This is a genomic window from Achromobacter sp. ACM02 (genome assembly GCF_014851605.1).
Lineage (GTDB): Bacteria > Pseudomonadota > Gammaproteobacteria > Burkholderiales > Burkholderiaceae_B > Achromobacter > Achromobacter aegrifaciens.
The window spans coordinates 963,077-1,019,145 of record NZ_JACUZY010000001.1 but is presented as its reverse complement, the minus strand read 5'-3'; the positions used below and the strand labels follow the sequence as shown (position 1 = coordinate 1,019,145).

Below are 56,069 nucleotides of genomic sequence, written 5' to 3'. Positions count from 1 at the left end.
GAACGAAGCGTCCGGCTCCATGGGCCGCGAAATCGAGCGTGCAGGCGACGCGGCGATACAGCGCGCCTACCGCAGCATGCTTGCGCACACCTCGCCGCTGGACAAGGACGGCTTTATCCAGGCGCTGGCGCTGCGCACCACGATACTGCGGGAGTGGGGCGCATTCTTCGACCGCTATCCCGTCCTGCTCATGCCGGTGTCGTTCGAGCGTCCACTCCCGATCGACCAGGACCAGCAAGGCGACGCGGCCATGGGCGACATACTGCGCGCGCAGAGCCCGCTGGTCTCGACCGCGATACTGGGCTTGCCTGGCCTGTCGGTCCCTGTCGGCCTGGCGGACGGTGTGCCGATGGGTGTCCATCTGGTGGCGGGGCGGTTCCGCGAAGACCTGTGCCTGGCCGCGGGCGAAGCCATCGAGGCGCGGGCGGGGTGGTCGGTGCTGGATACGCTCGTGGCCTGAGCGGCGCGGAAGGAAGGGGAAGGGCGGCTATGGAGGCATCCGTGGCGGATGGCCGGGCGCGGATGCCGGGGCCATAAAGCCCTGTCCGCCGCAGGGGCATGACTATATATCGAATACTTCCGATATAAGATTCGATAAATTGCGATACTTCAATATGACGGTCTCCACTTCCAGCTCCGACCCAGCCGCCTCGTTACCGGCCATTGACGCCGACGCCATCCTCAAGGCGTTGGCCAATCCGGTGCGGCGCGACATCCTTGCCTGGCTGAAGACGCCGCACGCGTACTTCGAGGAACGCCCGGGCCATACTTTCGAGCATGGCGTATGCGCGGGCCACATCGACGAACGCTGCGGACTGTCCCAGTCCACCGTGTCCTCGCACCTGGCCGTTCTGCAGCGCGCGGGCCTGATCTCGGCGACCAAGGTGGGGCAGTGGATTTTCTACCGTCGCAACGAAGCCGCCATTGCCGCGTTCCTGCGGCAATTGAACCAGGATATGTAGCCCCGCTACGCCGCCAGCGGCCCCTGATCCGGGGCCAAGGATTTACGCATGAGCCAACTTTTCGAACCCCTGCGCGCAGGCGATCTGACGCTGCGCAACCGTATCGTCATGGCGCCTTTGACGCGCATGCACGCCAGTCCGGGCCGCGTGCCCAACGACCTGATGGTCGAGTACTACACCCAGCGCGCCGGCGCCGGCATGATCCTGACCGAAGCCACGGCCGTCACCCCGCAAGGCGTGGGCTATGCCGATACGCCGGGCCTGTGGACCCCCGAACAGGTACAGGGCTGGCGCAAGGTCACGTCCGCGGTGCACCGGGCCGGCGGCCTGATCGTGGCGCAGCTCTGGCACGTGGGCCGGATCTCCGACCCCATGTTCCTGGATGGCGAACTGCCGGTGGCGCCCAGCGCCATTGCCGCCCGCGGCCACGTCAGCCACGTGCGTCCGGAGCGCGCCTACGTCACGCCGCGCGCGCTGGAAACGGCCGAGATTCCGGGCGTGGTCGAGGCCTACCGCCACGGCGCGAAGATGGCCATGGAGGCCGGTTTCGACGGCGTGGAAGTGCATGCCGCCAACGGCTATCTGCTGGACCAGTTCCTGCAGGACAGCACCAACCATCGCACTGACGCCTATGGCGGCTCGCTGGAAAACCGCGCGCGGCTGCTGCTGGAAGCGGTGGATGCTTGTATATCGGTGTGGGGCGCGGGCCGCGTGGGCGTGCATCTGTCGCCGCGCGGGGAAATCCACACCATGGGCGATTCCAACCCGGCCGCCACCTTCGGCTATGTGGCGCGTGAACTGGGCAAGCGCGGCATCGCCTTCCTGTGCGTGCGCGAATACGAAGCCGCCGACAGCCTGGGCCCGATGCTCAAGGCCGAATTCGGCGGCACGTACATCGCCAACGAAGGATTCGGCCGCGAGTCCGCCGAGGCCGCCATTGCCGCGGGCCGCGCCGATGCCGTGGCTTTTGGCGTGCAGTACATCGCCAATCCGGACCTGGCGCGCCGCTTCGAACTCAAGGCGCCGCTGAACCGGCCCAACCCGGCCACGTTCTATGCGCCGGGCCCGGGCGGCTACACCGACTATCCGGCCCTGGCCTGACCGGCGGGTCCGGCATTCAGAACACGGCGCGCATCGGATAGGTGAACAAGCCGAAGTGCGCCGCGTTCAGGCCCAGGTGCGCCAGCACCGCAGCGGCCAGGCCGCCGTATTTGTAGGCCAGGCCGTAGGCCGCGCCCGCCAGGCTGGCCAGCAGCATCCATTGCCAGCCGCCTGCGTAATGCGCCAGGCCGAACAGCACGGCCGCGATGATCAACGCCGCCCACGACCCCCAGGCGCGGCCGCGCCACAAGTCCGTCAGCCGCTGTTGCAGATAACCGCGGAACAGCGCCTCCTCGGCCAAGGTCACCAGCAAGGCGTTGTTGATTAGCCAGATCCAGCCCGATTGCGGCCACTTGGGCGCCCAGCCGACCACGCCCAGCGCCAGCGCGCAGCCCAGGCAGATGGCGACGGCGCCCGCGCAAGCCAGGAACGCGGACGACAGCGTGGCGCGCGGAGTCAGTCCCGCCATCGGCGGCGGCAGCGCCAGCACCACCCAGAACGCCACCAGCGGCTTGTCCAGGTTCAGGTACATGCCGAAAGGCACGGCGTCCGGACTCAGTGGCGCTGGCGCGATGACCTGCGGGTTGTGAAAGCCCGGCAGCAGGTGCAGGAACAGCAGCGCGGCCAGCGCGATGAAGAGCGCATGGCCGGCGGTGCGCGCCAGCGCGCCCGATGCGGGCCGGACCAGCACGGCGGCCAGGATCAGCAAGGCAGGCCAGGCCAGCGCCACGGCGTCTATCGTGCCATCGCTCCAGGCCCAGGCGTAGGCGGCGGCGAGCGGCGCCAGCGCCCAGCGGCGGGTGGCGGGTGGCCACAACATGGCGGCGGCGATGAACAGTGCGGACCAGGGGCTTAGCGCGGACACGGGCGTGGACGGGCGTTGAAAGGGCTGAGTGTAAACGCGCGGCTCTTTGCGGGCCGCACGGCATGCGCGCCGGACCGCTGAGCGCGTGTGCTGACGCCGCGCCGCGAACCCAGGTATCCTGGCGCCTGCCGGATACCTGGGAGCCAGACTATGAAGATGATCGCGTGGTTGATGTTGGCGGCGGCAGTGCTGCCTTTCGTGTCGGCCATCGTGGCCAAGGCGGGCGGAAAGAAGTTCGACAACAATGATCCGCGCGCCTGGCTGGCACGCCAGGAAGGTTGGCGCGCGCGTGCCAATGCGGCGCAGACCAATACCTTTGAATCGCTGCCGTTCTTCTACGCGGCGGTGCTGTTCGCGCTGTATACCCAGGCGCCGCCCGCGCACGTGGCCACGCTGATGGCCTGCTGGCTGGGCGTGCGGCTGGGCTATCTGGCCATGTACCTGGCGGGCTGGGGCGCGCTGCGTTCGCTGGTGTGGGCCATCAGCGTGGGCTTCATCATCGCGATCCTGTTCGCGGGTGTCTGACGGACGGCGCCATGCGCAAGCGGCGTGTCGCGGCACTGGCGGCCATCGCGCTGCTAGGCTTCATCTACATCAACAACGCTGACTGGGCGGAGCCCGATCCCGGTGCGCGGGTGACGCTGCTCGCGCATCGCGGCATCGCGCAACGCTACGACGCGGCGGGCCTGGAGCGGGACACCTGCACCGCGACCCGCATCGTCGAACCCACCCACGGCTATCTGGAAAACACCATCGCGTCCATGCGCGCGAGCTTCGAGGCCGGAGCGGACATCGTCGAGATCGACGTCCATCCCACCACCGATGGCCAGTTCGCCGTGTTCCACGACTGGACGGTCGATTGCCGCACCGAGGGCCGCGGCGCGACGCGCGAGCACACGATGGCCGAACTCAAGGCGCTGGACATCGGCTACGGCTATACCGCCGATGGCGGCAAGACCTTTCCGTTCCGCGGGCGCGGCGTGGGCCTGATGCCGACGCTGTCCGAAGTGCTGGAGGCGTTTCCGCGCCAGCGCTTTCTCATCAACGTCAAGAGCCGCGATGCGGAGGAGGGCGCGGCGTTGGCGGCGGTGCTCAACGGCATGCCGCCGGCCAGGCGGGCAGACTTCATGGTGTATGGGGGCGAGGAGCCGGTAGGCCGGTTGCGCCAGTTGGCGCCGGGCGTGCGCACGCTGACGCGCTCGGACCTGAAGTCCTGCCTGTTGCGCTATGCGGCCGCGGGCTGGACCGGCCACGTTCCGCAGGTCTGCCGCGGCATGGCGCTGACGGTGCCGGTGAACGTCGCGCCCTGGTTGTGGGGCTGGCCCGGCCGCTTCCTGGACCGCATGGAGACGGCGGGCAGCAGCGTGTTCCTGCTCGGTCCTTACGCCGGCGAGGGCCATTCCACGGGCATCGACACCCCCGAGGACATACGCCGCGTGCCGGCGGAATACGCGGGCGGGATCTGGACCAACGAAATCGAAGCCGTGGCGCGCGCTTTCAAGCGCGGGCCATGAAAGCCGCTACTTCCATTCGAACACGGCGCGCGCGGTGCCAGAGTTCTGCACCGAGACTTCGCGCTGTTGGGCCTGGCCGTTGTAGGTCGCTGAAATCCTGTAGTTGCCGGCCGGCAGCTTGACCAGCATGTACGGGCCTTCGGCAGTGGTTTGCAGCACGGACTTGCCCTGCGCATCGCTGATGGTGACGGCGACATTGGCGACGTAGTCTGCCTGGCCGCCGCGTTGCGCCGCGAACGTCAGCGCCAGCGGATAGTCCTTGGCTGCGGCCTTCATGGCTTCGGATTCGTCCAGGCCGATGCCGCCGCTGACGTATTGCACCGAACCCTGCTGCTGCACTGCCGGCATGCCTGCCTGGGCGGTGGACAGGACGCCGGCAAAGGCCATGCTGCCCAGCGCCATCGCGGCGGCCATGGTGCAGCGTTCTAAACGCTTGTTCATGAGACTCTCCTGGATAGGACGATCTGCGCGGTGTCGTGCGCGCATGAACATTTCGACCCGCATGCCGGCGCGGAGTTCGCACCCGCGGGTCTCCGATATCAACCGATTGTTTCCGCAGCCTAGGTAAGCGTACCGCGTGCCGCGCTCCAGGAAAATGTCAGCCGGCTTTCGCCGCTGACCGAGCCGTCCGGGGCGAAGCGCCTTTCATCCAGCTGTCCGGCGCCATCATCGCGCAGCGTCAGTACGCTGGAACTGCGCGTGCCATAGTTCGGACTGACGATGAACGGGCTGCTCAATAGCCTTTCGCGATCCAGCGGCAGGCCGGTGGCGGGCAGGTCGGCGTCGTCGGCGGGCTGGCGGTCGGCCAGGGCGGCCATCAGCGCGGGCAGGTCGGGCTGCGGCCCGCTGCGCAGCACGGCCTCGAAAGCCGCCTTGGTGCGCGCCAGCTTGGGCCAGGGCGTGTCCAGCAGATGGTTGGACAGGGCATAGACGCCCGGAGCCAGGCGCCGCGGGCCGCCGTCGCGATTGCTGAGATACCAGGCTTCGCGCGCATCGCCCACGATCAGGTTGAAGCCGTTGTAGGCCTGGCCGGCGGCATGCACTTGCGCCAGGTAGTCGGCCGGGGAGACCGTGCCGCGCAGATAGTCTTCGACCAGCGCGCCGCGCGAAGGCGCGTTCTCGATCATCCTGCCCGGCTCGCGAAAGTTGGTCACTAGCGCATGGAGTCCGCCGGTCGTCGCGCCCATCCAGCTGCCGCCGGCCAGGCCGTCGCGGCCGGCGTAGACCTCGGGGGCGTCAGGCCATTGCGCGGCGGGCAAGGTGGGGCGTTGATGGAATTCGTCGCGGTTGGCGGCGATCAGGACGGGGATGCCCGGCAGGGCATGCAGGGCCAGTACGGCAAGACACATGGTTCAGACCTGGTTGGCGGGTTTGTCGGGGATGGCTTTGCCTGGCGCGGCCGCGAAATCCGGGCCGGCCAGCGCGGCGCGCAAGGCTTCGATCTGGGCGGCCACGTCGCGCAGCGCGGGGGCGGTCGAGGCGATGGCGGCGGCCGGCATGGCCGCGCCTTGCGCAACGGCGGCGCTCATTTGGTGCAGGCTGGCCGCCAGTTGCGCCAGCTCCGCGGCGCTAGGCGCAGCCTGGTCGGCGGGCAGCGACCAGGCCGTGTCGGAAATGGCGTTGGCCACGCGTTCCAGCGCGACCTCCACCGGCCACCAGGCCAGTGCGCGGCGGCTGACCAGGCGCGGCTCGGACAGCCCGCGCTGCAAGGCGATGCGCAGATCGGACAGGCGTGCGTAGGCGCTGGCGCGCAGGTCGTGGCGGCTGGTGGGATCGGCCTGGAACACCGTGTTCAGGTAGGCGGCCAGCGTGTCCATGGCGGCGGCGACCGCGTTGTCCAGGTTGCCGCGTTCTATTCGTATCCATGGCAGGTAGCCCACCAGCAGCACGATGCCGGCGGCCACGGCCACATCGATCAGGCGCGCCAGCGCGATGGGCCAGCTGCCTGGTTGCAGCGCGCCGATCAGCAGCATCAGGATGGGCAGCAGGATGGCGGAAAACAAGCCGTAGTTGCGCCGCACCGACCAAGGCAGCAGGGACGCCAGCCCCGCCACCGTGAGCAGGCTGACGATACCGTTGCGGTCCAGCGCCAGCACGGTCGCGCTGATCGCCACGCCCACCACGCTGCCCGCGCAGCTTTGCAGCGCCCGCGCGAACACCGAGCCGAAGTTGGGCTTGAACACCACCACCACGATCAGCGGCACCCAGTAGGAACGCGGCAGCGAGGCCGCCAGCGCCACGGCCTCGGCGGCGATCAGGCACAGGCCCAGCCGCACCAGGTAGCGCAAGGTGGTCGGCCCCGGCCGGTAAGTGCGCGCCAGCACGCGCCAGGGCGTGCGCGGCCGCGCCGGCGGCAGGCCGGCAAAGGCGTCGGCTTCGGACAGCGCGCCGCCGTCCAGCAGGGGCTGCACTTGGTCCAGCGCGTCGGCCAAGGGGGCCATGTCCACGTGGCGCAAGGCCGCGATGTCCTCGCGCGGGTCCGGCGTTGCGTCGTTTTCCACGCGGTCTGCGAGCCGGTTCATGACCCGCGCGCAGTCGCGCGGCAGCACGCGTCCGGCGCGGGCCAGCTCCAGGGCGGTGTTGGTGAGAGGCGTACAGGCTTGCAGCTGGGCCGCCAGCCGGGCCAGTCGCGGGGAGGGGCCGGCCGCGCTGCGGCGCGCGGCCAGCACGGTGTCGTAGGCGGTCGTCATGGCCGCTTCCATGTCGCGCCGCGCGCTCATGGTGTGCGAGGTGCCGATGGCGGCGAACATGGCCGCCAGCTTGCGGTAGGCCATGGCGACGGCGGCGCGCTCGGGCGCCGTCGGGTGGACCACCCAGCCCGTCAGGGTCAGCGCCAGGCCGAACAGGCCGCCGGCTCCCACCAGCACCGAAGGCAGCCAGGGCGGCAGGGTGGACGTCAGGCTGGCGCCGACGATGACATAGGCGGCGAATTGCAGCGTGGAGACGGCGGCGATGTTGTTGAAGGTGCCGACCAGGCTGGCTGCCAGCACCAGCAGCGTCATGGCGGCGGACGTCCACAGTCCGTGCCCTGCAATCAGGGTGCCGAGGAAATATCCCAGCGCGCCGCCGAACACGGTGGCGCCAATGGACAGGGCGCGGTTGCGGTATGGGCCGCCGTTGTCGCCGGTGATGGCGGGCAGCGCGCCTAGCGCAACCAGGGCCGCCGCCGCGCTTTGGTCCAGCGCGAGTCCGACCGCCGAAGGCAGGCCGATGGCCAGCGCGGCGCGCAGCGCCACCCAGCGGCTGACGGGCGAAGGCTCCATGTGCGCCAGGCTCATCAGCCAACGCATGTTGGCGTTGCGCGCGGCATGTTTCAGCGAGGAACGGAACACGGCGGCCTCGTGGCGCGGCCTGGGGATCAGGCCTTGATCAGCGGCGCCTCGTCGGGCGCGGCCAGCCGGAAGTAGTCTTCCGTATTCAGGAGGATGGAGGCGTCCAGGCGGCCGGCGTTGAATACGATTTCACCGTGGCGCTCGCGCAGGCTTGGGTCCACCAGCAGGTGCAGGTCCGGATTGAAAGTGAAGGGCGGAATGGCCCCGATCTCGCAGCCGGTGAGTTCTCGCGCCAGGTCCTGCGACGCCAGCGAGGCCTTCTTGCCGCCGGCCGCGCGGGCGATGGCGTCCAGGTCGGCCTGCTTGTCGGCCGGGAACACCGCCAGCACGTTGCGGCGCTGGTTGGAGGATATCTTGACGCGGCAGACCAGCGCCTTGGCGCCCTGGCTGACCTCGGTGCCGCGGATCGCGGCGACTTCGACGGAGCGGCCAGCCGCGGCGTGTTCAATCAGGCGGTAGCGGGCCTGGTTCTGGGCAAGCAAGGCTTGCAGGCGTTCGTAGACTTCCATGTCGGGGCGCGTAGATCGGGATGTGGCGGGGCGCAGGCCGGGAGTCGGCCTCGTACGCCGCATGATACGCCCGCCGCGCGGCGCCGCGGCGGCGCGTACGCTGATCCGGGCCAGCCTCCTCAGATTTCTCCGGTAAAGGCGTAACCCCAGCCCCAGACGGTGCGGATCGGCAATTCCAGGTTCAGGTCCTGGGCCTTGCGGCGCAGGCGGCTGACCAGCACGTCGGTGCGGCGCATCGATTCGTGGCCGCCATGCGAATCGGTGATGGCTGCGTCGGCGCGCGGCAGGCGCTTGTCGGCGGAAGCCGTCAGCTTGAGCAGAAACTCGCGCTCGGCCAGCGTCAGGGCCAGGCGCTTGCCTTGCGGGCTGACCAGCGTCCAGGCCGCATCATGGAATTGCCATTTGCCTGCCGCGTCGCCTGGCGCCGGCTGCGCCGGACGCGGCTCGGCGTCGACGGCGCGCCGGCCAGGCGCGGGGATGCGCCGCACCAGCGCCTGCAACGCGGCCGCGATTTCCGTTGCGCCCGCGTCAGAGGGCAGGCAGACGTCTGCGCCGCAGTGCAGGCCGAGTATGCGATTTTCGGGCGAGTCGAAGGTGGAGATGGCGACGATGCCCGCAGTGGTGTCCAGGGCGCGCAGGCCAGCCACGGCCATGCAGAGATCGGACAGCTCGGCTTCCATCACCAGCAATGGGGTGCGGCGGGCCTGAAACAGGCGGAACAAGTTATTGGAGTCTTCGCACAACCGGGGCGAGAAGCCCATTTCCGCCAGCGCCGCGCCGCGGTGCGCGCGCACTCCGGGATCGGGAGAGAAGACGATCAGGTCTAGTAGGTCATTCATGAATCGTTGTGATCTGTGCAGCATGAGCGCATGCATGATGCATCGGATACAGCGATTTCCTAAACCCCGCACAACGCCACTTTATTACCCGAATTCTCGGGCAAGGTTACGCAAGGCGCGTCGCGGCACCGTTATGGTGCGTCGGCGGACGTTTCATTCCACCAACCGCCGCCCAACGCCTGCAGCAGGGCGGCGGTGTCGGCGTGGCGCGCCGCGTCCGCGGCGGTGCGCGCAATGCGTGTCTGAAGCAGTTGGCGCTGGCTGTCCAGCAGGCTCAGGTGGCTGATGCCGCCGGCCTGGTAGCGCCCTTGCGCGATGCGCTCGGCCTGGTCGGCGCGGCGCCAGGCCTCGTCGCTGGCCAGGTAGGCGTCGCCGTCGGTCTGCACCGCGCGCAAGGCGTCGGCGACCTGCCGGAAGCCCTCTAACACTGTTTGACGGTAACCGGCCGCGGCCGCGTCGTAGGCGGCCTCGGCCGAGCGCGTGCGCGCGCGCAGCTCGCCACCATGGAACAGCGGCTGGACCAGGCCCAGGCCCAGGCTCCAGACGTTCAGGCCATCGGACAGGTCGCCCGCGCGGGTGCGTTGCGAGCCGAAGCTGGCGGTCAGGGTGAATTGCGGATACTGGTTGGCGACGGCCACGCCGACATTGGCCGAGGCCTGATGCCAGAGCGCTTCGGCGGCCAGGATGTCGGGCCGCTGGCGCGTCAGGGCCGAGGGCACGCCGGTGGGCACGTCGGCGGGCAGCGTCAGGTCGGCCAGCCGCAAGGGCGCGGACCGCAGCTCGGCCGGCGCCAGCCCCAGGTAGGCGGCCAGCTGGTGCGTGGCCTGCGCCAGCTGGTATTCCAGCGGCGGCAGCGTGGCCCGGGTCTGCGCGACCAGCAGCTCCTGGTTGCGCAGATCGGCCTCGGACACGCCGCCCGCCTGCTGGCGCTGGCGCATGATGTCCTGCTGCCGCTCCTGCGCCGCAAGCAATGCCCGCGTGTCGGCCAGGCGTTCGTTCAGGTCGGCCTGGCGGATGGCGGCAGTGACCACGTTGGCGGCCAGCGACATGCGCGCAGCCTGCAGCTCATGCGCCTGGTAGTTCACCTGCGCGCCCAGGCCTTCCAGCGCGCGGCGATTGCCGCCGAACACGTCCAGCGTGTAGGACACGTCGATGGACGCGTTGTAGAGCGTGAAGGGCGGGGGCTGCTCGGCCACCGGCACGCCGAAGGCTGCAGGGTCCACCTTCTGCCGCGTCACCGACAGGTTGCCGTCGACCTGGGGCAGCATGCGGCCGCCGGTTTCGGCGTTCAGGTCTTCATTGGCCTGGCGCAAGCGGGCGCGCGCCTGCTCCAGCGTGGGGCTGGCCTGCAAGGCCTGCCGGACCAGCTGGTCGAGCGCTTCGGAGCGGAACAGCTGCCACCATTGCGCGGGGATGTCGACGCCCTCCTGCAGGCGTTGCGCGTCGCTGGCGGCTGAGGCATCGCGAGGCGCGGTGTAGGCGTCGACCCGCGGCGGCGCCGGGCGCTCGAAGTCCGGCCCCACGGCGCAGCCCGCGAGCAGCGCGCACAGGACCGGCGCAGCCAGGCGCAAAGGCGCGGCGGCGGACGGGAAGGGCAAGGGCGTGGAGCGGGACATGGCGGTTCAATCCAGGGTGCGGCGGTAGAACTTCACGGCGGCGGTCATGACGACCACGGTAAACACCAGCAGCGGCCAGATGCTGGGCCACAAGTCCCACCAGCCGTTGCCTTTGAGCAGGATGCCGCGGATCAGGCGGTTGAAGTGGGTCAGCGGCAGCAGGTTGCCCAGGTATTGCGCCCACATCGGCATGCCCTGGAACGGGAACATGAAACCGGACAGCAGCATGTTGGGCAGGAAATAGAACATGGTCAGCTGCATGGCCTGCAACTGGTTCTGCGCCAGCGACGACAGGGTGATGCCCACGGTCAGGTTGGCGGCCACGAACACCAGCGCAGACAGGTACACGGCCAACAGCGAACCCTGGAACGGCACGTGGAAGACGAAGTGCGCGGCCAGCAGGATGATGCTGGACTGGATCAGGCCTATCGCGATGTACGGCACTATCTTGCCCGTCATCACTTCGATGGGCAGCACCGGCATCGCCAGCAGGTTTTCCATCGTGCCGCGTTCGCGCTCGCGCGTCATGGCCAGGCCGGTCATCATCACCAGCGTCATGGTCAGGATCACGCCCATCAGGCCCGGCACGGTGTTGTATTGCGAGATCTGCTCTTCGTTGTAGAGCTGGTGCACCAGCACGTCGAAGGGCGGCTGGCCGCCGGCCAGGCTGGCCAGCGGTCCGGTCAGGTCCTTGGTCGCCACGGCCTGCGACAACTGCGTGGCCGCGCCAATGGCCAGTCCGGTCGCCATGGGGTCGGTGGCGTCGGCCTCGATCAGCAGCGCGGGGCGCTCGCCGCGCAGCAGCTTGCGGCTGAAGTCCGGCGGAATGGTCAGGACGAACAGGACGCGCCCTTGCGCCAAGGCCGCGCGGCCCGCTTCTTCATTGTCCAGCTCTTCGATGATGTGGAAGTAGTCGGACGATTTCATCGCCGCGACGAAGCTGCGCGTGAACGGGCTGTGGTCGGCGGCGATGACCGCCGTCGGCATCTGCTTGGGATCCGTGTTGATGGCGTAGCCGAACAGCGCCAGCTGCATGATGGGCAGGCCCACGATCATGCCGAAGGTGATACGGTCGCGGCGTAGCTGCAGGAACTCCTTGAGCACCATGCTCCACCAGCGCGACCAGGAAAAGCCTTGCAGATGGCGCATCATGGCGGGCTCGCGAAGTTGTCGGTGGAGCGTTTCATCAGGTAGATGAAGACATCCTCCAGGCTGGTGGCTATGGGTTCCAGGGTCAGGTCCTGGCCGGCGATGGCGTCCCTGAGCGTGCGTTCCAGCAGGGCGGCGTCGCGGCCGCTGATGTGCAGCGCCGAACCGAAGGCCACGGTCTGGTCCACGCCCGGCGCGTTGCGCAGGCGCTGCGCCAGAGGCACCAGGTTGTGGCCGTGGATGGCCCAGGTGGTCAGGCCTTGCTCGGCGATGACGTCCTCGGCCGTGCCTTGCGTCAGCAGCCGGCCATAGGAGATATAGGCCAGCTTGTGACAGCGTTCGGCCTCGTCCATGTAGTGCGTGCTGACCAGCACCGAGATGCCGCGCGCCGCCAGTTCATGCAGCTGCTCCCAGAAGTCGCGCCGCGCGGTCGGGTCCACGCCCGCGGTGGGTTCGTCCAGCAGCAGCAGCTTCGGCTGATGCAGCAGGCAGGCCGCCAGCGCCAGGCGCTGCTTCCAGCCGCCGGACAAGGAACCCGTCAACTGGCCGGCGCGGCTTTGCAGGCCCAGGTCTTCCAGCGCGCGGTCCACCGCCGCGCGCCGTTCGGGCATGCCGTACATGCGCGCCACGAAATCCAGGTTCTCGCGGATGGTCAGGTCGTCCCAGTAGGAGAACTTCTGCGTCATGTAGCCGACGTGCCGCTTGATCTGCGCGCTGTCGCGCAGAATGTCGTAGCCCAGGCAGGTCCCGCTGCCCGAATCCGGCGTCAACAAACCGCACATCAGCCGGATGCTGGTCGTCTTGCCGCTGCCGTTGGGGCCCAGGAAGCCGAAGATCTCGCCTTCCCGCACTTGGAGCGACACGTCGTTGACGACGTGCTTGCTGCCGAAGCGCTTGTTCAGGCCGTGCACGTCGATGACGTATTGCCCGGCGGACGCTTCCTGCGTGGCGGCGGGTGCGCTCATTGCAGCACCGCTTCCACCGGCTGGCCCGGATGCAGCCGCGTGGCGGCTTCGGGCGCTGGCCGCGCCTGCACCATGTAGACCAGCTTGCTGCGGCTTTCGCGGCTGTAGATCACGGGCGGCGTGTACTCGGCCTGGGTCGATATGTAGTCGATGCGCACGGGGATGGGATCGCCGCAGCCATCGCAGCGCACCGTCGCCTGTTGCCCCACCTTCAGCGCGCCCAACGCCGTTTCCGGAACGAAGAAGCGCACCTTGATGTTGCCCGGCGGCAGCAGGCTGACGACCGGACTCCCGGCAGGCACCCATTCGCCCACGCGGTAGAGCGTGTCGAACACCAGCCCCGCGGCCGGCGCCGCCAGGCGCTTTTGCGCCAGCGTCCACTCCGCCTGGGCCAGCGCGGCGCGGGCCGCATCGACTTGGGCGGCCTGGGCGCGGCGCTGGTCGTCGCGGCCGGGCAGGCGGGCCACTTCCAGCTGGGCCTGCAACTCGCGCACGCGCGCCGCGTCCGATTGCGCCTGTTCGCGGCTGTCGTCCAGCTGCGCGCGCGCGATGCCGCCGATGCGGAACTGGTCGGTATCGCGCCGCAGTTGCGCCGCCGAGCGGCGGCTGGCCGCCTCGGCCTGCGCCAGCTGGGCGCGGCTGACGTCCACTTCGGGCGGACGCTTGCCGGTGGCGATGTCTTCTTCCTGGGCCACGGCGGCGGCCAATTGCGCGCTGGCCTGGTCGCGCGCCGCGGTTTCGCGCGTGGCTTCCAGCGCGAAGAGCGGCGCGTCGGCTTGCACCTGCTGGCCGCGCCGCACCGGCAGCTCGGCCAGCCGGCCGGCCTCGGACGACGCCACGTAGACATATTCGCCTTCGGCGTAGCCCTGGAAAAAGGCGCCGTTGTCCTTGCCGCAACCGCCCAGGGCAAGCAAGGCCAGCGCAGAGGCGGGCAGGGGGCGGCGCAAGACGGAAGGGATGCGCATGGTCAGCGTCCTGGAGTGGCGGGAGTCGGGGCGGACGGCGAGAACAGGCCGCCGGTGAGCATGGCGATGGCGTGGGCCGCGATCGCGCGGGTGTCTATGGACTGCGGCTGCGCGGCGTCCTGCAGGACGCGCCGCCACAGGCCGGAGGTGGCCAGCGGGAGCAGGGTCAGGCCCAGGACGGACAGAAAGACCAGCCGCGGTTCCACGTCCGGGGTGATGGCGCCCGCGCGCTGGCATTCGGCGATGAGGCCGATGAAAGCCTGCAGGCGCTCGACGGGCAGATGGCGCAGCACGCGTTCGCGCAGCTGGCCGCCTTCATTCACGACCTCGTGCAGCCACAGGGCCGGCAGCCAGGGCCGTTCGACCGCGCTTTGCACCAGCCGGCCCACGACCTCGGCGATGAAGGCGCGCGCGGCAGCGGCGGGGTCCGCTGCGGGAATCTGAGGTTGTGGCAACGGCGACCAGACGTAGCCGATGACCGGCACGATCCGCTCCTGCACGACCGCGTCGATCAACTGGTCGCGGCTCTTGAAGTAGTAATGCACCATCGCCGTGGTGACGCCGGCGCGTTGCGCAATGTGCGTGAGCGTGGTGGCCGCCACGCCCTGGGCCGCGAACAGGCCGGTGGCGGTGTCCAGCAGGTTGGCGCGGGCGGCGGCATTGTCGGGTCGCGGCGGGCGGCCGGGCCGGCGGGACGGGGTAGAGGGAGCGGAACGCATGCCGCGTATGTTAATTAAATTATTAATTAATTAAAAGAGGGGCGCGCTTCAGGGTTACACGCCGGATGCGCCGGCTTAGATGGTGTAATGGGCCGGTACCCCATCCCGCCATCCGGGTTGTGTGCGCCAGGCCCGGGCGGCTTTCTTGCAGGAGGCTGGACCGTCATGCCCCAATCGTCTTCCATCAACCGCCGCATCGTGCTTGCCGCGCGCCCGCAAGGCGAGCCGGCAGACCGCGATTTCCGCCTGGAAACCGGCGAGGTGCCGCAGCCCGGCCCCGGCCAGGTGCTGTTGCGCACCGTGTACCTGTCGCTCGATCCCTATATGCGCGGCCGCATGAGCGACGCGCCGTCCTATGCCGAACCGGTGCAGGTCGGCGGCGTCATGGTAGGCGGCACGGTGACGCGGGTCGAAGCCTCCAACCATCCCGACTACCGCCCAGGTGAGTGGGTGCTGGCGCAATCCGGCTGGCAAGATTACGCCCTGTCCGATGGCGCCGGCCTGCTGCGGCTGGGTCCCAATCCCGAACACCCGTCCTATTCGCTGGGCGTGCTGGGCATGCCCGGCTTCACCGGCTACATGGGCTTGCTGGACATCGGCCAGCCCAAGGCGGGCGAGACCGTGGTGGTGGCCGCGGCCAGCGGCGCGGTGGGGGCGGTGGTCGGCCAGATCGCCAAGATCCATGGCTGCAAGGTGGTTGGCATCGCGGGCGGCGCGGATAAGTGCCGCTACGCAGTCCAGGAGCTGGGCTTTGACGACTGCCTGGACCACAAGGCGCCCGACCTGCCGGGCCGCCTGGCGCGCGCCGTGCCGCAGGGCATCGACGTGTATTTCGAGAACGTCGGCGGCGCGGTCTTCGACGCGGTGCTGCCGCTCTTGAACCCGCGCGCGCGGATACCGGTCTGCGGCCTGATTTCGGCCTACAACGCCACCAGCCAGCCGCAAGGGCCGGACCGCCTGGGCCTGCTGATGCGCACCATCCTCACCAAGCGCCTCAAGATGCAGGGCTTCATCATCTTCAACGAATACGCGCACCGCTACGGCGAATTCCGCGAGGCGATGGAAGGCTTGATCAAGCAAGGCCGCATCAAGTATCGCGAGGACGTGGTCGATGGACTGGAGAACGCGCCGCGCGGCCTGATCGGGCTGCTCAGGGGTGAAAACGCCGGCAAGCGCATTGTGCGCGTCGGCCCGGACGAAAGGAGCGCCACATGAACATCCTGATCGTGCTGACTTCCCACGACACGCTGGGCAACACCGGCCGCAAGACCGGATTCTGGCTGGAAGAATTCGCTGCGCCGTACTACGCCTTCGTCGACGCGGGCGCCAAGGTCACGCTGGCTTCGCCCGCAGGCGGCCAGCCGCCGCTGGACCCCAAGAGCGACGACCCCGACGCCCAGACCGACGACACGCGGCGCTTTCGCCAGGACAAGGACGCGCAGCGGCAACTGGCCGCCACCTTGCGGCTGGCGCAGGTGCAGGCGGCCGACTACGACGCCGTGTTCTACCCGGGCGGCCACGGCCCCTTGTGGGATCTGGCGGAAGATCCCAATTCGGTCTCGCTGATCGAGACCATGCTGGCGGCGGGCAAGCCCGTTGCGGCCGTATGCCATGCGCCCGGCGTGCTGCGCCACGCCAAGACGGCCGACGGCAAGCCGCTGGTGCAGGGCAGGCAGGTCACCGGCTTTTCCAATGCCGAAGAGGCGGCCGTGCAGTTGAGCGACGTGGTGCCTTTCCTGGTCGAGGACGAGCTGAAGCAGTTGGGCGGGCAGTACAGCAGCGGCCCGGACTGGCAGCCGCACGTGGTCGGCGATGGCTTGCTGGTCACGGGCCAGAATCCTGCATCTTCCGTCGGCGTGGCGCAGGCGCTGCTGGACAGGTTGAAGGATTGAGCGCTGGCGGGCCGGACCCGGTTCCCGCGGGATGCGGGGGCGGGTCCGGCTCTGCTTTGCCCTGGCGCGCGGCATCTGATCGGCAAGGATTGCTGCGCAATGTGTCAGAATCGCGACCTTTTGCTACAGCGCAAAGCGGCAAGAGCCCATTGCGCGCGATGACCGATGCCTCCAGACGTACCCGAATATCCCGCTGGCTCCTGCGTGGCGGCCTTGTTTGCCGCCATGCGGGCGCGCGACCCGGCCACCGGCCGCCATTCCGAAAGAGTTGTTGCGCTGAGCGTGGCGCTGGCCCGGGCCTGCGGCCTGCCGGAATCCGAACAGGAGGCGGTCGCGGTCGCTGCCCGCCTGCATGACATCGGCAAGATCGGCACGCCGGATCGTGTGCTGTATTCGCCGAAGCGGCTGGACAAGGACGATTGGGAAATCATGAAGGCGCACGCCGCAGTGGGCGCCGACATCATCATGCACAGCGACATTCCGCAACGCGAGCTGATCGCGCGGGCGGTGCGCCATCATCACGAACACTTCGACGGTTCGGGCTATCCCGCAGGACTGGCGGGCGAGGACATTCCGCTGCATTCGCGCATCATTTCGCTGGCAGATTCCTACGACGCCCTGGGCGATGCGCGTCCCTACCATCCTGCGCGCACGCATGCGGAGATCATGCGCATCCTGAACCAGGAAGCCGGCGCCAAATGCGACCCGGCCCTGTTGCGCACGTTCGAAGCGATGATCGCGAAGAGCCCCCTAAGGGTTCCGTAGCGCAGATCCCGTCAGCATCGCCGACGGGTCGGGCACTCCGGATGGGCGGTCACTTCAAGCGGTAATTCGCTGCCACCACCGCCAATTCCTGCAGCGTGCGCTGCTGCCACGCGGCATCATGCCCCAGCTCTTCGGCCAGGATGCGAGCCACTTCGGGCGCCGCCAGCATCGCGGCCTCGCTGTCCAGGAACAAGGCGCGGTTGCGCCGCGCCAGCACGTCCTCGGCGCTGCGCGCGAGTTCGTACCGTGCGGCGAAACGCACGTGCGCCTCCGACAAGCCGCTGCTCCTGACCAGCATGCGGTCCGCGCCGGGCAGCGCCTTCAGGGCCGGCAGGTCGCTGCCGTAGTAGCTGTCCGGCGTGCCGGCATGCTCCTGCGACGGCGCCAGGCCCGCCGCGCCATGCAGCGGCAGCGATTCCGTGCGGCAGGTGGCCTGCGTCAGCAGCTGGTGCTGGATGGCCGTGTCGACCACGTCCTGCGCCATGCGGCGGTAGGTGGTCCACTTGCCGCCGGTGACGGTCACCAGCCCGGCCTTGGACACCAGGATGGTGTGCTCGCGCGACAAGGACTTGGTGGAGGCTTCGCCCGTGGCCTTGACCAGCGGACGCAGCCCGGCCCAGACGCTGGTGACGTCGTCGCGCGTGGGCTTGCGGCTGAGATAGCGCGCCGCGGTGCTGAGGATGAAATCCACATCCTGCGCGCCCGCCTGCGGATCCAGCGGCAGATCGTCGCGCGGCGTATCGGTGGTGCCGACGATGGTGTGGCCGTTCCATGGCACCACGAACAGCACGCGGCCGTCGTCGGTCTTGGGGATCAGGATGGCGCGCTTGCCCGGCAGGAAATCCTGCGGCAAGGTCAGGTGCACACCCTGGCTGGGTGCCACCATGGTCTGCGCGTTCTTGTCTTCCATGCGCCGTACCGCGTCCACCCACACGCCGGTGGCATTGACCACGCAGCGCGCGCGCAACGTGAAGCTGGCGCCGCCGATCGCGTCCTGCACCGTTACGCCGTCGACCTTGCCGCCCGTCATGGTCAGGCCGGTGGCGCGCATGTAGTTCACCGCGGTGCCGCCCAGGTCGAACAGCGTGCGCATCAGGCTTACGGCCAGGCGGGCGTCGTCGAACTGGCCGTCGTAGTACAGCACGCCGCCCTTGAGATTCTTGCCCTGCACGTTCTCGGCCAGCGTCGGCGCATTGGCCAGCGTGTCGCGGCGCGACAGCCAGCGGCTGGGCGACAGGTTCAGCTTGCCGGCCAGCATGTCGTACATCTTCAGGCCGATGCCGTAGAAGGGCTGGTCGAACAGGTTGTAGGCTGGCACCACGAAGCCCAGCGGCCACACCAGGTGCGGCGCGTTGCGGTTGAGCAGGCCGCGTTCATGCAGCGCTTCGCGCACCAGGCTGACGTTGCCCTGCGCCAGATAGCGCACGCCGCCGTGCACCAGCTTGGTGGCCTTGCTGGACGTGCCCTTGGCGAAGTCCGCGCCTTCGATCAGCAGGGTGCGATAGCCGCGCGAAGCGGCATCGACCGCCGTGCCCAGGCCGGTGGCGCCGCCGCCGATGACGATCACGTCCCAGGAGTGCGTGTTGTCCAGCGTGTTCAGGATGCGGTTGCGGTCGGGCGGGGCGACGGAGGCTAGGGGTTGGTTCATGGGATTCAAGGTGTTTGCTTCAAGGTATTCGGGGCGGCCGCCACGTCGCAGCGCACACCGGCGTCCAGCAGGACTTGCGCCAGCGGCTCTTGCGGATGCGCGTCGGTGAAGAAGCGGTCGATTTGCGAGATGTGCGCCAGTTCCACCATGGCCTGGCGCTTGAATTTGCTGCTGTCGGCGGCGAGCCAGACTTCGCGCGACTGTTCGATGATGGTCCGCGCCACGCGCACTTCGCGGAAGTCGTAATCGCGCAGCGTGCCGTCGGCCTCGATGCCGGAGATGCCGATCAGGCCGATGTCGACCTTGAACTGGCGGATGAAGTCCATGGTGGCTTCGCCGACGATGCCGCGGTCGCGCGAACGCACCACGCCGCCGGCCACGATGACTTCGCAGTCCGGGTTGTCCGAGAGAATGTCGGCCACGTGCAGGTTGTTGGTGATGACGCGCAGGCCGCGATGGCGCAGCAGGGCGCGCGCAATGGCTTCGGTGGTGGTGCCGATGTTCAGGATCAGCGAACAGCCGTCGGGCACGGCGCGGGCCACGGCCTCGGCGATGCGCTGCTTGCCGGCGGCGTGCAGGCCCTGGCGCTTGCGGTAGGCGATGTTCTCGATGGTGGACGCTTCGATGCGCACGCCGCCATGGAAGCGCGACAGCAGGCCCGCTTCGGAAAGAATATTGACGTCGCGCCGCACGGTCTGCAGCGTGACGTCAAAGCGTTTGGCGAGTTCCTCGATCGAGGCCGAGCCTTGGGCCCGCACCATTTCGATCAGGGCGCTCTGTCTGGGATTCAGTGTCATGTTCGTATAGTAAAACAACAAAAGCGAAAAATAATGACGCGCCGCAAGATTGTTTTTTGTTCGCTTCTTGAGTAAAACGCACAATAAACGAAAGCTATCTGAAAGAGTATGCTCATCCTGTTGTTCGCTTGAATGCAGGCCGAGACCGCTGTACCGAATACCGAAGTCCGCCGTAAAAACAGGGACGTATAAGTAGGTAGAGGAGACCAGATGCAGCTGAACTTGGACAGGGTAGGTTTGCGGGCCGGCTCGCAGACGCACCTGTATCCCATGAGCCTGGCCCCCGTCGAGGGCGCCATGACGGTATTGCTGGGGGCCACCCTGGCGGGCAAGACCTCGCTGATGCGCATCATGGCCGGGCTGGACCGGCCCACCGAGGGCCGCGTGCTGGTCGACGGCGCCGACGTGACCGGCGTGCCGGTGCGCCAGCGCAACGTCGCCATGGTCTACCAGCAGTTCATCAATTACCCGTCCATGTCGGTCTACGACAACATCGCTTCGCCGCTCAAGCTGCGCGGGGCGGCGGACATCAGCGAAAAAGTCCGCGCCATGGCGGCGCGGCTGCACATCGACCATCTGCTGGAGCGCTATCCCTCGGAGCTGTCCGGCGGGCAGCAGCAGCGGGTGGCGCTGGCCCGGGCCTTGGCCAAGGACGCGCCGCTCATCCTGCTGGACGAGCCCTTGGTCAACCTGGACTACAAGCTGCGCGAGGAACTGCGCGACGAACTTTCCGAATTGTTCGCCGAAGGGCGCTCCACGGTGGTCTATGCCACGACCGAGCCGGGCGAGGCCCTGTTGCTGGGTGGCCACACCGCGGTGCTGGATGCGGGCGAATTGCTGCAATACGGCCCCACGGCCGAGGTCTTCCATCGCCCCAATTCCATCCGCGTGGCCCGCGCCTTCAGCGACCCGCCCATGAATCTGTTCTCCGCGCGCCGTACGGGGTCGGGCTTCGTGCTGCAGGGAGACCTGGCGGTGGAGCGGGCGCTGCCGCAAGGCGCCGATGCGGAGATCACCGCCGGCCTGCGCGCCGGCGCTCTCGATGTCGAGCCGCGACCCGGCCACATCGCGCTGCCCGGGGTGGTGAAGCTGGCCGAGATCTCCGGATCCGACACCTTCGTGCATGCGCAGACGGCGGCGGGCGACGTGGTGGCGCAACTGCCCGGGGTCCACCGCTACACGCTGGACCACCGCGTACAGTTCTATTTCGACCCGGCGCAGACCTATGCCTTCGGCGCGGGCGGCGCGCTGCTGGCGGCGCCGCGGCAGCCGGCGGGCGCTGGGGAGACGGCCTGATGGCGCAGATCGAGCTGGACCTGTCCCATTCCTACGTGGCGGACCCCAAGACCGACGAGGACTACGCACTGCTGCCGCTTTCGTTCACCTTCAAGGACGGCGGGGCCTACGCCTTGCTGGGTCCGTCCGGCTGCGGCAAGACCACGCTGCTCAATTGCGTGTCGGGCCTGCTGCGGCCGTCGCACGGGCGCATCCTGTTCGACGGCCAGGACGTCACGGACAAGACGCCGCAGGCGCGCAACATCGCCCAGGTGTTCCAGTTCCCGGTGGTGTACGACACCATGACCGTGGCCGAGAACCTGGCGTTTCCGCTGCGCAACCGCGGCATGGCGCCCAAGCTCATCGGCGAGCGCGTCGGGCGCATCGCCGAGATGCTGGAGATGTCGCATGTGCTGGACCGGCGCGCCAGCGGCCTGACCGCCGACGCCAAGCAGAAGATCTCGCTGGGGCGCGGACTGGTGCGCAGCGACGTGTCGGCCATCCTGTTCGACGAGCCGCTGACCGTGATTGATCCGCAGCTCAAATGGGAGCTGCGCCGCAAGCTCAAGGAAATCCACCACGAGTTCAAGCTGACGCTGATCTACGTGACGCACGACCAGACCGAGGCGCTGACCTTTGCCGACGAGGTCATGGTGATGGCGCGCGGCAGGGCGGTGCAGGTCGGGACCGCGGATGACCTGTTCCAGCGGCCGGCACATACCTTCGTGGGCCATTTCATCGGCTCGCCGGGCATGAACTTCCTGCTGGCGCAATGGCGCGACGGCGGCCTGGAGGTGGGCAAGAGCCGCGTCGCCGGGGTGCCGGCGGAGATGGCGGCAAAGCTGGACGGCGCGGGCCCCGTGAAGCTGGGCGTGCGTCCGGAGTACTTGCGCATCACCGAGCCGGGCGCGCCCGGCGCCCTGGCCATGCGCGTCGAGCGGGTGCAGGACGTGGGCACCTACACGCTGCTGGTGGCGGACTTCGAAGGCACGCCGGTGCGCGCCCGGCTGGCCAGCAACATCGTCCCGGCCGCGGCTGGCGGCACGGTCTGGTTGTCGGCGCTGAATCCGCACACCTGCTTTTACCGCGACGAGGAGCTGATCCGATGAAACCCATAGATCACCGGGCCTGGTTCCTGGTCCTGCCCGTGGTGCTGTGCGTGGCGTTCTCGGCCATCTTGCCGCTGATGACCATCGTCAACTATTCGGTGCAGGACATCATCTCGCCCGAGCGCCGCGTCTTCGTCGGCACCGAGTGGTACGCCGCCGTGCTGCAGGATGAAGAACTGCATGGCGCGCTGTTCCGCCAGATCGGCTTTTCGCTGGCCGTGCTGGCCATCGAGATCCCGCTGGGCATCCTGCTGGCACTGTCCATGCCGGCCAGCGGCTGGCGCGCTTCCGCGGTGCTGGTCATCATCGCGCTGTCGCTGCTGATTCCCTGGAACGTGGTCGGCACCATCTGGCAGGTGTTCGGGCGCACCGACATCGGCCTGCTGGGCGCCACGCTGTCCTGGCTGGGGGTGGACTACAACTATACGGGCAACGACGTCGACGCCTGGGTCACGGTGCTGGTCATGGACGTCTGGCATTGGACGCCGCTGGTGGCGCTGCTGTGCTACGCCGGCTTGCGCGCCATCCCCGACGCCTACTACCAGGCCGCCCGCATCGACGGCGCCTCGCGCCTGGCGGTGTTCCGCTATATCCAGCTGCCCAAGATGCGCGGCGTGTTGATGATCGCGGTGCTGCTGCGCTTCATGGACAGCTTCATGATCTACACCGAGCCCTTCGTGCTGACGGGCGGCGGGCCGGGCAACGCCACGACCTTCCTGTCGCAGTACCTGACGCAGAAGGCGGTGGGCCAGTTCGACCTGGGGCCGGCGGCCGCGTTCTCCATCATCTATTTCCTCATCATCCTGCTCTTGTGCTTCATCCTCTACAACTGGATGCAACGCGCCGGCACCACCGGCGGCTTTGACGAGGAGCGCTCAAATGCGTGAGAAAAATTCCCGCTGGCGCGGCGTCTTCCTGACCCTGTACCTGGTCTTCGCCATCCTGCCGCTGTATTGGATGCTGAACATGTCGTTCAAGACCAATACCGAAATCGTCAGCACCCTGACGCTGTGGCCGCGCGACTTCACCTTCGAGCACTACCGCACCATCTTCACCGACCCGGCCTGGTACTCGGGCTACATCAACTCGCTGATCTACGTGGTCATCAACACGGTGATCTCGCTGGCCGTGGCGCTGCCGGCCGCCTACGCCTTTTCGCGCTACCGCTTCATTGGCGACAAGCATGTGTTCTTCTGGCTGCTGACCAATCGCATGACGCCGCCCGCGGTGTTCCTGCTGCCGTTCTTCCAGCTCTATAGCTCCTTCGGCCTGATGGACACGCACCTGGCCGTGGCGCTTGCGCACCTGGTGTTCAACGTGCCGCTGGCGGTCTGGATCCTGGAGGGCTTCATGTCCGGCGTGCCGCGCGAGATCGACGAGACCGCCTACGTCGACGGTTATTCCTTCCCGCGCTTTTTTCTGACGATCTTCCTGCCGTTGATCAAATCGGGCGTGGGCGTGGCGGCGTTCTTCTGCTTCATGTTCAGCTGGGTGGAGCTGCTGCTGGCGCGCACGCTGACCTCGGTCAACGCCAAGCCCATCGTCGCCACCATGACCCGTACCGTATCGGCCTCCGGCATGGACTGGGGCGTGCTTGCTGCGGCGGGGGTGCTGACCATCGTGCCGGGCGGCATCGTCATCTGGTTCGTGCGGCATTACATCGCGAAGGGCTTCGCGATGGGCCGGGTGTAGAGGCAAGGAGGGCGCGCTCATGTTCAGCTGGATGGTATGGACCACTCCCGTCGCCGTGTTCTTTTCCTGCATCGTGCTGATGCTGGTAGGCATGACGGTATGGGAACTGAAATCGCCCACGGCCGAGCGCAAGGGCTTCCTGCCCCTGCGCACCACGCGCGGCGACCGCCTCTTCATCGGCCTGATGGCTGCGGCCTGGCTCAACCTGGCGTTCCTGGGGTTCGGCCAGAAGGCAGCGGAATGGTTTTCGCTGGACGAACCGCCATCGGTGTGGATCAGCTTCATCGCGTCCATGCTGCTGCTGGCTTTCGTCATGAGGAAAGGTTGAAGAGGGGCGCCAGACCCCTCGCGTATTCAAGCGGTTGGTAAGGACTATCGGCCAGCGTCTTCCCCGGCCAGCGGTCCGCAGCAAACGATGGGGAAGACTTATCGAGGAGACAGGTCATGAAATTGCGCATGCACGCCATGGCAGCCGCCATCGCCCTGATCGGGACGTCGGCGGCCTGGGCTGGCGAACCGGAAGCGAAGAAGTGGGTCGATTCGGAGTTCCAGCCTTCATCGCTGTCCAAGGACCAGCAAATGGCCGAGATGAAGTGGTTCATCGAGGCCGCCGCCAAGCTCAAGGCTAAGGGAGTGAATGAAATCAGCGTGGTGTCCGAAACCATCACCACGCACGAATACGAGTCCAAGACGCTGGCCAAGGCTTTTTCCGAGATCACCGGCATCAAGGTCAACCACGACCTGATCCAGGAAGGCGACGTGGTCGAGAAGCTGCAGACCTCGATGCAGTCGGGCAAGTCCATCTACGACGGCTGGATCTCCGATTCCGACCTGATCGGCACGCACTACCGCTACGGCGCCATCCTGCCGCTGTCCGACTACATGGCGGGCGCGGGCAAGGAATGGACCAACCCCAACCTGGACCTGAAGGACTTCATCGGCACCAAGTTCACCACCGCTCCGGACGGCAAGCTCTATCAGCTGCCCGACCAGCAGTTCGCCAACGTCTACTGGTTCCGGGCCGACTGGTTCGCGCGCCAGGACCTGAAGGACAAGTTCAAGGCCAAGTATGGCTACGAGCTGGGCGTGCCCACCAACTGGTCCGCCTATGAGGACATCGCCGACTTCTTCTCCAACGACGTCAAGGAACTGGACGGCAAGAAGGTCTATGGCCACATGGACTACGGCAAGAAGGACCCGTCGCTGGGCTGGCGCTTCACCGACGCTTGGCTCTCCATGGCCGGCGCTGCGGACAAGGGCCTGCCCAACGGCATGCCGGTGGACGAGTGGGGCATCCGCGTGGCGGACGACAAGTGCACCCCGGTCGGCGCGTCGGTCGCGCGCGGCGGCGCCACCAACAGTCCGGCTGCGGTCTATGCCCTGACCAAGTACGTGGACTGGATGAAGAAGTACGCGCCCCAGCAGGCCATGGGCATGACCTTCTCGGAATCCGGCCCGGTGCCGGCCCAGGGCCAGATCGCCCAGCAGATCTTCTGGTACACGGCGTTCACCGCCGACATGACCAAGAAGGGCCTGCCGGTGGTCAACGACGACGGCACGCCGAAGTGGCGCATGGCCCCGTCGCCCTACGGCCCGTACTGGAAGGACGGCATGCAGAACGGCTACCAGGACGTGGGCTCGTGGACCTTCTTCAAGTCCACCAACCCCGACAAGATGGCCGCGGCCTGGCTGTATGCGCAGTTCGTCACGTCCAAGTCGGTGTCGCTGAAGAAGTCCATCACCGGCCTGACCTTCATCCGCGACAGCGACATCAACAGCGAGTTCTTCACCAAGAACGCGGCGAACTACGGCGGCCTGATCGAGTTCTACCGCAGCCCGGCGCGCGTGGCGTGGACGCCCACCGGCAACAACGTGCCTGACTATCCCAAGCTGGCGCAGCTGTGGTGGAAGAACGTCGCCACCGCGGTCACGGGCGAAAAGACTCCGCAGGCCGCCATGGACAACCTGGCCAATGAAATGGATCAGGTCATGGCGCGTCTGGAGCGCGCCGGCATGGCGCAGTGCGCGCCCAAGCTCAACCCCAAGAGCGACCCCAGCAAGTGGCTGTCGGACCAGCACGCGCCGTGGAAGAAGCTGGCCAACGAAAAGCCCAAGGGCGAGACGATCGCCTATGAGAAGCTGCTGGATGCGTGGAAGCAGGGCAAGGTGAGGTAAGCCGGCCGAACGCTGCGCACGGCCTGGACCCGGCATCGCGCCGGGTCCTTTTTTTGCCCGTCAGTGTATGACGCGCGCCGCCTTGCGCGCGCGCTTGACTTCATACATGCGGGCATCGGCCAGGCGTACCGCCGCTTCAGCGTCCAGGCCGCGCGGATCCAGCGCCACCACGCCGACGCTGGCGCCTTCGTACGGGACGGTCGCCTCGCCGAGCTGGTAGCGGCCCACGGTGGCGGCGGTGGCGCGCTCTTCCAGGGAGCGGGCGGCTTCTTCGGCATCGCCGCGCGGCGCGTGCACGCCATGGGGGCCGTCCCCCGCTACCAAAGCAGGGCCGGGGCCGATCAGCACGAATTCGTCGCCGCCTATGCGGCCCAGCATGTCAGAGCCGCGCAGGGCCGCGGAGATCCGGCGCGATACCTCCTGCAGGAACACGTCGCCTTGCTGGTGGCCGTAGACGTCGTTGATGCCCTTGAAACCGTCCAGGTCGATCACGCCGACCAGCACGCTGCCGCCTTCGCGGATGGCGCGCGCCTGCAAGCGGTCGAGCGCCTCGTAAAGCGCGCGGCGGTTGGGCAGGCCGGTCAGGGTGTCGGTGAGCGCATATGACATGAGCTGGACGTTGGCCGCGTGCAGCTGCTCCATCAGCATTTCGCGTTCCAGGAAGCGGGCGATCACGCTGGAGAACAGTTTCAGCACCGATTCGGCCTGCGGTTCGATCTGGTGTCGCGTGGCGCTGGCGGCGCACAGGGTGCCGAACAGCACGCCGTCATCGGTGCGCACCGGCGCGCTCAGATAGGTTTGTATGCCCAGTTGCCGGGCCGCGTCGGAATCCGGCCAGCAGCTGGAGACATCGCTGGTGCACATGCGGCCTTCGTCCAGCGCGCGTTTGCACAGGGTGTCGTCCCAGGGCACGGACAGGCCTTCGGGGATTTGCAGTGTGCCGGCGTTGCGCGCGTAGCGGATGCTCTGGAGATCCGCCTTCAGGTCGATGGACGTGAGATAGGTGGATTCCAGCCCGGTCACCGCGCCCAGCATGTCCAGCAGCGGTCGCGTCAGCTGTTCGACCGACTTGGCCTCGGGCAGGGTGGTCGACAGTTCTGCAAGTATTGGATCCAGCACGGCGTCTCCAGGAAGCATGGGCATACGGTTGGGCATATGAACCTGCGGCCCGACGCTCCGTGAGGAGCGCGGGCCGCGCATGTCCGCCATTATGCACGCTGTGCCGCGGGTTGCATGTAACCCGCTCGCGGGACTACGCTGGACGTTCTACACGCGGCGGCCGGGCTCGATGCGTAGCGGCCGCCAGGGAGGCAGGCATGCATCACGCGAGCGAACTGCGCGGCCGGGTGGCCGTGGTGACAGGCGCATCTTCCGGCATAGGCCGGGCCATCGCGATCGGGCTGGCGGCCGCTGGCGCGCAGGTGGTGGTGAATCATCGCGCGGGCGGTGATTCTCAGGGGCGGGCCGCCGCCGTCGCCGAAGCGATCCAGCGGCAGGGCGGTTCGGCCGTCACCGCGGCCGCCGACATCAGCAAGGAGCCCGAGGTGGAGCACCTGTTTGCGCAGGTGCTGCAGCATTACGGGCGCCTGGACATCCTGGTCAACAACGCGGGCATAGAGCATCCCGCGCCGATTGCGGACATGACGCTGGCCGACTGGCAGCGCGTCATCGACGTGAACCTGACGGGGCAGTTCCTGTGCGCGCGCGCCGCTGCGCAGCAGTTCCAGTCACAGCCGGTCGACCCGGCGCGGCAGGGATTGGCGGCGGGCAACATCCTCTTCATCAGTTCCGTGCACGAGGTCATACCCTGGGCCTTCCAGGTGAATTACGCGGCGTCCAAGGGCGGCGTATCGATGCTGATGAAATCCCTGGCGCAGGAGCTGGCGCCGGCCCGGATACGCGTCAATTCGATTGCGCCGGGCGCCATACGCACGGCTATCAACCAGCCGGCCTGGGATACGCCGGAAAGCCTGGCCAGGCTGTTGCAGCTGATTCCCTACGGCCGCATCGGCGAACCCGAAGACGTGGCGCGGGCCGCCGTCTGGCTCGCCAGCGACGCCTCGGATTACGTCACCGGCACGACCTTGTTCGTCGACGGCGGCATGACGCTGTATCCCGAATTCCGGGGCGCGGGCTAGGCCATGTCCAAGCCCCTGGAAGACTATGGCTTGATCGGCAACATGCTGTCGGCTGCGCTGGTGGCGCGCGACGGCTCCATCGACTGGCTGTGCCTGCCGCACTTCGATTCCCCCGCCTGCTTCGCGGCGCTGCTGGGCGATGAACGGCACGGGCGCTGGCGCATTGCGCCGCACGCGCAGCGCTGCACGGTGTCGCGCCGTTATGTGCCGGATACCGCGGTGCTGGAAACGCGCTACGAAACCAGCTCGGGGACGGCGCTGCTGTACGACTTCATGCCCTTGAGCGACGACGACGAGCGCGCCGACGTGGTGCGCATCGTGCGCGGCGAATCCGGACACGTGCAGATGGACATGGAGATGGCGCTGCGCTTCAACTATGGGCAGGCCGTTCCCTGGGTGCGCCGGCGCGACTATGGCCTGAGCGCCATCGCGGGCCCCGACGCGGTCGAACTGCACACGCCGGTGGACCTGGCGGGGCACGAACTCACCACCACGGCGCGCTTCACCGTGCATCCGGGCCGGGTGGTGCCGTTTACGCTGTCCTACCACCGTTCGCACCGCACGCCGCACTTCGTGCCGGATCGCGTGGAAAGCATGGACCGCACCATTTCCTGGTGGCAGGAATGGGCCAAGCGCTGCCGCTGGGAGGGCAGCGAAGAAGGGCGCGAGGCCGTGGTGCGCTCGCTGATTACCTTGAAGCTGCTGACCTTCCAGCCCACCGGTGGCATCATTGCCGCGCCTACCACCTCGCTGCCGGAGGCCCTGGGCGGCAGCCGCAACTGGGACTACCGGCATTGCTGGCTGCGCGATTCGGCGCTGACCCTCTACGCCTTGCTCAATGCCGGCTACCGCGAGGAGGCCGAGGCCTGGCGCCAATGGCTGTTGCGCGCGGTAGCCGGGCATCCCGACCAGTTGCAGATCATGTACGGCATCGCGGGCGAACGCTGGCTGCCCGAACTGGAAATCCCCTGGCTGCCGGGCTATGAGGGCAGCCTGCCGGTGCGTCGGGGCAACGGCGCCGCCGGCCAGAGCCAGCTGGACGTCTATGGCGAACTCATCGAAACCCTGTATGCGGCGCGCGCCGCGGATCTGGCGCCGCTGGCCGAGGCCTGGCGCCTGCAGAACGTGCTGCTGGAGCCATTGAAGCGCCGTTGGCAGGACCTGGACCACGGCATCTGGGAAGTTCGCGGCGAGCGCCGCGCCTTCACCCATTCGCGCCTGATGTGCTGGGTGGCCTTCGACCGCGCGGTGCAATCCTGTGATCGCTTCGGCCTGCGCGGGCCGCGCGATGAATGGCAGCGGCTTGCCGACCGCATCCGGGCGGACATCTGCAAGCACGGCTACAACCAGGCGCGCGGCAGCTTCGTGCAGAGCTATGGATCTGATGAGCTGGATGCCAGCCTGCTGCTCATCCCCCAGGTGGGTTTCCTGCCCGCGGACGATCCGCGGGTGGCGGGGACGGTGCGCGCCATCGAGCGCGAACTGCTGCGCGATGGCCTGCTGCTGCGCTACTCCAATCAGCATGCCAGCGACGGCCTGCCGGGCGACGAAGGCGTGTTCCTGGCCTGCAGCTTCTGGCTGGCCGACGCCTACGTCATGCAGGGGCGCATCGATGACGCCGAACGCCTGTTCGAGCGGCTGCTGGCGCTGCGCAACGACCTGGGCCTGCTGGCCGAGGAATACGACGTAGGCCGGCGCCGCCTGGTGGGCAATTTCCCGCAGGGGTTCTCGCATATCGGGCTGGTCAATACCGCCTACAACCTGAGCCGGGCGAGCGGCCCGGCGCGTCAGCGCAGCGAGCAGGACGCGCCGCGGGAATAGGCCGCGCGGCGGCGTCCAGCGCCTGCCGGCGCGGTGTATTCTGGCGATCTGACGGCCGCCCCAAGTCGGGCGCCGAACCGCAGAACAGAGCAGGCCGCGCATCGGCCGCCACCGCATCCAGGAGAGACAAGCATGCTTTTGACCGACGAACAGCGCAGCGTCCAGGAAATGGCGCGCCGCTTCGCGCAGGAGCGCCTGGCGCCCAACTCGGAACGCTGGGACCGCGACCATCACTATCCCGCCGACGCCATCGCCGAAATGGCGCAGCTGGGCTTTTTCGGCATGCTGGTGCCCGAAGCCTGGGACGGCAATGACAGCGGCTATATCTCGTATGCGGTCGCGCTGGAGGAAATCGCGGCCGGCAATGGCGCCTGCTCCACCATCATGAGCGTGCACAATTCGGTGGCCTGCATGCCCATCCTGAAGTTCGGTACCGACGCGCAGAAAGAACAGTTCCTGCGTCCGCTGGCAACGGGCGAGCATATCGGCGCCTTCGCGCTGACCGAGCCGCAGGCGGGGTCGGACGCCAGCAGCCTGCACACCCGGGCGCGCCGCGATGGCGACGACTACATCCTGAATGGCGCCAAGCAGTTCATCACGTCGGGGCGCAGCGGCCAGGTCGTGATCGTATTCGCCGTGACCGACCCGGATGCCGGCAAGCGCGGCATCTCGGCCTTCATCGTGCCCACCGACACCCCAGGCTACAAGGTGCTGCGGGTGGAAGACAAGCTCGGCCAGCATGCGTCCGACACCTGCCAGATCGCGTTCGAGGACATGCGCATTCCAGCGGCTTACCGGCTGGGCGCGGAGGGCGAAGGCTACAAGATCGCCCTGTCCAACCTGGAGGGCGGGCGCATCGGCATCGCGTCCCAGTCGGTGGGCATGGCGCGCGCGGCCTACGAGTGCGCGCGCGACTACGCGCGCGACCGGCAGGCCTTCGGCAAACCCATCATGGAGCATCAGGCGGTCGCGTTCCGGCTGGCCGACATGGCCACGCAGATCCATGCGGCGCGCCAGATGGTGCTGCATGCGGCAGCCTTGCGCGAGGCCGGCAGGCCGGCGCTGACGGAAGCGTCCATGGCCAAGCTGTTCGCCTCCGAGATGGCCGAGAAGGTCTGCTCCGCCGCCATCCAGACCCTGGGCGGCTACGGCTATCTGAAGGACTTTCCGGTGGAACGCATCTATCGCGACGTGCGCGTCTGCCAGATCTATGAAGGCACCAGCGACATCCAGCGCCTGGTGATCGCCCGGGCCCTGTGAACGAAAGGCTAGGCCGGCAGGCGCCGGCCGCGCCGCGCCCACAGCGTGTAGACGACGATGTTGCCCACGATCAGCAAGGCCGCCAGTACGATCTGCGTGCCGCGGGTGATGCCTTCGGGGTAGATCAGCGCCAGTATGTAGTGTTCGATGAAGCCGCCGCCATAGCCTTGCTGGCCGGCCTGCTGGCGCAGCGAAATCTCCAGCGGCGTCAACGGGCAGATCCAGCCCATGCCTATCACCAGCGCGCCCCAGGCCAGCGCGGGCAGGTGCAGGTAGGCGATCCAGCGCTTCCACAACGCCAGCAGGCCGCCCAATACGACGAAGGCAACGAAGAGGCCGTGCACGATGAGCACCAGGTCGGCGAGCAGTCGATAGCTCATGGCCGTGTCCGCCTCAGGGCTTGAGGTCCCGCAGCAGCTTGGCCAGTTCAGGCGCGGTCATCAGCGACACGCCTTGCGACTTGGCGTATTGCAGGGCGTTGTCCGAGACCTCGCCCAGCGCAATGTAGATGGCTTCGCGCGCGCCGCGCTTCTCGCGCGCCGCCTGCAGTTCGCGCAAGGGTTCGACGCCGACGCGGGCGGCCTTCCAGCGCTTGGCGCTGACCATGGCGACATGGCCGTCCTTGCTCAGCGCGAAATCGGCGCCGGGCAATTGCAGGCGCTGCACTTCACAGCCGTCGCGGCGAAAGCCCGCTTCGACGGTTTTGGAAAATTCCGCCCAGGACATGCCGGCGGCGGCTTCGGCCACGGCCTGCACCCGCGCGCCCGAGGGCGCGCGCAATTGCTTGTAGGCCGCCATGATGGCGATGACCGCGAACGGCACCGCGGCGAACACGCCCATCGCGGCGTACTCCAGCGGCAGCGCGGCAAAGCCGGCGGCCGACAGCAGCACGGCCACGCCGGCGCTCATCCACCAGGGCGAGCGCAGCAGCACCGCAAAAATGGAGTTCTGGGACATCTTGAGTTTCATGGCGGCTCGCGGTGATGCGTGGTGTGGAGGGCTTCAGGCGTCTGCGTCGCCGGCGTCGGGGCCGCGCACGACGATGCGCACGTCGCCGCAGGTCACGATCTGGCCGGCGCGGATCTTGGCCGTCTTGCGGCTTTCGACCACGCCGCCCACGCTGACGTGGCCTTCGGCCACCAGCATCTTGCCCGCGCCGCCGCTGTCGCACACGCCGGTGGCCTTGAGCAGCTGGTTCACTTCAATATAGGGGCTGCCTTCGGCCAGCGTGAATTCGATGATGGGCATAGCGAGAGTCTGGTAGAGGTTGGGGGCGGGGCGCTCAGGCTTGGCCGCCGCCGTTGGCGCCGTCCTGGGCAGGGGCGGGGGGCTCCTGCGCGGCGGGACGGTTGTTGCTGGTTTCGGCGCGAGCCATCCAGGCGATCAGGGACGAACGCATGGCTTCCTCGACCGACATCTGGATGGGCTGGACCCATTCCTGCGGCACGAACACGGTATAGCCGCCGATCATGTAGCCCATCGGCAGGTATACGGCCACGCGCTCGCCCTGGGTGAACCCTTCGGGCAAGCCTTCCATGCTGCGGCGGGTGACCAGGCCGACCAGTTCCAGCTGCTGGCCCGGTACTCGCAGGATCACGACCTGCTGGGCGGTGTTCTTGGAACTGGGCGAAAAATAGTCCGCGAAGCTCTTGAGCGACGAATAGATGCTCTTGACCACCGGCAGGTTGGTGAACGGCATTTCCAGCAGCACCAGCACGCGCTGCACGCGTTCCTTGGACACCAGGTAGCCGATGGCCAGGATGCCGAGGATGCCCAGCGCCAGGCCCATGCCCGGCACATAGAACCCGCCGATGAAGGGGCGCAGGAAGGTCAGCGCCACGGCTTCGGTCCACGCCAGGAAGATATAGAGCAGGTAGATCGTCAGGGCCAGCGGCAGGACGGTGATCAGGCCGCGGAAGAAGTATTTATAGAGGCGAGTCATAGACATAGGCAAATAAATCAGGGTCGGATTACGCGGCAAAGGCACGCGCCGAAGGGCCGCCAGCATAGCAGCCGGCGCGGGCCCGACAGGTAACAATCGGCATGCGATCAGCGGAAGCGGCGCGCGCCTAGCGGTCCACGGGCAGGTACAGGGTCTCCTTGATCTCCTCCATGACCACGTAGCTGCGCGATTCAGCGGACGCGGGCAGGCGCTTGAGGATTTCGCCGAGGAGACGGCGGTATTCGTTCATTTCGGTCAGGCGGGCCTTGACCAGGTAGTCGAAGTCGCCGGACACCAGATGGCATTCCATGACTTCGGGCACGTACAGCAGCTCTTTCTTGACCTTGTCGAACACGTCGCCGGATTTGGCCGACAGCTTGATCTCCAGGAAGACGAGCAGGTTCTTGCCCAGCGCCGCCGGATTGACGCGCGCATGGTAACCCGTGATGACGCCTTCGCGCTCCATGCGCTTGACGCGGTCGGAGCAGGGGGTGGCGGACAGGCTGATCCGGTCGGCCAGTTCGGTCACGGAAATGCGGCCTTCCCGCTGCAGGATATCCAGGATTTTCAGGTCGATACGGTCTAGCTCGCGCATTTCACTTTTGGCGATCGAAAAACAGGAGGCGGCCGGGAAAAAGCACTGGCAAAGCAAAATCTTCAGTGCTTTTCACTGCTGAGAGGCCCATAGACTACCGAAATTCCTGAACAAAACCAATCACCGGAAAGAATCATGCACGTCATCGTCCTCGGCAGCGGCGTCATCGGCACCACCACCGCCTACTATCTGGCCCGCCAAGGCGCCAAAGTCACGGTGCTGGACCGCCAGCCTTCGGCGGCGCAAGAGACCAGCTACGCCAACGCCGGACAGGTTTCGCCGGGCTATTCCACGCCGTGGGCCGCGCCCGGCATTCCGCTGAAGGCCATCAAGTGGCTGTTCCAGAAACACGCTCCGCTGGCCATACGCCTGGACGGCAGCCTGTTCCAGCTGAAATGGATGGCGTCCATGCTGGCCAACTGTTCGGCCGAACGGTACTCGGTGAACAAGGAGCGCATGCTGCGCCTGTCCGAGTACAGCCGCGATTGCCTGCGCGAACTGCGCCAGTCCACCGGCATCCACTACGAGGAACGCACCCGCGGCACCTTGCAGCTGTTCCGCACCGAGGCCCAGCTGGAAGCCGCGCGCCGCGACATCGCGGTGCTGGAAGAAGTGGGCGTGCCCTACGAACTGCTGGACCGCAACCGCCTGGTGACGGCCGAGCCCGCCCTGGCGCGCTCGCTGCACAAGCTGAGCGGCGGCCTGCGCCTGCCCAACGACGAAACCGGCGACTGCCAACTGTTCACGACGCGTCTGGCCGAAATGGCCAAGGGCCTGGGCGTGGAATTCCGTTACGGCCAGACGGTGTCGGGCCTGAACACGGCCGGCGGCCAGATCACCGGCGTGCGCGTGGGCAATGAAGTCCTGACCGCCGATCGCTATGTCGCCGCCTTCGGCAGCTACACGCGCGACTTCCTCAAGCCGCTGGACCTGGACCTGCCGGTGTATCCGCTCAAGGGCTACTCGCTGACCATCCCCATGGCGGACGAATCGGCCGCGCCGGTTTCGACCATCCTGGACGAAACCTACAAGATCGCCGTCACGCGTTTCGACCAGCGCATCCGCGTGGGCGGCATGGCCGAGATCGCGGGCTTCGACCTGCGCCTGAAGGAGGCCCGCCGCAAGACGCTGGAACTGGTCGTCAACGACCTGTTCCCGGGCAGCGGCCACGTGGCCCAGGCCGAGTTCTGGACCGGCCTGCGTCCCATGACGCCGGACGGCACGCCGGTGGTCGGCGCGACCCGCTACGGCAACCTGTACCTGAACACCGGCCACGGCACGCTGGGCTGGACCATGGCCTGCGGCTCGGGCAAGCTGGTGGCCGATCTGGTCATGGGCCAGCGTCCCGCCATCCGCACCGACGGCCTGGGCCTGTCGCGCTATGACCGCAAGGCGGCGTCCAGCCAGTCGCTGGTGCTGGACGGCAAGAGCGCCTGATTCCGCTTGCGGCAAGCCGGCGGCGATTCTTCCGGATATCGCCGCCGGGACTGCGCATGGGCCATCTACAATGGCCCGCATGATCCATTTCCTGCACACCGCCGACTGGCAGATCGGCCGACAATACGGCCAGTTTGAAACCGACGATGCCGCCATGCTGGCCGAGGCCCGCTTCGACGTCGTCGCCCGCATCGCTGCGCTGGCCGCGGAGCGCGGCGTGGACGCCGTGCTGGTGGCGGGCGATGTGTTCGACACGCAGGGCGTGTCGGACCGCACGATACGCCGCCTGTTCGCGGCCATGGCCGCTTACACCGGCCCCTGGGTCATGATCGCCGGCAACCACGACGCCGCGCTGGCCGACAGCGTCTGGAGCCGGGCGATGCAGTTGGGCTGCATCCCTTCCAACGTGCATGTTCCGCTGCGCACCGGCGTGGTCGATCTGGCGGCGATCAATCTCGCCGTGCTGGCCGCGCCCCTGACGCAACGCCATACCTACGACGACGTGACCCAGGCCTTCGACGCGCTGGAAACCGAAGCCGGCCGCATCCGCGTGGGCCTGGCGCACGGCAGCGTGGCGGGCCGCCTGCCGGACACCATCGATGCCACCAATCCCATCGCCCCGGACCGCGCGGTTCGCGCGCGGCTGGACTATCTGGCGCTGGGCGACTGGCACGGCTGTCTGTCCATCGACGAGCGCACCTGGTACGCCGGCACGCCGGAGCAGGACCGCTTCCGCGGCAACGAACCGGGGTACGCGCTGCATGTGCGCATCGAGGCGCCGGGCGCCACGCCCGCCGTCGAGCGGCTGGCTACGGGCAAGTACCGCTGGTCGGCCTGGTCGGAAACGCTGAGCCTGCCCTCGGACGCGCAGGCGCTGGCCGCGCGCATGGCCGAGCTGCGCGCCGAGGATGTGCTGCGGCTGGACCTGCAAGGGCACGTCAACATGGAAACCTGGGAAGCGCTGCAACGCGCCGTGGACCAGGCCGCGGCGCAGGTGCGTGCGCTGCTGCCGGACCTGTCCGGCCTCATGCTGGAACCGGACGAAGCCGACCTGGCCGAACTGCGCGCCAGCGGCTACGTGGGCGAAGTTGCGGCGCAATTGCAGGCATTGCAAGCCGACCCGGAACAATCTGCGGTTGCGGGCGAGGCATTGCGGCTGCTGCTGCGGTTCCAGCGCGAAAGCGCCGCGCCGGGAGCCGCCAAATGAAGCTCTCGCGCATCGCCCTGGAAGAATTCCGCAAGTTCCGCCAGCCCATGGCGCTGGAAGGGCTGCAGGACGGCCTGAACCTGTTCGTGGGCCCGAACGAAGCCGGCAAGAGCACCGTGGCCGCGGCCATCCGTTCCGCCTTTCTTGAACGCTACAGCACCAGCAAGGTCGCTGACCTGGCGCCGCACGGCGAGTCCGGCGCGCGACCCAGCGTGGAACTGGAATTCACGCATGCCGGACACAGCTATGTGCTGAAGAAGCAATTCCTGTCGCGCGCGCGCTGCGAACTGTTGATCGATGGCGGCGCGCAACGGCTGGACGGCGAAGAGGCCGAGAACGCGCTGGCCGCATTGCTGGGCTTTGAACTGCCGGGACGCGGCCAGAGCAAGCCGGACCTGGCGGGCATACCGGGCCTGTTGTGGATCCAGCAGGGCGACGGCCAGAATCTGCAGGAAGCGGCCGGCCATGCGGGCGCGCATCTGCGTGAGGCCTTGACGCAGCTGTCCGGCGAGCTGGCTTCGGGCGATGGCGACCGCCTGTACGAGCGCGTGGCCGCCGAACGCGGCGCGCTGCTGGACGCACGCAATGGCCGCCCCAAGGGCGTCTACAAGGAAGCCGAAGATGCGCTGACGCGCGCCGCGGCCGAACGCGACGAGTGCGCGCAGGCCATGGCGCAGCTGAACGCCGACGTGGACCGCCTGGCCGAATTGCGCCGCGACCACGAGCGCGCCCAGGCCGGCGAGCCCTGGAAGGACTTCGAAGCCAAGGCGGCCGAGGCGCGTGCGCGCCTGGCGGCCCTGGCCAAGGAGCGCGAAGCCTTCGAAGGGCTGCGCCGCGAACAGGCGCAAGCCGCGCAAACGCTGGCGCTGTTGCAGGACCAGGTCCGGCGCGACCAGCAGGACGAGGCCGAACTCCAGTCGCTGGCCAGCGAGGCCCGCGCCGCGCGCGCCCGGGTCGAGGCCGCGCGCGAACCGCTGGCGCGCGCCCAACAGCAGCGCCAGGCGCATGCGGCCGCGGTGGACGCGGCGCGCCAGCGCGTTACTTCGGTGCAGGCCGTGGCCGACCGGCGCGACCTGGAGCATCAACTGCTCCAGTTGGGCGTGGAGATCGAACGCCTGGACGGCGCATTGAAGGAAGTCACCGCATTGATCGAGCAGGGCTCCGCGCTCAAGGCCGAGACCATGCGGATCGAAATCGCCGACGCCGACATCGAAGCCCTGCGCAAGAGCGAACGCGAACTGGCCAACCTGCAATTGCAGCAGCAGGCCAGCGCCACGCGCCTGTCCTATCAGCTGGAAGCGGGCGGCCGGGCGGTGCTGGACGGCCGGATGCTGAGCGGCGCGGACGAGGTCCTGCTGACGGCGGCCGCCGAACTGGAGCTGCCGGGCGTGGGGCGCTTGCGCATCGAGCCGGGCGGCAAGGACTTGCCCGCGCTCAAGCGCGAAATCGACGCGGCTCGGGCGGCCAGCGCGGCCTTGCTGCAGCGCCTGGACGTCGAGAGCCTGGCGCAGGCCGAGCAACGCTACGCCCGCCATGGCGCCTTGCTGCGCGAGCTGGACGGCATGCGCAAGACGCTGGGCATCCATGCGCCCAAGGGCGTGGACGTTCTGCGTGGCCAGCGCGACGACGCGTTGGCACGTCGCGTGCAATTGCAGGAACGTTTGGACAAGCTGCCAGCTGCGCCGCAGGCGGACGGCGGCGGCGATCTGCCCGGGGCGCTCCAGGCCCTGCGCGAGGCCGAGGCGGTTTCGGCGCAGGCCGAGACCGCGCTGGCCGCCGCACAGCGCACCATGGACACCGACGGCGCGCGCGCCCAATTGCTGGAAAACCAGACGGCGGCGCGCAGCGCCGAGCTCCAATCGCCCGAGCGCGCGACGCAGCGGCAGGCCCGCGCAGGCAGGCTCGCCGAGGTCCGCAGCAGCCACGACGAACTGGAGCGCCGCGTGCGCGAGGCGCAGGCGGCATTGGCTGGCCACCGTCCCGAGCTGGTCGAACAGGATGTGCAGCGCTACGAGAAGTCCGCCGCGATCGAGCGCGAGGCGCAGCACAAGCGCCACGGCGAAATCCTGCAGTTGCAAGGCAAGCTGGACCAGGCGGGCGCCCAAGGGCTGGGCGAACGCCTGTCTGAAGCAGAGGCCGCCTGCGAACGCCTGGAACGGCGGCGCGACGACTTCGCCCGCCGCGCCGCTGCGCTGGAACTCCTGCAAAAGCTGCTGGCAGACAAGCGCGCGGCGGCGACGCAACGCCTGCAAGCGCCGCTGGCGCGCCGGCTGAACCACTACCTGGCGCTGCTGTTTCCGGAAGCCGACCTGCGACTGGACGATGCCTTGCTGCCCGCCGCGCTGCGCCGCGCGGGCGGCGAGGACCAGCTGTCCGCGCTCAGCTTCGGCACGCGCGAACAACTGGGCATCCTGGCCCGCTTCGCCTATGCCGATCTGCTGCGCGAAGCAGGGCGGCCGACGCTGCTGCTGCTCGACGACGCGCTGGTCCACACGGACGACGCGCGGCGCGACTTCATGAAGCGCGCGTTGTTCGACGCGGCCACGCGGCATCAGATCCTCATGTTCACCTGCCATGGCGAAGCCTGGCGCGACATGGGGGTGGAGCAGCGGCGCATCGCTTGACCGCGCCGCGCGCAGCCGGTAGGCTACGCCCCATGCCTGCCCACACGCTCCTCGCCGATTCCGCATCCGCTGCCCGCGCAGCGGATACGCGTGCGCGTGTGCTGTCCCGGCGCTCCGCAGTTTCCCCCGGTTTTTCTCCTGTCGTGTCCACGGTGGTATCGCCGCCGGTCGCGCCGCCTTGCGGCGTGGTCTCGGGTGCTTACCCGCCTAGCGCGGTCGTCGTCGGCTGACGCCGTCCGCAACGCGACTCCAGCCTTTTTTCAAAAAGCTTCGTCAGACGTCCTGATGCATATTGCATCCGTCTAGCGCATGCTTATGCCCGCTTGCGCGGGCGGGGCTGGAGCCTGTTCATACCCCGACAGGTAGAAACCTCATGTCTTTCGATAGATCTGCGTGGACCTCCTATGGCTCCACTTCCTTGTTCGTGCTGCTGTGGAGCGGCGGCGCGATTTTCGCCAAGTGGGGGCTGTCCCACGCCTCCGCCTTCGGCTTCCTGCTGTTGCGCTTCATCCTGGCGCTGGCCGCACTGATGCTGTTGTGCGCGTGGCGGCGGCGCTGGCTGCCAGAGCCTGGCACGCGTCTGACGGTCGCGGCCACTGGCCTGCTGCTCATCGGCGGCTACTCCATCTGCTATCTGCTGGCGCTGGACCACGGCATCACGCCGGGCGTGCTGGCCACGCTGCTGGGTGCGCAGCCCATTCTGACGTTGGCGGTGATGGAAAGGCGTTACTCATTGCCGCGCGTGGCGGGCCTCGGCCTTGCCTTGTGCGGGCTGGTGATGGTGGCCTACCAGAGCATAGGCATGGCGCGCTTTTCCGCGGCCGGCATGGCCTACGCGCTGGCCGCGCTGCTTTGCATGACCAGCGGCGCGATGCTGCAGAAACGCGTGCGCCAGGCGCCCATGGACGTCATGCCGTTGCAGTACTTCGTCAGTCTGGCGTTGTGCCTGCTGTTCGTGCCATTCCAACCGATCCGCGTGGAGTGGGTGATCGGTTTCATCCTGCCGCTGATCTGGATGGGCCTGGTGATCTCGGTGGGCGCGACCCTGCTGTTCTACCGCATGATCCAGGCTGGCAACCTGGTCAACGTCACCAGCCTGTTCTATCTGGTCCCGGCCGGCACGGCGGCCCTGGATTACCTCATCCTGGGCAACCGGTTGTCGGCGTTGAGTCTGGGCGGGATGGCGGCGATCCTGCTGGGCCTGATGCTGGTGTTGCGCAGTCCGGCGCCAGCGGCGAGTTCATAGCCGACAGACGGGAGCTCGCGTCTCTCGTGGTCTGCGGGCTCCTCACAGAAGCACTGCGGTGGATTACCTTCGTGGCCCAGTACTTTCTAATAGTTTTTAGTTGGTTGAAAAAAAACTATTTTTCTAAGTCGAGTCGACGATGTTTCAAACAAGAGCATTCCGTGGATTGATGAAAAAAAATAGAGAGCATTATGTTTTTTCTGTGATCGGAGCATCCGGATCGGGTTCGAGCTTCGTCGGCGGAATTTTTGCCGAAGTGCTTCAGGCTATGGGAATGGCGCATGTGGGCCTGTGCGGGGATGCCTTTCATCGTTTTGACCGGGCGGGCATGCTGCGCCTGTCCACGGAACGGAGTGCGGGCGAAGCGAGGGTGCTGACGCATTACCACCCGGCCGCTAATCTGCTCGGCGATCTGCAAAGCCTTTTCAAAGATTTCAGATCCTCGGGCAAAGGCAGAATCCGTTCATACGTGCACAACTGGGCAGAATCAAAGCTCCATGGATTTCCACCTGGATGTTTCACGCCATGGAGGGAAATTCCTCGCAATACCAAAGTGCTGTTGTACGAAGGTCTGCACGGCGGGATGATCGCAGAGGATGTGAATATCCCCGCGCATACCGATATTCTGGTTGGAGTGGTGCCTGTGATAAACCTTGAATGGATGCAGAAAATACGGCGGGATGTTCGCGATCGGGGGTATTCGTTGGCGGCGAGCATCGGGGCGATCCAGGAGCGGATTCCCGATTACATTGAGCATATATGTCCGCAGTTCTCCAGGACCACCATCAACGTGCAGCGCATTCCCTTGATCGATACATCCAATCCCTTCACCGACAGGGGGCTTCTGTCCGAAAGCGATACGCAGTTGGTGGTTAGCGCGCCGTTGGGCCGGAACGATCGGATATTGTCCAGCATAGAAGCCGTCACTGGAAATTATCTGCTGCAAAGATCGCGCTCAAGCCTGGTTTTTCCGGGTACGGATACGCGAGATGTCTTGGCCTTGATATTCAGGAATTTGATTAATGAACGGGTTTCAGGGAGGCCGGAGGTCATATCGGGCTCTACTCAGTAGGCCTACGCGGCAATGAAGCTGGCAAGCAGGGAAAGAGCTACGGAGACTGTCGTTGAAATCGTCACGGAATTATTCTAGATATTTGGGACTTGGTCTTAATTTCAATCCGAAAGCGCATGTGCTGGCTTCCTATGTGGTGAAGCGACATGCCGCGTCCAGGTTGGAGGGCTTGGCGTTCTTGGGCGCCATTGCGGCGGAATCTTCAACGGGCACCTGGATCGAGGTCATGACGTCGCAGGGTCAGTCGAACCGCTTGGCGGGAAAAGTCTTCTATTACGACGAAGCGCATGACATCGCACATATCGCGTATCCGGCGGATTTGTTCGAGCCAGGAAACCTGAGTCAGCTCTTGACGGTCATTGCCGGCAATGCTTTCGGGTTGGCAGATGTTTCCGCGTTGCGGTTGATCGACGTCAGTTTTCCGATCGATTATGTGAAATCCTATCCAGGCCCGCAATTCGGAGAAGATGGAATCTATTCGCTGTTTTCGCAGAATGAGCGCCAACCTCTGTGCGGCGCTATTGTCAAACCGAAATGTGGTCTGAGTGCCGAGGAACATGCCACCGTATGCTACGACGCCTGGATTGGCATGGCGGATGGCGGCGACGTGGATGGTGTCGATTTCGTCAAGGATGACGAAGCGATTACGCATAATCCAGCCGCAGGCAGCGGCTTCGAGCAGCGGCTTGAGGCCACGATGAATATGCTGCGCCGGGCTGAGGATCGCACAGGGAAGAGGAAAATCTACGTTCCAAATATCACCTCATCGAATATCAATGAGTCGCTCAGGCGCGCGGAGTTGGTCAATAAGGCCGGGGGCGTGGCTGTGATGGTTGACTTCGTGATCGGAGGTGGCGCTCTGCTGCACACCTTGCGCCTGGAGGGTCTCGGTTTGGTCATACACGGACATCGGACATTGTTCGCAGCCTTGCACCGGGCAGAGAGATTTGGAATTGATTTCATGGTCTGGACCAAGATCTTCCGCATGATAGGCGGGGACCAGATGCATTCAGGTACACCGGCCCTTGGTGTGATGGAAGCGAAAAGCCAGGATGTGATTGAGATCGTACGCAATATGAGAGAGCAAATTATCCAATATGCTCCCCGCGCAGATGGACGCCTGGGGCAAGACTTCGAGGGCGTGAAGGCGACACTGCCAGTGTGTGGGGCAGGGCTGGATCCGTTAAGCGTTGAGCCCCTGGTCAACGTACTCGGATCAAGCCTGCTGATGATCGCGGGGGGCGACATACACGGGCATCCCTATGGAACGCGGGCAGGTGCTGCCTGTATGAGGGAAGCTGTCGCCGCGGCGGCACGGAAGGTGCCGCTTTCCGAGTGGGCGGTTCAGAGGAAGGCTCCCTGGTTGGATTCGGGCTTGTCGCACTTCCAGGCGTTTGACAAGCAGTCACCGAATGCTGCGCGCGGCGTCATGTAAAGGGCACAAGGGCATGAACGCAATCGATACACTGTTCCTGTACGACCCGAAATTCTACTTGGTGGCCATTCCAGCAGTTCTATTGAGGGGTGTTTCGAAAGCTGGATTCGGTAGCGGGCTGGGAGGATTTAGCCTGCCTCTACTTATCACCGTCTTGCCGCCGACACAGGCGGCCGCGATCTTGCTACCTATCCTGTGCCTGATAGATATCGCCGGATTCGGCGCCTATTATAAAAAATGGGATTCGCAGAGCTTGAGGGTTATCCTGCCGGGCGCGCTTCTGGGTACGGCCGCTGGCTGGCTGGTGTTCGATACGCTTAGTGACGGGCTCATTATTTTCCTCGTCGGGATCATCGCACTGGTTTTTTCGACGAAAGGATTGCTCAAGTCTTCGACATCAGCGGCTGCGCTCCCTGGCTCTCGTGCTCGTGGCACGTTCTGGAGCGCGTTGTCTGGATTTACGAGTTTCCTATCGCATTCTGGCGGACCTCCGATTCAGGTTTATCTGATTCCCCTGAAATTGGAAAAGGAAAAGTTCATCGCGACCATCAACATATTTTTCATGTTGACCAATATGTTCAAGATTGTTCCGTATGCTTTGTTGGGGCAATTTTCAAAAATAAATATGATCGCTAGCGCGCTGATGCTACCCTTGGTGCCAATAGGCGTCTGGTGCGGATTATGGTTGCAGCGGCGCATCGATGCGAAGTCGTTTTATGCGATCGTCCAGATCTGTCTCTTGTTGACGGGGCTTCTCATGATGTACGAGGGGGGGCGGAAACTATGGGCATGACCACACAGCCCCCGGCCAGCGCGCCGGCGTTGAATGCGTACTTTGAGGCTTGCCGTCTTGATCATGCGACAGCTGAATTCAACCCGGTGCCCGGCCAGGTTGTTCAAATTCGTCGATCTTTGGCCTTGGGTGTTGGCGACACCGGCAAGAAACCCGCAATGAGCGTGCCGTCCGCGGGGGCAATCTATCCCTGCGCGGTGTTCGGTCTCTACGCCGGCGCTGCGTTCAATGGGGTATTTTGCATTCACCAGCGCGATGGAGAGATGCGGCAGCTTGTCTGCACGGCGGAACAAGGCGAAATCGCCGCCAGATTGCCTCAGTCCGTGCGCGAAGGGGATTTGATACTGATCGTCGCCGCGAAGCCCTCAAGCTCCATGTTGAAATACGGCGAGCGCGGCTATCTCTACAGCATATTGGACGCGGGCCACATGGTCGGCAATCTGGCGATAAGTCTCCGTGCGCAATTGAACACTGTCGCTATTTATGGCAACTTCGACCGTGTCGGCTTGGAGGATTTGTTGGGACTCAGGGGGCTCTTGTTCGAAAGCCATGCCTTGATTGTCGTGCCGGGAACGGGAGCGGGCGCGGACAGAATAGCCGATCCAGAGTCGCTGCCTCTTGCAGAATTCACGATGCTTGCTCATGACAGGCGCGCGTGGGAACGCCTTGAGTCGGCTGGCATGCTTCCCCGATACACCCTCGAGCAGACCTTGGTCCCTGCGCCGTCGTCGCGCGACCCGAAATTGAACGATGTCTACCTTTCGTCAGGCATGAGGCGCAGAAGTTCGGCCCGCGGGTTTTATGATCAGTTGCTGCCGCTGGACGTGCTGCAAGGGGTTTTTCATAAATCCAAGTTCCGTAGCCAGTGGATATCGAGTCGAGACGAATTTCCTGTGAGTGTGCGCGCCGTGCTGCGTTCGGCAAGCGGGGTGAAACTCTATGAGTGCGTCGGCGAAGCGCTGCTTTCGGGAGTATGTATGGACGCTGGGCAGGCGCCAGCATGGGCAGACGTGTGCATGCGGCAGAGCTTTGTAGAGGCGAGTTCGGCAATCATCGCGTTCTATATCGATAGAGCCATCGCAGATACAGCCGAGGACCTCGTGAATTTGAAGTGCGCGCTAGCCAGGACTGGCGCCTATGCCCAGTGCTTTTATCTTGCGGCCGCGGGCGCTGGACTCGGCATTACTGCGATCGGAGCATACGACGACCGACTCGCCTGCCAACTCTTCGGTCTGAATGGCCAAAAAAGAGTCCTATATCTACTGGTGCTTGGACAGGAAAATCCGACGAGCCAGAAGCTCGACCGCGCATCCCGGGCCTTTTCCCACGGCGATAAGGCTTCAATAGTCTTTTAAGCATCAACCATCCCCCTGTAGCAGCGTCACGGATGCCTCGCGGGCTGAGGCGCGTACTGCCCTGCCAGCTCTTTTTTTAAGGGTTTTCCCCGGGTATCGAAGAAAAATACCAAGTAGTATGTTCTCATCCAGCCAATTAAATACTCGTTAGTATGTTGCTGGAGACAACGATGTCCGTGATCTGGAATCCCCCGCTCGACCCGCAGGCAAGCGCCTGGCGCGACAAGGCCGCCGACCTGACCGCGTGGGCGTTCGCGCCGGCGGCCGCCGCCATAGACCGGGAACAACGCTATCCCGTGGAGCACCTGGCGCCGTTGCGGGAAAGCGGGATCTCGGGACTCTTCATTCCAGCCGAGTACGGTGGCGCGGGCGCATCGCTGACCTCGCTGGTGGCTGTGGTGGAAACCGTGGCTCAGGGCTGCGCCTCCACGGCCGCCATCCTGGCGGCGCTGTCGCTGGGCGCGTTTCCGGTCATCCTGGGAGGCACCGCCGAACAGAAGATGGTGCTGCTGGGCGGTTTGGCGCGCGACGGCCACGCGGTCAACTTCGCCCTGAGCGAGCGCGGCGCCGGTTCGGATGCGGCGGCCCTGTTGACCACAGCCGTGCCCGAGGGCGACGGGTGGCGCATCCGGGGCGAAAAATGCTGGCTGGGCAACGGCGGGCATTCGCGCCATTTCATCGTGTTCGCCCGCACGGGCGAGCCGGGCGCGCGCAACAACATCAGCGCATTCGTGGTCGACCGCGACGCAAGCGGCGTGGTGGTGGACCACTACGAAGACAAGATGGGCATACGCGGCACCACCACCACGAACCTGGACACCTGGGTCGGCGCTGAAAGCGTGGTCGGGACGCTGGGAGAAGGGCTGAAGCTCGCCTTGGCGACTTTGAGCATCGGCCGCGTGGTGGTGGCGGCCCAGGCCAACGGTATCGCCTTGTGCAGCTATGCCGAGGCGCGAGACTTCGCGGTGCAGCGCCAGACCTTCGGGCGCAGCATCATCGACCACCAGGGCGTGGGCTTCAAGCTGGCCGACGCCGCCACCGCGCTGTCGTCCTCGCGGATGATGACCTACGAAGCCGCGCGCGCCTACGACGCTGGGCAGGACATCGGCACGCTGGGCGCGATGGCCAAGCTGCTGGCCAGCGAAACCTCGCACAGCGTGGTGGACGACGCGATGCAGATTCTCGCCGGACGCGGCTATGTGAAGCCCAGCGCGGTGGAACGCTGCTACCGGGACCAGCGCATCACCGAAATCTACGAAGGCACCTCCGAAATCCAGCGCGTGGTCCTGGCCCGCGCCATCAAGAAAAGCGCAGGCGCTGCGGCGCAGCGCGGGGAGTTCGCATGAAAGCCAAGACTGCCATTCCTTATGACGAGATGCCCCTGCGGCAAGTGGAGCTGCTGGACGCGGCCGCGCATGCCTTCACCGAAATGGGATTCGCGGCGACCACGATCGATTCGGTCGCCGACCTGATCGGCGTCACGAAAGGCAGCGTCTATTACTACTACCGCAGCAAGACCGACCTGTTCTTCGCCGTGCACCGGCGCGCCATGCAGTTGAACCTGGACACGGTGACGCCGCTGGCGGAGGACGAGGCCGCGTCGCCGCCTCAGCGGCTCTGGAACATGGCCCATGCCCACACGCATCTGATGATGGCGCACCTGCCGTACCAGCGCGTCACCGTGCAGGGCGTCGAACTGCACCTGGCCGGACGCACCACGGCGAACCAGCGTGCCGAGCTGGAAGAACTGGTGCGGCAGCGCGACCGCTACGAGTCGCTGTTCCGCAGCGTGGTCGAGGCGGGCATGGCGACCGGAGACTTCCGGCGCGGTCCGCCGGCCTTGCAGGTCAAGCCGCTATTGGGCGCCTTGAACTGGACCACCATGTGGTATCGCCCCAGGGCCGGCGAATCCGAAGCGGATCGCGAAGCCATCGCGCGCGACATCGCGGATTTCGCTGTCGCGTCCATGCAATCCCTGCTGCCCGGTTCCGTGGCGGTTCCCACTGGAGTGAATGGCCATGCATGACATGCAATCCGAGGAACGCGGCTGGCGCGCGGTTTCCGAGTGGTATCACGCATTCTTCACCGGCATCGTCCTGTCGGCCGTGACGCGCCGCGGCACGGCGCGCGCGGCCGAACTGGTCTACGAAATCTTCTGCCGCCAGCGCAACGAGCGCTTCCTGCCGGGCCTGAAGAAGCTGGGCATCGCGCATCTGCCGCCCGCGGTGGCGGCGGCGCAGTACCACTACCTGTCCAACCATATCGGCGGCGTGGCGGTGCAGTACATGTACGAGTCCGACCGCAAGGCCTGGATACGCTATTCCGCGCCGCGCTGGATCTGGTCGGGCACCGCGCTGTGCGCGATACCGTCGGAGGTGTCGCGCGCCATGCTGGCGGGCTGGCATGCGCAGAACGGCGTGTCGCTTAACAATCCGCGGCTGGGTTTCGTATGCACCAAGCAGGCTGTCGACGGCCAGTCGGGGCTGGAGGGCTACTACTACGAGTACGACCGCGACCTGCAGCCGCATGAACGCCTGCGCTTCAGCCGCAATGAGGACGCGCCCGATTTCGACGCCGCTGCCGCACCGACGCTGCCCACCGTGGATTGGCCCGCGACGCGCCTGGCCAAGGCCAGCCGCAACTACGCCATGGAGTACGTGCGCAGCGCCTTGCCGGTGGCGGTGAATTTGTGGGGGCCGGAGGAAGCGACCGCGCTGCTGCACCTGACGGGAAGAATGATAGGCATGCAGTTCTATCACGAGACGGCGCGGGCGCTGGGCGTGGGGCAGGATAGTTCCGCGCTGCAGTTCGGGCGCTTCATGGTGGCGCTGGCGCAAGCACAGGGCGACACGTGCCAGTTGAGCGAAACGGCGGAAGGCGTGCGCGTGACGCAACACGGCTGGAACCTGATGGACGCTGTGGCCGATGCACACCCCTGCGTGGCGCAAGCCTGGAACGGCCTGCTGGAAGGCGCGCTGGATGCGCATAATCACCGGCTTGCGCTGCGCATGAACACGCAGGCGGGCGCGCAGGGTAGGGAATTCAGCTGGCTGATCGCCCGCGCTTCGGCCTGAGCCTGAAATCGAAGGAGACAGACTTATGCATAGCAGCGATACCGGCGGCGCGCTCGCCGGCCTGCGCGTCATCGACGCGTCGCGCGTCCTGGCAGGGCCATTCTGCGGCCAGATGCTGGGCGACCATGGCGCCGACGTAATCAAGATCGAATCGCCGGAAGGCGATGAATGCCGCGGTTTCGGTCCCCCGTTCGTGGACGGCAGTTCGGCCTATTTCCGCGCCGTGAACCGCAACAAGCGCAGCATGGTGCTGGACCTGAACAGCGAAGCCGGCCGCGAGACGTTCTGGCAATTGCTGGAAACGGCCGACGTGCTGATCGAGAACTTCAAGGCCAGCACGCTGCGCGCTTGGGGCGTGGCCGAACCGTCCGCCATCACCGAGCGCTTTCCGCGATTGGTCCATTGCCGCATCACGGGCTTCGGCGACGATGGCCCGCTGGGCGAATTGCCCGGCTACGACGCCGCGGTGCAATCCATGGCCGGCCTGCTCAGCATCAACGGCGAGGCGGGTGGCGAACCCTTGAGGCTGGGCGTGCCGGTGGTTGACCTCACCACCGGCATGAACGCCGCGATCGCCGTGCTGCTGGCCCTGCAGGCCCGGCACCGCACGGGGCGCGGCCAGATGGCGGACGTGTGCCTCTACGATTCCGCCGTATCGGTGGCGCATCCGTTCCTGGCCAATTACCTGGCGTCGGGCAATACGCCGCGCCCCAGCGGCAACGGGCATCCCAACATCGTGCCCTACAACGTTTACCAGACCCGGACCTGCCCCTTGTTCATCGCGGTCGCCAACGATCGCCTCTTCACCAAGCTGTGCACGCAGCTGGGCATTGCCGACATGGCGCAGGACGAACGCTACAAGTCCAACGGGCAAAGAGTGGTCAACCGCGAAGCCGTGGATGCGGCGCTGGCCCAGGCGTTCGCGCAGGTCGATGGCGAGGCGTTCGGCAAGCAGTTGCTGGCGCAGAACGTGCCGGCCGCGCCGATCCTGGACATGGCATCGGTGGCCGCAGCCGCCCATACCGAGCATCGCCAGATGGTGGTCCGGCGCGACGACTACCACGGCCCGGGCATACCGATAAAACTGTCCGGCACGCCGGCGGCCATACGCCGGGGCCCGCCGCGCTTGGGCGAAATGAACGCCGCAACACCGCCGTCAGAGCGGTAAGGCGAACCAGGCAGTACCCATAAAACCAGGAGACTAGACCATGAAAACGATTCGATTCGCGCTGTTGGCATGCGCGCTACTGAACCTGTCCGCGCAAGGCGCGGCGCAGGCCGAGACCTATCCGGGCGACAAGCCCATCAAGATCGTCGCGGCTTTTTCGCCAGGAAGCGCGACCGACACCAGCGCCCGCATCATCGCGGAAGAACTGCGTAAGGACCTGAACGCCAACGTGATCGTCGAGAACAAGCCCGGCGCCCAAGGCCTGATAGGCACCGAGTATGCGGTGCGTTCGCCGGGCGACGGCTACACGCTGACGATCTCCAGCAGTTCGCTGAACTCCATCAATCCGGGGCTGTTCAAGAAGCTTCCCTACGATGCGCAGAAGGACTTCAGCCACGTGTCGCGCCTGACCACCATGCCCATGCTGCTGCTGGTGCGCGCGGACGGTCCGTACAAGGACTTGGCCACGTTCGTGAAGAAGGCGGCCTCGGGTTCCTTGAACTACGGCTACGGCTCGCCGGGCGGGCAGGTCGGCGCGGCGGCGTTCAACCGCATTGCCGGCGTGCGCGCGGAAGGCGTGCCGTACAAGAGCCAGCCCCCGGCGTTGACGGACCTGGCAGGCGGGCAGGTCGATTACGTGATGGCGGACCTGTCGGTCGCCACGCCGCTGCTGCGCGGCGGCAAGCTGCGGGCGCTTGCCATCAGCACCGAGCGCCGCTTGCCGGACCTGCCGGATGTGCCAACCTTTGCCGAAACGGAATATAAGGATTTCGACCTGGTGGTATGGGTAGGCCTGGCCGGTCCCGCCGGCATCCCCCAGCCTATACTGGAGCGCTTGAACAAGGCGGTGAACGACGCGCTGGCGCGTCCCGAGGTGCAGCAGAAGTTCGCCGCCCTGGGCATGACGGCCGCGCCGAACACGCAGGCGCAACAGCAGGCTTTCGTGGAGGCGCAACTGGGTACCTGGGGCCGCCGCATGCAGGAAGCGAACATCAAGCCGGAGTAGGCGGCTTTTCGCCCCGGCTGCGCCGGGGCTGCGGTTATGCGTAGGCGGCGCTGTCCTGGCCGTCCCAGTGCCCGCTGACCAATTGCTCGGGCCGGCTCTGCGCCACCACCCGCGCGCAGGCGGCCCAGGCGTCCAGGCGGACGCTCAGGCCGGCGTAGATGCCGTGGCCCGCGCCGGCCTCGATCACGCCTTCGGCCTGCACGCCTTCGCCTGCCCGGATCGCGCCTTCGGCGCGGATGTCCTCGCCGGCGATCAGGCCCCAGCCGGAAGCGAGGTGCTCGCCGCACTGGATGGAGCCCCCGGCCTGGATGCCGCAGGCGGCGTCGATTTCCTTTTCGGCGCGCACGTCGCCGCCGGCCTTGATGCCCTGGCCGCATTTGATGGCGCCTTGCGTCTGGATGTCCTGCCCGGCATGCAGGTGGCCGGTCACGGCCAGGTCCTGGCCGGCGCAGATGTCCCACTTGGCGCGCACATTGCCGCCGCAGTCCAGGCGCGTGGCGGTTTCGATGCCCCAATCGGCGCTGATGTCACCGCCTGCGCGCAGGTTGCCGCCGCTGGCGATGTTGGCGTTGGCGGTGATGTTCTCGCCCGCCTGGATGGTTTCGCCGGCGCGGATGCCGCCGCCCGTGACGATGCTGCGCCCGGCGCGCACCACGCTGTCCACATTGATGCCCATGCGCACTTCCAGCGTGCCGGCGAACACGATGGCATTGGCGTCGACCGAATCCAGCCGCAGCACCGCGTCGGTGGGGCCGAACTGGTCCAGCAGCCAGCAGGCGTCGCTGACGCGGCCGTCAGCGACCAAGGCGTCAAGCACGGCCTGGTAGTCTCCCTGGCCGTTGTGGTCGCGGATGAACCATTTGTAGCCGCCCGCGCAGGGGTTCTTGGCTTTGACGAAGTTCTTGGTGAGTTGCATGGCGCTTGAATAGGTCGGTGCGTGGCCTGGCCGCAAGCCTGCGTTGGCGTTGCGGATCGAGGGACGAGACGCGGATCCCGGCCACGCGGCAGGGCGTCCGCCGGCCGGCAGCAAGGCTGCCGGATGCGCGAATGTGCGCAGGCAGCCGGCGGCGGGCCGGTGCAGGAATCAGAAAGGGGAAAAGCGGGCGATTAGCCGGGCTTGGAGCGCGCGTAGGCGGAGCGCGCGGCGACTTCCTGCGAGCTCAACAGGGTCGAGCGCAGGGCGCAAAGCGCGCAGGCGGCGCAGGGAGGGGGAGAAAGATGGGATCGCACGGTCGCACATGCTACCACCGGGGCGATTGCAGTCAAGCGCAGCCCTTGGAACGTTGGGGGCGCAAGGCGGGCGCGAAAAAAAACCGGCCTGGGAAACAGGCCGGCCTTGGGGCGGCGCCGGACCGGGCCGGCGCGCTGTCCGCTGACGATCAGTTGGTCGACTGGATGTTGCGTTCCTTGGCGATGCGTTGGCGCAGTTCCAGCTCGCGCTTGATCTGGGCGGCGTATTCGGCGGGCGTGTTGCCGTCCACCAGCGAGCCGCCGTCGGCCAGGCGCTGCACGATCTTCGGATCCTTGAGCGCCTTGACGGTGGCGTCATGGATGCGGTCGACCACCGCCTGCGGGGTGCCGGCGGGCGCTACCAGGCCGTACCAGGCCATGTTGTCCATTTCCGGCAGGCCGCCTTCGGAGAAGGTCGGCACGTCCGGCAGCGCGGGCAGGCGCTTGGGCGCGGCCACGGCCAGGGCGCGCAGCTTGCCGGCCTGGATGTGGGGCATGGACGAGGGCAGGTTGTCGAACTGGGCGTTGACCTGGCCGGCGATCACGTCATTGAGGGCCGGACCCGAACCGCGGTACGGCACGTGCACCATGTCGGTCTTGGTCAGCGACTTGAAGAGCTCGCCGTCCAGGTGGCCGATGCCGCCCGCGCCCGAGGACGCGTAGGCGTACTTGCCGGGGTTGGCCTTCAGCAGGGCAATGAACTCGGCCAGGGTCTTGGCCGGCACGGCAGGGTTCACCGTCAGCACGTTGGGAACGTTCACCATATTGGTGATGGGGACGAAGTCCTTCAACGGGTTGTACGGGTTCTTGGGGTTGGTGGCCGGGTTGGTGGCCATGGTGCTGACGGTGGCCACGCCCAGGGTGTAGCCGTCGGGCGTGGACCGTGCCACGGCATCGGCGCCGATCGAGCCGCCGCCGCCGCCTCGGTTCTCGACCACCACGGCCTGGCCGAGCTCGCGGGTCAGGCCTTCGGCGACGATGCGCGCGACGATGTCGGTGGTGCCGCCCGCGGCGAACGGGACGATCAGGCGGATGGGTTTGTTGGGGTAGGGGTCGGCTGCCTGCGCGGCGGTGGTGAGGCAGAGGCCGGCGATGGCGGCGGCCAGGACGGCCTTGGCTTGGGACAGCATGGTCAAGAGTCTTCTCCAGATTATTTGAATTTCCGACCCGGCCGGCTTCTTGGGCCGGCGTCGGTGAAGCCTGCCGCGCCCGGATGCTGGCGCGGTGGATGCTTCGTGGGCGCCATTCCACACAGTAAATATCCGTCGGTCAACCCGGATAGACCCTGGCTTGTCCAGGGTTATTTTTTTACGGCGCCGTTGCCCGGAGAAGACGGCAATAGGCGAAAAAATCCAATGCTGACAAAGACATGAACAGCTTCCGGAATATTTCAATTGCGCAAGGATTGCGCATCTATCTTGCTGTCATCCGCATCGTAAACACATAAATCTCTGCATAACTTACAAGAATCTGATATTTTTCGTATGAGATTCTTGGCCGGTCTTGCAAGAAAGCTATTGCGTTTGTTTCTGTCTGCGCCGTTCAATGGCGTTGGTTGATGCCCCCCGCGGGGCAACGTGTAGTGCAGCGACGCACCGGGCCAGGGTTCCGTCCGTTTTTCAATCCCCGGTCTGTTCGTCTTTCGCTGCCTTGCGCTGGCGGGAGGGGGCCCGGACACTCTCGGAACGCCATGTCGCTGATCCTGATCCTCGCTCTGCCGTTTGCCGGCAGCCTGTGCGCCGCGCTTCTGCCATCCAACGCCCGCAATGCCGAGGCCTGGCTGGCGGGCCTCATCGCACTGGTCTGTGTGGTGCTGGTCATCAGCCTCTATCCCGAGGTCGCCAACGGCGGCGTGGTCCGCTTCGACATGCCCTGGGCGCCCGCCCTGGGCCTGCAGTTCACCCTGCGCATGGACGGCTACGCCTGGCTGTTCGCGCTGATCGTCTCCGGCATGGGGGCGCTGGTGGTGCTGTATGCGCGCTACTACATGTCGCCGGAAGATCCGGTGCCGCGCTTTTTCTCCTTCTTCCAGGCTTTCATGGCCGCCATGCTGGGCGTGGTGCTGTCGGGCAACCTGATCCAGCTGGTCATGTTCTGGGAAATGACCAGCCTGGCGTCCTTCATGCTGATCGCATACTGGCATCACCGCCTGGACGCCCGCCGGGGTGCGCGCATGGCGCTGACGGTCACGGGCGGCGGCGGGCTGTGCCTCTTGGCCGGCGTCCTCATCCTGGGCCATATCGTCGGCAGCTATGACCTGGACCGCGTGCTGGCCGCGGGCGATCTGGTGCGGGCCGACCCCTGGTATCCAGCCGTCCTGATCCTGGTGGCGCTGGGCGCGCTGACCAAGAGCGCGCAGTTCCCGTTCCATTTCTGGCTGCCCAACGCCATGGCGGCGCCCACGCCGGTATCCGCCTACCTGCATTCGGCCACCATGGTGAAGGCCGGGGTGTTCCTGCTGGCGCGCTTCTGGCCGGTGCTGTCGGGCACCGACGAATGGTTCTGGATCATCGGCGGGGCGGGGCTGATCACGCTGGTGCTGGGCGCGTACGCCGCCATCTTCCAGCAGGACATGAAAGGGGTGCTGGCGTACTCCACCATCAGCCACCTGGGGCTGATCACGCTGCTGCTGGGCCTGAACAGCACGCTGGCGCTGGTGGCCGCCATCTTCCACATGATCAACCACGCCACTTTCAAGGCCTCGTTGTTCATGGCGGCGGGCATCGTGGACCACGAGACCGGCACGCGCGACCTGAGCCGTTTGTCCGGCCTGTACAAGGCCATGCCGATCACCGCCACGCTGGCCATGGTGGCGGCTGCGTCGATGGCGGGGGTGCCGCTGCTCAACGGCTTCCTGTCCAAGGAAATGTTCTTCGCCGAGACCACCTTCGTCAGCGGCGACCGCATCACCGAGATCGGCCTGCCCCTGGTGGCCACCATTGCGGGCGCGTTCAGCGTGGCCTATTCGCTGCGCTTCATCCTGCAGGTGTTCTTCGGCCCCCCGGCCACCGACCTGCCGCGCGCCCCGCACGAGCCGCCGCGCTGGATGCTGTTCCCCAGCGCGCTGCTGGTGGCGATCTGCCTGCTGGTGGGCGTGGTGCCGGGCCTGACGGTCGGCCCGTTCCTGGCGACCGCGGCCCAGAGCATCCTGGGTCAGGACATGCCGGAGTACAGCCTGGCCGTCTGGCACGGCTTGAACCTGCCTTTGGTCATGAGCCTGGTTGCGACCACGGCCGGCATTCTGCTTTATCTCGCCCTGCGCGCCCATCAGCGCGCCAATCCGGGCCGGGTGCCGTTCATCTACCGCCTGGACGGCCGCCGCAGCTTCGAGGCGCTGCTGGACGGCTCCAGCGTGGCCGCGGCCTGGCTGCTGCGCTGGCTGGCGTCCTCGCGCCTGCAGGTGCAGATGCTGCTGATCGTGCTGGGTACGCTGTTCGTGGCCTGGCTGCCGCTGCGCGCGGGCGGCTGGCTGGATGGCTCGGGCCGCATGACGCCGATCGATCCGGCCTTCGCGCTGCTGTGGCTGGTGGGCGCGGGCTGCGCGCTGGCCGCCGCCTTCCAGGCCAAGTACCACCGCCTGGCGTCGCTGGCGCTGGCGGGCGGCGCCGGCCTGATCACCTGCCTGACCTTCGTCTGGTTCTCGGCGCCCGACCTGGCGCTGACCCAGCTGTCGGTCGAGGTCGTGACCCTGGTGCTGTTGCTGCTGGGCCTGCGCTGGCTGCCGCGGCGCATTGCGCAGGATGAAGACGAAAGCCTGAAGGCCACGCTGCGGGCTCGCGGGCGGCGTCTGCGCGACCTGTTGCTGGCAGGCGCCGCGGGCATCGGCATGGCCGCACTGGCCTATGCGGTGCTGGTGCGGCCGCAAGGCAACACCATCTCCTCGTATTTCGTCGACCGTGCGCTGCCCGATGGCGGCGGCACCAATGTGGTGAACGTGATCCTCGTGGACTTCCGCGGTTTCGATACCTTCGGCGAAATCACGGTGCTGGGCATCGTGGCGCTGACCGTCTACGCGCTGCTGCGCCGCTTCCGTCCGGCCGCCGAAAGCGCGGACCTGCCGCGCCAGCAGATCGACCAGGACGGCGGCGTGCCGGCCGCGCCGGACATCAAGTCTCTGGTGCCCACGGGTTCGATGATGGTGCCGACCGTGCTGGTGCGCCTCTTGCTGCCCACCGCCGCGCTGATTTCCGTGTACTTCCTGCTGCGCGGCCACAACGAGCCGGGCGGCGGTTTCGTGGGCGGATTGATCTTCGCCACCGCCGTCATCCTGCAATACATGGTCGGTGGCGTGTACTGGGTGGAGTCGCGCAGCCGCCTCAACCCGCAGAACTGGATCGGCATCGGCCTGTTGTTCGCCGGCACCGCGGCGGTGAGCGCGTGGCTCGCCTACAAGCCTTTCCTGGCGGCGCTGGCCTGGGATGTCGCGCTGCCGCTGATCGGCCACGTGCATCTGTCCAGCGTGCTGCTGTTCGACCTGGGCGTCTACATGCTGGTCGTGGGATCCACCGTGCTGGTGCTGGTGGCGCTGGCCCACCAATCGCTGCGCGCGCAACGCAAGGCTGCCGTCGAAATCCAGGCGGCGGCCGCACAAACAGGGGAAGCCTGATGGAATTGATATACGCCATCGCTATTGGTGTCTTGGCGGGCTCGGGCGTCTGGCTGCTGCTGCGGCCGCGGACCTTCCAGTTCATCATGGGCCTGTCGCTGGTTTCCTACGCGGTGAACCTGTTCATCTTCGGCATGGGCCGGCTGACCTCGGGCCGTCCGCCCGTGGTCG

At 66.7% G+C, this 56,069-nt stretch carries 53 protein-coding genes (2 of these 53 running past the window's edge); 32 read left to right on the top strand and 21 right to left on the bottom strand.

All coding sequences use genetic code 11. The annotated features are described in order from the left end of the window. The 3 genes from IB258_RS04675 to IB258_RS04665 form a co-directional block, all read left to right on the top strand. Positions 1-460, top strand: the end of a protein-coding gene (locus IB258_RS04675) for an amidase family protein (RefSeq protein WP_192352209.1). 950 nt of this gene lie to the left of the window's left edge; the window shows 460 of its 1,410 coding nt (coding positions 951-1,410); its start codon lies off the left edge, out of view; it ends in the stop codon at positions 458-460. A gap of 154 nt (positions 461-614) precedes the next feature. Next, positions 615-962 carry a helix-turn-helix transcriptional regulator gene (locus IB258_RS04670; RefSeq protein ID WP_054453838.1) on the top strand — a complete coding sequence of 116 codons (348 nt, stop codon included), beginning with the start codon at positions 615-617 and terminating at the stop codon, positions 960-962. Positions 963-1,010: 48 nt separating this feature from the next. After that, entirely contained in the window at positions 1,011-2,063 is a 1,053-nt protein-coding gene (locus tag IB258_RS04665; RefSeq protein ID WP_054453840.1) for an alkene reductase, read from the top strand. Positions 2,064-2,079: 16 nt separating this feature from the next. Here IB258_RS04665 and IB258_RS04660 read toward each other — a convergent pair whose 3' ends face one another. Next, a complete protein-coding gene (locus tag IB258_RS04660) occupies positions 2,080-2,928 on the bottom strand; it encodes a lysostaphin resistance A-like protein (protein WP_370539809.1) in 849 nt (282 codons plus the stop codon). Positions 2,929-3,078: 150 nt separating this feature from the next. Here IB258_RS04660 and IB258_RS04655 point away from each other — a divergent pair, with 150 nt between their 5' ends. Together IB258_RS04655 and IB258_RS04650 are read left to right on the top strand one after the other, a co-directional pair. Further along, positions 3,079-3,453 carry an MAPEG family protein gene (locus IB258_RS04655; protein WP_054453844.1) on the top strand — a complete coding sequence of 125 codons (375 nt, stop codon included), beginning with the start codon at positions 3,079-3,081 and terminating at the stop codon, positions 3,451-3,453. 11 nt (positions 3,454-3,464) lie between these two features. Further along, the gene (locus IB258_RS04650; RefSeq protein ID WP_192352208.1) at positions 3,465-4,442 is read left to right on the top strand and encodes a glycerophosphodiester phosphodiesterase family protein; all 978 of its coding nucleotides are present in this window, start codon (positions 3,465-3,467) and stop codon (positions 4,440-4,442) included. A gap of 6 nt (positions 4,443-4,448) precedes the next feature. Here IB258_RS04650 and IB258_RS04645 read toward each other — a convergent pair whose 3' ends face one another. From IB258_RS04645 to IB258_RS04600, 10 genes are all read right to left on the bottom strand, one after another. Continuing rightward, positions 4,449-4,883 (bottom strand): carboxypeptidase-like regulatory domain-containing protein, encoded by a 435-nt coding sequence (locus IB258_RS04645; protein ID WP_054453848.1) that lies wholly within the window; start codon positions 4,881-4,883, stop codon positions 4,449-4,451. Positions 4,884-5,002: 119 nt separating this feature from the next. Then, positions 5,003-5,791 carry an NRDE family protein gene (locus IB258_RS04640; protein ID WP_192352207.1) on the bottom strand — a complete coding sequence of 263 codons (789 nt, stop codon included), beginning with the start codon at positions 5,789-5,791 and terminating at the stop codon, positions 5,003-5,005. 3 nt (positions 5,792-5,794) lie between these two features. Beyond that, entirely contained in the window at positions 5,795-7,774 is a 1,980-nt protein-coding gene (locus tag IB258_RS04635) for an FUSC family protein (RefSeq protein WP_370539808.1), read from the bottom strand. Between the two features lie 26 nt (positions 7,775-7,800). Beyond that, a complete protein-coding gene (locus tag IB258_RS04630; protein ID WP_054453853.1) occupies positions 7,801-8,283 on the bottom strand; it encodes a YbaK/prolyl-tRNA synthetase associated domain-containing protein in 483 nt (160 codons plus the stop codon). 119 nt (positions 8,284-8,402) lie between these two features. Beyond that, a complete protein-coding gene (locus IB258_RS04625; RefSeq protein ID WP_054454806.1) occupies positions 8,403-9,122 on the bottom strand; it encodes a response regulator transcription factor in 720 nt (239 codons plus the stop codon). A gap of 131 nt (positions 9,123-9,253) precedes the next feature. Further along, the gene (locus tag IB258_RS04620; RefSeq protein WP_192352206.1) at positions 9,254-10,738 is read right to left on the bottom strand and encodes an efflux transporter outer membrane subunit; all 1,485 of its coding nucleotides are present in this window, start codon (positions 10,736-10,738) and stop codon (positions 9,254-9,256) included. 6 nt (positions 10,739-10,744) lie between these two features. Further along, positions 10,745-11,890 carry an ABC transporter permease gene (locus IB258_RS04615; protein ID WP_054453857.1) on the bottom strand — a complete coding sequence of 382 codons (1,146 nt, stop codon included), beginning with the start codon at positions 11,888-11,890 and terminating at the stop codon, positions 10,745-10,747. Continuing rightward, entirely contained in the window at positions 11,887-12,852 is a 966-nt protein-coding gene (locus IB258_RS04610; RefSeq protein WP_054453859.1) for an ABC transporter ATP-binding protein, read from the bottom strand. Before IB258_RS04610 ends, IB258_RS04615 begins: the two co-directional genes overlap by 4 nt. Then, a complete protein-coding gene (locus tag IB258_RS04605; protein ID WP_175181040.1) occupies positions 12,849-13,817 on the bottom strand; it encodes an HlyD family secretion protein in 969 nt (322 codons plus the stop codon). The genes IB258_RS04610 and IB258_RS04605 overlap by 4 nt, the downstream gene beginning before the upstream one ends. 2 nt (positions 13,818-13,819) lie before the next feature. Further along, positions 13,820-14,536, bottom strand: a complete 717-nt coding sequence (locus IB258_RS04600; protein WP_175181039.1) for a TetR/AcrR family transcriptional regulator — start codon at positions 14,534-14,536, stop codon at positions 13,820-13,822. A 165-nt stretch (positions 14,537-14,701) separates the two neighbouring features. On the opposite strand from IB258_RS04600, the gene IB258_RS04595 reads away from it, so the two are divergent. From IB258_RS04595 to IB258_RS04585, 3 genes are all read left to right on the top strand, one after another. After that, on the top strand, positions 14,702-15,751 hold the full coding sequence (locus IB258_RS04595; RefSeq protein ID WP_054453869.1) for an NADP-dependent oxidoreductase: 1,050 nt from the start codon (positions 14,702-14,704) through the stop codon (positions 15,749-15,751). Beyond that, the gene (locus IB258_RS04590; protein WP_119449637.1) at positions 15,748-16,428 is read left to right on the top strand and encodes a type 1 glutamine amidotransferase domain-containing protein; all 681 of its coding nucleotides are present in this window, start codon (positions 15,748-15,750) and stop codon (positions 16,426-16,428) included. Before IB258_RS04595 ends, IB258_RS04590 begins: the two co-directional genes overlap by 4 nt. 165 nt (positions 16,429-16,593) lie before the next feature. Further along, complete coding sequence (locus IB258_RS04585) at positions 16,594-17,193, top strand: HD-GYP domain-containing protein (protein ID WP_054453873.1); 600 nt, start codon at positions 16,594-16,596, stop codon at positions 17,191-17,193. A 49-nt stretch (positions 17,194-17,242) separates the two neighbouring features. Here IB258_RS04585 and IB258_RS04580 read toward each other — a convergent pair whose 3' ends face one another. Next, positions 17,243-18,841 (bottom strand): glycerol-3-phosphate dehydrogenase/oxidase, encoded by a 1,599-nt coding sequence (locus IB258_RS04580; RefSeq protein ID WP_192352205.1) that lies wholly within the window; start codon positions 18,839-18,841, stop codon positions 17,243-17,245. Between the two features lie 5 nt (positions 18,842-18,846). Then, the gene (locus IB258_RS04575) at positions 18,847-19,638 is read right to left on the bottom strand and encodes a DeoR/GlpR family DNA-binding transcription regulator (protein ID WP_013394120.1); all 792 of its coding nucleotides are present in this window, start codon (positions 19,636-19,638) and stop codon (positions 18,847-18,849) included. Between the two features lie 210 nt (positions 19,639-19,848). On the opposite strand from IB258_RS04575, the gene IB258_RS04570 reads away from it, so the two are divergent. From IB258_RS04570 to IB258_RS04545, 6 genes are all read left to right on the top strand, one after another. Next, entirely contained in the window at positions 19,849-20,934 is a 1,086-nt protein-coding gene (locus tag IB258_RS04570) for an ABC transporter ATP-binding protein (RefSeq protein ID WP_175213469.1), read from the top strand. Further along, a complete protein-coding gene (locus tag IB258_RS04565) occupies positions 20,934-22,022 on the top strand; it encodes an ABC transporter ATP-binding protein (protein WP_192352204.1) in 1,089 nt (362 codons plus the stop codon). The genes IB258_RS04570 and IB258_RS04565 overlap by 1 nt, the downstream gene beginning before the upstream one ends. Next, on the top strand, positions 22,019-22,909 hold the full coding sequence (locus IB258_RS04560; protein ID WP_054453879.1) for a carbohydrate ABC transporter permease: 891 nt from the start codon (positions 22,019-22,021) through the stop codon (positions 22,907-22,909). Before IB258_RS04565 ends, IB258_RS04560 begins: the two co-directional genes overlap by 4 nt. Then, entirely contained in the window at positions 22,902-23,714 is an 813-nt protein-coding gene (locus IB258_RS04555) for a carbohydrate ABC transporter permease (protein WP_054453881.1), read from the top strand. Before IB258_RS04560 ends, IB258_RS04555 begins: the two co-directional genes overlap by 8 nt. Before the next feature lie 19 nt (positions 23,715-23,733). Next, a complete protein-coding gene (locus IB258_RS04550) occupies positions 23,734-24,042 on the top strand; it encodes a DUF2160 domain-containing protein (RefSeq protein ID WP_054453883.1) in 309 nt (102 codons plus the stop codon). 116 nt (positions 24,043-24,158) lie between these two features. Then, positions 24,159-25,889 carry an ABC transporter substrate-binding protein gene (locus IB258_RS04545; RefSeq protein WP_054453885.1) on the top strand — a complete coding sequence of 577 codons (1,731 nt, stop codon included), beginning with the start codon at positions 24,159-24,161 and terminating at the stop codon, positions 25,887-25,889. A 60-nt stretch (positions 25,890-25,949) separates the two neighbouring features. On the opposite strand, the gene IB258_RS04540 is transcribed toward IB258_RS04545, so the two are convergent. Next, complete coding sequence (locus IB258_RS04540) at positions 25,950-27,044, bottom strand: sensor domain-containing diguanylate cyclase (protein ID WP_192352203.1); 1,095 nt, start codon at positions 27,042-27,044, stop codon at positions 25,950-25,952. Between the two features lie 161 nt (positions 27,045-27,205). On the opposite strand from IB258_RS04540, the gene IB258_RS04535 reads away from it, so the two are divergent. The 3 genes from IB258_RS04535 (at position 27,206) to IB258_RS04525 (ending at position 31,108) form a co-directional block, all read left to right on the top strand. After that, the gene (locus IB258_RS04535) at positions 27,206-28,027 is read left to right on the top strand and encodes a glucose 1-dehydrogenase (protein ID WP_192352202.1); all 822 of its coding nucleotides are present in this window, start codon (positions 27,206-27,208) and stop codon (positions 28,025-28,027) included. Between the two features lie 3 nt (positions 28,028-28,030). Continuing rightward, a complete protein-coding gene (locus tag IB258_RS04530; RefSeq protein WP_175213467.1) occupies positions 28,031-29,848 on the top strand; it encodes a glycoside hydrolase family 15 protein in 1,818 nt (605 codons plus the stop codon). A gap of 132 nt (positions 29,849-29,980) precedes the next feature. Then, positions 29,981-31,108: an acyl-CoA dehydrogenase family protein gene (locus tag IB258_RS04525; RefSeq protein WP_192352201.1), complete on the top strand. Its 1,128-nt coding sequence runs from the start codon at positions 29,981-29,983 to the stop codon at positions 31,106-31,108. Between the two features lie 8 nt (positions 31,109-31,116). Here IB258_RS04525 and IB258_RS04520 read toward each other — a convergent pair whose 3' ends face one another. From IB258_RS04520 to IB258_RS04500, 5 genes are all read right to left on the bottom strand, one after another. Further along, positions 31,117-31,488 carry a DUF2784 domain-containing protein gene (locus IB258_RS04520; protein ID WP_192352200.1) on the bottom strand — a complete coding sequence of 124 codons (372 nt, stop codon included), beginning with the start codon at positions 31,486-31,488 and terminating at the stop codon, positions 31,117-31,119. A 13-nt stretch (positions 31,489-31,501) separates the two neighbouring features. Then, complete coding sequence (locus IB258_RS04515; protein ID WP_054453899.1) at positions 31,502-32,077, bottom strand: restriction endonuclease; 576 nt, start codon at positions 32,075-32,077, stop codon at positions 31,502-31,504. A 33-nt stretch (positions 32,078-32,110) separates the two neighbouring features. Further along, the gene (locus IB258_RS04510) at positions 32,111-32,356 is read right to left on the bottom strand and encodes an RNA-binding S4 domain-containing protein (protein WP_125473305.1); all 246 of its coding nucleotides are present in this window, start codon (positions 32,354-32,356) and stop codon (positions 32,111-32,113) included. A 34-nt stretch (positions 32,357-32,390) separates the two neighbouring features. After that, complete coding sequence (locus IB258_RS04505; protein WP_192352245.1) at positions 32,391-33,050, bottom strand: DUF502 domain-containing protein; 660 nt, start codon at positions 33,048-33,050, stop codon at positions 32,391-32,393. A gap of 127 nt (positions 33,051-33,177) precedes the next feature. Next, on the bottom strand, positions 33,178-33,645 hold the full coding sequence (locus IB258_RS04500) for a winged helix-turn-helix transcriptional regulator (protein WP_013394098.1): 468 nt from the start codon (positions 33,643-33,645) through the stop codon (positions 33,178-33,180). A gap of 135 nt (positions 33,646-33,780) precedes the next feature. Between IB258_RS04500 and IB258_RS04495 the strand changes: the two genes are divergently transcribed. From IB258_RS04495 to IB258_RS04435, 13 genes are all read left to right on the top strand, one after another. Continuing rightward, complete coding sequence (locus IB258_RS04495; protein ID WP_054453905.1) at positions 33,781-35,082, top strand: D-amino acid dehydrogenase; 1,302 nt, start codon at positions 33,781-33,783, stop codon at positions 35,080-35,082. A 79-nt stretch (positions 35,083-35,161) separates the two neighbouring features. Next, positions 35,162-36,289, top strand: coding sequence for a DNA repair exonuclease (locus IB258_RS04490; RefSeq protein ID WP_119449677.1), 1,128 nt, complete (start codon positions 35,162-35,164; stop codon positions 36,287-36,289). Further along, positions 36,286-38,913, top strand: a complete 2,628-nt coding sequence (locus tag IB258_RS04485) for an AAA family ATPase (RefSeq protein WP_175213465.1) — start codon at positions 36,286-36,288, stop codon at positions 38,911-38,913. The genes IB258_RS04490 and IB258_RS04485 overlap by 4 nt, the downstream gene beginning before the upstream one ends. Positions 38,914-39,286: 373 nt before the next feature. Then, on the top strand, positions 39,287-40,159 hold the full coding sequence (locus tag IB258_RS04480) for a DMT family transporter (protein ID WP_192352199.1): 873 nt from the start codon (positions 39,287-39,289) through the stop codon (positions 40,157-40,159). 139 nt (positions 40,160-40,298) lie between these two features. Further along, positions 40,299-41,231 carry a phosphoribulokinase gene (locus tag IB258_RS04475; protein WP_192352198.1) on the top strand — a complete coding sequence of 311 codons (933 nt, stop codon included), beginning with the start codon at positions 40,299-40,301 and terminating at the stop codon, positions 41,229-41,231. A 52-nt stretch (positions 41,232-41,283) separates the two neighbouring features. Next, positions 41,284-42,666, top strand: a complete 1,383-nt coding sequence (locus IB258_RS04470; protein ID WP_192352197.1) for a RuBisCO large subunit C-terminal-like domain-containing protein — start codon at positions 41,284-41,286, stop codon at positions 42,664-42,666. Positions 42,667-42,679: 13 nt separating this feature from the next. Continuing rightward, positions 42,680-43,459: a sulfite exporter TauE/SafE family protein gene (locus tag IB258_RS04465; protein WP_192352196.1), complete on the top strand. Its 780-nt coding sequence runs from the start codon at positions 42,680-42,682 to the stop codon at positions 43,457-43,459. Next, a complete protein-coding gene (locus IB258_RS04460; protein WP_192352195.1) occupies positions 43,456-44,814 on the top strand; it encodes a nitroreductase family protein in 1,359 nt (452 codons plus the stop codon). Before IB258_RS04465 ends, IB258_RS04460 begins: the two co-directional genes overlap by 4 nt. Positions 44,815-44,984: 170 nt before the next feature. Next, positions 44,985-46,160 (top strand): acyl-CoA dehydrogenase family protein, encoded by a 1,176-nt coding sequence (locus IB258_RS04455; RefSeq protein ID WP_192352194.1) that lies wholly within the window; start codon positions 44,985-44,987, stop codon positions 46,158-46,160. Beyond that, a complete protein-coding gene (locus IB258_RS04450; RefSeq protein WP_119449648.1) occupies positions 46,157-46,840 on the top strand; it encodes a TetR/AcrR family transcriptional regulator in 684 nt (227 codons plus the stop codon). Before IB258_RS04455 ends, IB258_RS04450 begins: the two co-directional genes overlap by 4 nt. Next, positions 46,833-47,888, top strand: coding sequence for a hypothetical protein (locus IB258_RS04445; RefSeq protein ID WP_370539807.1), 1,056 nt, complete (start codon positions 46,833-46,835; stop codon positions 47,886-47,888). The genes IB258_RS04450 and IB258_RS04445 overlap by 8 nt, the downstream gene beginning before the upstream one ends. A gap of 25 nt (positions 47,889-47,913) precedes the next feature. Then, on the top strand, positions 47,914-49,056 hold the full coding sequence (locus IB258_RS04440) for a CaiB/BaiF CoA-transferase family protein (RefSeq protein WP_125472313.1): 1,143 nt from the start codon (positions 47,914-47,916) through the stop codon (positions 49,054-49,056). Between the two features lie 40 nt (positions 49,057-49,096). Next, positions 49,097-50,062: a tripartite tricarboxylate transporter substrate binding protein gene (locus tag IB258_RS04435; protein WP_054453920.1), complete on the top strand. Its 966-nt coding sequence runs from the start codon at positions 49,097-49,099 to the stop codon at positions 50,060-50,062. A 34-nt stretch (positions 50,063-50,096) separates the two neighbouring features. Here the strand turns inward: IB258_RS04435 and IB258_RS04430 are convergent, their stop codons facing one another. Further along, complete coding sequence (locus IB258_RS04430) at positions 50,097-50,978, bottom strand: hypothetical protein (RefSeq protein ID WP_119449651.1); 882 nt, start codon at positions 50,976-50,978, stop codon at positions 50,097-50,099. A 463-nt stretch (positions 50,979-51,441) separates the two neighbouring features. Then, entirely contained in the window at positions 51,442-52,422 is a 981-nt protein-coding gene (locus IB258_RS04425; RefSeq protein WP_175163865.1) for a tripartite tricarboxylate transporter substrate binding protein, read from the bottom strand. Between the two features lie 560 nt (positions 52,423-52,982). On the opposite strand from IB258_RS04425, the gene IB258_RS04420 reads away from it, so the two are divergent. Then, positions 52,983-55,898, top strand: coding sequence for a monovalent cation/H+ antiporter subunit A (locus tag IB258_RS04420; protein ID WP_192352192.1), 2,916 nt, complete (start codon positions 52,983-52,985; stop codon positions 55,896-55,898). Beyond that, positions 55,898-56,069, top strand: partial view of a Na+/H+ antiporter subunit C gene (locus tag IB258_RS04415; protein WP_054453926.1) — the start only. The gene runs 173 nt beyond the window's last position; the window shows 172 of its 345 coding nt (coding positions 1-172); the start codon lies at positions 55,898-55,900; its stop codon lies beyond the right edge, outside the window. Before IB258_RS04420 ends, IB258_RS04415 begins: the two co-directional genes overlap by 1 nt.

What these genes read in the sequence shown, in the direction of transcription:
- IB258_RS04670 (WP_054453838.1), top strand. Translation starts at nt 615, where the DNA reads ATGACGGTCTCCACTTCCAGCTCCGACCCAGCCGCCTCGTTACCGGCC.
- IB258_RS04665 (WP_054453840.1), top strand. Translation starts at nt 1,011, where the DNA reads ATGAGCCAACTTTTCGAACCCCTGCGCGCAGGCGATCTGACGCTGCGC.
- IB258_RS04655 (WP_054453844.1), top strand. Translation starts at nt 3,079, where the DNA reads ATGAAGATGATCGCGTGGTTGATGTTGGCGGCGGCAGTGCTGCCTTTC.
- IB258_RS04650 (WP_192352208.1), top strand. Translation starts at nt 3,465, where the DNA reads ATGCGCAAGCGGCGTGTCGCGGCACTGGCGGCCATCGCGCTGCTAGGC.
- IB258_RS04645 (WP_054453848.1), bottom strand. Translation starts at nt 4,883, where the DNA reads ATGAACAAGCGTTTAGAACGCTGCACCATGGCCGCCGCGATGGCGCTG.
- IB258_RS04640 (WP_192352207.1), bottom strand. Translation starts at nt 5,791, where the DNA reads ATGTGTCTTGCCGTACTGGCCCTGCATGCCCTGCCGGGCATCCCCGTC.
- IB258_RS04630 (WP_054453853.1), bottom strand. Translation starts at nt 8,283, where the DNA reads ATGGAAGTCTACGAACGCCTGCAAGCCTTGCTTGCCCAGAACCAGGCC.
- IB258_RS04625 (WP_054454806.1), bottom strand. Translation starts at nt 9,122, where the DNA reads ATGAATGACCTACTAGACCTGATCGTCTTCTCTCCCGATCCCGGAGTG.
- IB258_RS04620 (WP_192352206.1), bottom strand. Translation starts at nt 10,738, where the DNA reads ATGTCCCGCTCCACGCCCTTGCCCTTCCCGTCCGCCGCCGCGCCTTTG.
- IB258_RS04615 (WP_054453857.1), bottom strand. Translation starts at nt 11,890, where the DNA reads ATGATGCGCCATCTGCAAGGCTTTTCCTGGTCGCGCTGGTGGAGCATG.
- IB258_RS04610 (WP_054453859.1), bottom strand. Translation starts at nt 12,852, where the DNA reads ATGAGCGCACCCGCCGCCACGCAGGAAGCGTCCGCCGGGCAATACGTC.
- IB258_RS04605 (WP_175181040.1), bottom strand. Translation starts at nt 13,817, where the DNA reads ATGCGCATCCCTTCCGTCTTGCGCCGCCCCCTGCCCGCCTCTGCGCTG.
- IB258_RS04600 (WP_175181039.1), bottom strand. Translation starts at nt 14,536, where the DNA reads ATGCGTTCCGCTCCCTCTACCCCGTCCCGCCGGCCCGGCCGCCCGCCG.
- IB258_RS04595 (WP_054453869.1), top strand. Translation starts at nt 14,702, where the DNA reads ATGCCCCAATCGTCTTCCATCAACCGCCGCATCGTGCTTGCCGCGCGC.
- IB258_RS04590 (WP_119449637.1), top strand. Translation starts at nt 15,748, where the DNA reads ATGAACATCCTGATCGTGCTGACTTCCCACGACACGCTGGGCAACACC.
- IB258_RS04585 (WP_054453873.1), top strand. Translation starts at nt 16,594, where the DNA reads ATGCCTCCAGACGTACCCGAATATCCCGCTGGCTCCTGCGTGGCGGCC.
- IB258_RS04580 (WP_192352205.1), bottom strand. Translation starts at nt 18,841, where the DNA reads ATGAACCAACCCCTAGCCTCCGTCGCCCCGCCCGACCGCAACCGCATC.
- IB258_RS04575 (WP_013394120.1), bottom strand. Translation starts at nt 19,638, where the DNA reads ATGACACTGAATCCCAGACAGAGCGCCCTGATCGAAATGGTGCGGGCC.
- IB258_RS04570 (WP_175213469.1), top strand. Translation starts at nt 19,849, where the DNA reads ATGCAGCTGAACTTGGACAGGGTAGGTTTGCGGGCCGGCTCGCAGACG.
- IB258_RS04565 (WP_192352204.1), top strand. Translation starts at nt 20,934, where the DNA reads ATGGCGCAGATCGAGCTGGACCTGTCCCATTCCTACGTGGCGGACCCC.
- IB258_RS04560 (WP_054453879.1), top strand. Translation starts at nt 22,019, where the DNA reads ATGAAACCCATAGATCACCGGGCCTGGTTCCTGGTCCTGCCCGTGGTG.
- IB258_RS04555 (WP_054453881.1), top strand. Translation starts at nt 22,902, where the DNA reads ATGCGTGAGAAAAATTCCCGCTGGCGCGGCGTCTTCCTGACCCTGTAC.
- IB258_RS04550 (WP_054453883.1), top strand. Translation starts at nt 23,734, where the DNA reads ATGTTCAGCTGGATGGTATGGACCACTCCCGTCGCCGTGTTCTTTTCC.
- IB258_RS04545 (WP_054453885.1), top strand. Translation starts at nt 24,159, where the DNA reads ATGAAATTGCGCATGCACGCCATGGCAGCCGCCATCGCCCTGATCGGG.
- IB258_RS04540 (WP_192352203.1), bottom strand. Translation starts at nt 27,044, where the DNA reads ATGCCCAACCGTATGCCCATGCTTCCTGGAGACGCCGTGCTGGATCCA.
- IB258_RS04535 (WP_192352202.1), top strand. Translation starts at nt 27,206, where the DNA reads ATGCATCACGCGAGCGAACTGCGCGGCCGGGTGGCCGTGGTGACAGGC.
- IB258_RS04530 (WP_175213467.1), top strand. Translation starts at nt 28,031, where the DNA reads ATGTCCAAGCCCCTGGAAGACTATGGCTTGATCGGCAACATGCTGTCG.
- IB258_RS04525 (WP_192352201.1), top strand. Translation starts at nt 29,981, where the DNA reads ATGCTTTTGACCGACGAACAGCGCAGCGTCCAGGAAATGGCGCGCCGC.
- IB258_RS04520 (WP_192352200.1), bottom strand. Translation starts at nt 31,488, where the DNA reads ATGAGCTATCGACTGCTCGCCGACCTGGTGCTCATCGTGCACGGCCTC.
- IB258_RS04515 (WP_054453899.1), bottom strand. Translation starts at nt 32,077, where the DNA reads ATGAAACTCAAGATGTCCCAGAACTCCATTTTTGCGGTGCTGCTGCGC.
- IB258_RS04510 (WP_125473305.1), bottom strand. Translation starts at nt 32,356, where the DNA reads ATGCCCATCATCGAATTCACGCTGGCCGAAGGCAGCCCCTATATTGAA.
- IB258_RS04505 (WP_192352245.1), bottom strand. Translation starts at nt 33,050, where the DNA reads ATGACTCGCCTCTATAAATACTTCTTCCGCGGCCTGATCACCGTCCTG.
- IB258_RS04500 (WP_013394098.1), bottom strand. Translation starts at nt 33,645, where the DNA reads ATGCGCGAGCTAGACCGTATCGACCTGAAAATCCTGGATATCCTGCAG.
- IB258_RS04495 (WP_054453905.1), top strand. Translation starts at nt 33,781, where the DNA reads ATGCACGTCATCGTCCTCGGCAGCGGCGTCATCGGCACCACCACCGCC.
- IB258_RS04490 (WP_119449677.1), top strand. Translation starts at nt 35,162, where the DNA reads ATGATCCATTTCCTGCACACCGCCGACTGGCAGATCGGCCGACAATAC.
- IB258_RS04485 (WP_175213465.1), top strand. Translation starts at nt 36,286, where the DNA reads ATGAAGCTCTCGCGCATCGCCCTGGAAGAATTCCGCAAGTTCCGCCAG.
- IB258_RS04480 (WP_192352199.1), top strand. Translation starts at nt 39,287, where the DNA reads ATGTCTTTCGATAGATCTGCGTGGACCTCCTATGGCTCCACTTCCTTG.
- IB258_RS04475 (WP_192352198.1), top strand. Translation starts at nt 40,299, where the DNA reads ATGTTTCAAACAAGAGCATTCCGTGGATTGATGAAAAAAAATAGAGAG.
- IB258_RS04465 (WP_192352196.1), top strand. Translation starts at nt 42,680, where the DNA reads ATGAACGCAATCGATACACTGTTCCTGTACGACCCGAAATTCTACTTG.
- IB258_RS04460 (WP_192352195.1), top strand. Translation starts at nt 43,456, where the DNA reads ATGACCACACAGCCCCCGGCCAGCGCGCCGGCGTTGAATGCGTACTTT.
- IB258_RS04455 (WP_192352194.1), top strand. Translation starts at nt 44,985, where the DNA reads ATGTCCGTGATCTGGAATCCCCCGCTCGACCCGCAGGCAAGCGCCTGG.
- IB258_RS04450 (WP_119449648.1), top strand. Translation starts at nt 46,157, where the DNA reads ATGAAAGCCAAGACTGCCATTCCTTATGACGAGATGCCCCTGCGGCAA.
- IB258_RS04445 (WP_370539807.1), top strand. Translation starts at nt 46,833, where the DNA reads ATGCATGACATGCAATCCGAGGAACGCGGCTGGCGCGCGGTTTCCGAG.
- IB258_RS04440 (WP_125472313.1), top strand. Translation starts at nt 47,914, where the DNA reads ATGCATAGCAGCGATACCGGCGGCGCGCTCGCCGGCCTGCGCGTCATC.
- IB258_RS04435 (WP_054453920.1), top strand. Translation starts at nt 49,097, where the DNA reads ATGAAAACGATTCGATTCGCGCTGTTGGCATGCGCGCTACTGAACCTG.
- IB258_RS04430 (WP_119449651.1), bottom strand. Translation starts at nt 50,978, where the DNA reads ATGCAACTCACCAAGAACTTCGTCAAAGCCAAGAACCCCTGCGCGGGC.
- IB258_RS04425 (WP_175163865.1), bottom strand. Translation starts at nt 52,422, where the DNA reads ATGCTGTCCCAAGCCAAGGCCGTCCTGGCCGCCGCCATCGCCGGCCTC.
- IB258_RS04420 (WP_192352192.1), top strand. Translation starts at nt 52,983, where the DNA reads ATGTCGCTGATCCTGATCCTCGCTCTGCCGTTTGCCGGCAGCCTGTGC.